Source organism: Thiocapsa roseopersicina (assembly GCF_900106925.1).
Lineage (GTDB): Bacteria > Pseudomonadota > Gammaproteobacteria > Chromatiales > Chromatiaceae > Thiocapsa > Thiocapsa roseopersicina.
Genome location: NZ_FNNZ01000010.1, coordinates 57,672 through 114,321, shown reverse-complemented (window position 1 = coordinate 114,321; position 56,650 = coordinate 57,672). Strand labels below are relative to the sequence as shown.

Annotated in this window: 52 protein-coding genes (2 of these 52 only partly in view); 32 read left to right on the top strand and 20 right to left on the bottom strand. The window is 65.6% G+C overall.

Annotated elements, in window-relative coordinates; genetic code table 11:
* The 6 genes from BLV04_RS12175 to BLV04_RS12150 form a co-directional block, all read left to right on the top strand.
* Positions 1-358 carry the final stretch of an urease accessory protein UreD gene (locus BLV04_RS12175; RefSeq protein ID WP_093032178.1) on the top strand. Its footprint begins 512 nt before the window's first position, so only the last 358 of its 870 coding nucleotides appear in the window; its start codon lies off the left edge, out of view; it ends in the stop codon at positions 356-358.
* 127 nt (positions 359-485) lie between these two features.
* On the top strand, positions 486-788 hold the full coding sequence (gene ureA / locus BLV04_RS12170; RefSeq protein ID WP_093032401.1) for an urease subunit gamma: 303 nt from the start codon (positions 486-488) through the stop codon (positions 786-788).
* Between the two features lie 217 nt (positions 789-1,005).
* Entirely contained in the window at positions 1,006-1,326 is a 321-nt protein-coding gene (locus BLV04_RS12165) for an urease subunit beta (RefSeq protein WP_093032175.1), read from the top strand.
* On the top strand, positions 1,323-3,026 hold the full coding sequence (ureC, locus tag BLV04_RS12160) for an urease subunit alpha (RefSeq protein WP_093032172.1): 1,704 nt from the start codon (positions 1,323-1,325) through the stop codon (positions 3,024-3,026). The genes BLV04_RS12165 and ureC overlap by 4 nt, the downstream gene beginning before the upstream one ends.
* Before the next feature lie 482 nt (positions 3,027-3,508).
* Entirely contained in the window at positions 3,509-5,281 is a 1,773-nt protein-coding gene (argS, locus tag BLV04_RS12155; protein ID WP_093032169.1) for an arginine--tRNA ligase, read from the top strand.
* 1 nt (position 5,282) lies between these two features.
* Positions 5,283-5,900, top strand: coding sequence for an SPOR domain-containing protein (locus tag BLV04_RS12150; RefSeq protein WP_093032166.1), 618 nt, complete (start codon positions 5,283-5,285; stop codon positions 5,898-5,900).
* 258 nt (positions 5,901-6,158) lie between these two features.
* On the opposite strand, the gene phoU is transcribed toward BLV04_RS12150, so the two are convergent.
* Positions 6,159-6,824: a phosphate signaling complex protein PhoU gene (phoU, locus tag BLV04_RS12145; protein ID WP_093032163.1), complete on the bottom strand. Its 666-nt coding sequence runs from the start codon at positions 6,822-6,824 to the stop codon at positions 6,159-6,161.
* 126 nt (positions 6,825-6,950) lie between these two features.
* Between phoU and BLV04_RS12140 the strand changes: the two genes are divergently transcribed.
* Positions 6,951-7,610: a histidine phosphatase family protein gene (locus BLV04_RS12140; RefSeq protein WP_245731863.1), complete on the top strand. Its 660-nt coding sequence runs from the start codon at positions 6,951-6,953 to the stop codon at positions 7,608-7,610.
* An 80-nt stretch (positions 7,611-7,690) separates the two neighbouring features.
* On the opposite strand, the gene BLV04_RS12135 is transcribed toward BLV04_RS12140, so the two are convergent.
* Entirely contained in the window at positions 7,691-9,988 is a 2,298-nt protein-coding gene (locus BLV04_RS12135) for a bifunctional diguanylate cyclase/phosphodiesterase (protein ID WP_093032157.1), read from the bottom strand.
* Positions 9,989-9,992: 4 nt separating this feature from the next.
* Positions 9,993-12,953 (bottom strand): chemotaxis protein CheB, encoded by a 2,961-nt coding sequence (locus BLV04_RS12130; protein ID WP_093032154.1) that lies wholly within the window; start codon positions 12,951-12,953, stop codon positions 9,993-9,995.
* Positions 12,954-13,395: 442 nt separating this feature from the next.
* Between BLV04_RS12130 and BLV04_RS12125 the strand changes: the two genes are divergently transcribed.
* Positions 13,396-14,193: a Uma2 family endonuclease gene (locus BLV04_RS12125; protein ID WP_093032151.1), complete on the top strand. Its 798-nt coding sequence runs from the start codon at positions 13,396-13,398 to the stop codon at positions 14,191-14,193.
* Between the two features lie 72 nt (positions 14,194-14,265).
* Here BLV04_RS12125 and BLV04_RS12120 read toward each other — a convergent pair whose 3' ends face one another.
* Both BLV04_RS12120 and BLV04_RS12115 read right to left on the bottom strand, forming a co-directional pair.
* Positions 14,266-14,727, bottom strand: coding sequence for a PAS domain-containing protein (locus tag BLV04_RS12120; RefSeq protein WP_093032148.1), 462 nt, complete (start codon positions 14,725-14,727; stop codon positions 14,266-14,268).
* Positions 14,728-14,943: 216 nt separating this feature from the next.
* Positions 14,944-15,690 carry a lipid-binding SYLF domain-containing protein gene (locus BLV04_RS12115; protein ID WP_093032145.1) on the bottom strand — a complete coding sequence of 249 codons (747 nt, stop codon included), beginning with the start codon at positions 15,688-15,690 and terminating at the stop codon, positions 14,944-14,946.
* Between the two features lie 168 nt (positions 15,691-15,858).
* On the opposite strand from BLV04_RS12115, the gene BLV04_RS12110 reads away from it, so the two are divergent.
* The 5 genes from BLV04_RS12110 (at position 15,859) to BLV04_RS12090 (ending at position 21,712) form a co-directional block, all read left to right on the top strand.
* A complete protein-coding gene (locus tag BLV04_RS12110; RefSeq protein WP_093032142.1) occupies positions 15,859-18,480 on the top strand; it encodes a tetratricopeptide repeat protein in 2,622 nt (873 codons plus the stop codon).
* A 151-nt stretch (positions 18,481-18,631) separates the two neighbouring features.
* Positions 18,632-18,925 (top strand): molecular chaperone DnaJ, encoded by a 294-nt coding sequence (locus tag BLV04_RS12105; RefSeq protein ID WP_093032139.1) that lies wholly within the window; start codon positions 18,632-18,634, stop codon positions 18,923-18,925.
* Positions 18,926-18,928: 3 nt separating this feature from the next.
* Complete coding sequence (locus BLV04_RS12100) at positions 18,929-19,606, top strand: nucleotide exchange factor GrpE (protein WP_093032136.1); 678 nt, start codon at positions 18,929-18,931, stop codon at positions 19,604-19,606.
* Positions 19,603-21,372 (top strand): Hsp70 family protein, encoded by a 1,770-nt coding sequence (locus BLV04_RS12095; protein ID WP_093032133.1) that lies wholly within the window; start codon positions 19,603-19,605, stop codon positions 21,370-21,372. Before BLV04_RS12100 ends, BLV04_RS12095 begins: the two co-directional genes overlap by 4 nt.
* Positions 21,373-21,391: 19 nt before the next feature.
* On the top strand, positions 21,392-21,712 hold the full coding sequence (locus BLV04_RS12090; protein ID WP_093032130.1) for a heme biosynthesis HemY N-terminal domain-containing protein: 321 nt from the start codon (positions 21,392-21,394) through the stop codon (positions 21,710-21,712).
* Positions 21,713-22,042: 330 nt separating this feature from the next.
* Here the strand turns inward: BLV04_RS12090 and lysM are convergent, their stop codons facing one another.
* On the bottom strand, positions 22,043-22,480 hold the full coding sequence (gene lysM, locus BLV04_RS12085) for a peptidoglycan-binding protein LysM (protein WP_093032127.1): 438 nt from the start codon (positions 22,478-22,480) through the stop codon (positions 22,043-22,045).
* A 159-nt stretch (positions 22,481-22,639) separates the two neighbouring features.
* On the opposite strand from lysM, the gene BLV04_RS12080 reads away from it, so the two are divergent.
* The 6 genes from BLV04_RS12080 to BLV04_RS24955 all read left to right on the top strand — a co-directional run bounded on the left by BLV04_RS12080 (position 22,640) and on the right by BLV04_RS24955 (position 28,425).
* On the top strand, positions 22,640-23,845 hold the full coding sequence (locus BLV04_RS12080; RefSeq protein WP_093032124.1) for a cell surface protein: 1,206 nt from the start codon (positions 22,640-22,642) through the stop codon (positions 23,843-23,845).
* On the top strand, positions 23,842-24,798 hold the full coding sequence (locus tag BLV04_RS12075) for a DUF6384 family protein (protein WP_175534609.1): 957 nt from the start codon (positions 23,842-23,844) through the stop codon (positions 24,796-24,798). Before BLV04_RS12080 ends, BLV04_RS12075 begins: the two co-directional genes overlap by 4 nt.
* Positions 24,799-24,883: 85 nt before the next feature.
* Positions 24,884-26,362: a coiled-coil domain-containing protein gene (locus BLV04_RS12070; RefSeq protein WP_093032121.1), complete on the top strand. Its 1,479-nt coding sequence runs from the start codon at positions 24,884-24,886 to the stop codon at positions 26,360-26,362.
* A 164-nt stretch (positions 26,363-26,526) separates the two neighbouring features.
* The gene (locus BLV04_RS12065; RefSeq protein WP_342721911.1) at positions 26,527-27,312 is read left to right on the top strand and encodes an AEC family transporter; all 786 of its coding nucleotides are present in this window, start codon (positions 26,527-26,529) and stop codon (positions 27,310-27,312) included.
* A gap of 134 nt (positions 27,313-27,446) precedes the next feature.
* Entirely contained in the window at positions 27,447-28,067 is a 621-nt protein-coding gene (locus BLV04_RS12060) for a hypothetical protein (protein ID WP_093032116.1), read from the top strand.
* A gap of 196 nt (positions 28,068-28,263) precedes the next feature.
* The gene (locus BLV04_RS24955) at positions 28,264-28,425 is read left to right on the top strand and encodes a hypothetical protein (RefSeq protein ID WP_175534608.1); all 162 of its coding nucleotides are present in this window, start codon (positions 28,264-28,266) and stop codon (positions 28,423-28,425) included.
* Between the two features lie 155 nt (positions 28,426-28,580).
* Here the strand turns inward: BLV04_RS24955 and BLV04_RS12055 are convergent, their stop codons facing one another.
* From BLV04_RS12055 to BLV04_RS12025, 7 genes are all read right to left on the bottom strand, one after another.
* The gene (locus BLV04_RS12055; protein ID WP_139191921.1) at positions 28,581-29,081 is read right to left on the bottom strand and encodes a hypothetical protein; all 501 of its coding nucleotides are present in this window, start codon (positions 29,079-29,081) and stop codon (positions 28,581-28,583) included.
* Positions 29,078-30,037: a metallophosphoesterase gene (locus BLV04_RS12050; protein ID WP_093032110.1), complete on the bottom strand. Its 960-nt coding sequence runs from the start codon at positions 30,035-30,037 to the stop codon at positions 29,078-29,080. The genes BLV04_RS12055 and BLV04_RS12050 overlap by 4 nt, the downstream gene beginning before the upstream one ends.
* Before the next feature lie 91 nt (positions 30,038-30,128).
* Positions 30,129-30,890, bottom strand: a complete 762-nt coding sequence (locus BLV04_RS12045; protein ID WP_093032107.1) for a metallophosphoesterase — start codon at positions 30,888-30,890, stop codon at positions 30,129-30,131.
* Entirely contained in the window at positions 30,887-31,828 is a 942-nt protein-coding gene (locus tag BLV04_RS12040; protein ID WP_093032396.1) for an ADP-ribosylglycohydrolase family protein, read from the bottom strand. Before BLV04_RS12040 ends, BLV04_RS12045 begins: the two co-directional genes overlap by 4 nt.
* A 478-nt stretch (positions 31,829-32,306) precedes the next feature.
* Positions 32,307-33,527: a vWA domain-containing protein gene (locus tag BLV04_RS12035; protein WP_093032104.1), complete on the bottom strand. Its 1,221-nt coding sequence runs from the start codon at positions 33,525-33,527 to the stop codon at positions 32,307-32,309.
* A gap of 19 nt (positions 33,528-33,546) precedes the next feature.
* Positions 33,547-34,113, bottom strand: a complete 567-nt coding sequence (locus tag BLV04_RS12030; RefSeq protein WP_093032101.1) for a hypothetical protein — start codon at positions 34,111-34,113, stop codon at positions 33,547-33,549.
* Positions 34,110-34,643, bottom strand: a complete 534-nt coding sequence (locus BLV04_RS12025) for a PspA/IM30 family protein (protein ID WP_175534607.1) — start codon at positions 34,641-34,643, stop codon at positions 34,110-34,112. The genes BLV04_RS12030 and BLV04_RS12025 overlap by 4 nt, the downstream gene beginning before the upstream one ends.
* A 153-nt stretch (positions 34,644-34,796) precedes the next feature.
* Here BLV04_RS12025 and BLV04_RS12020 point away from each other — a divergent pair, with 153 nt between their 5' ends.
* The gene (locus BLV04_RS12020; protein WP_093032095.1) at positions 34,797-35,495 is read left to right on the top strand and encodes a response regulator transcription factor; all 699 of its coding nucleotides are present in this window, start codon (positions 34,797-34,799) and stop codon (positions 35,493-35,495) included.
* Between the two features lies 1 nt (position 35,496).
* A complete protein-coding gene (locus BLV04_RS12015; protein WP_093032092.1) occupies positions 35,497-37,599 on the top strand; it encodes a sensor histidine kinase in 2,103 nt (700 codons plus the stop codon).
* On the opposite strand, the gene BLV04_RS24435 is transcribed toward BLV04_RS12015, so the two are convergent.
* Entirely contained in the window at positions 37,485-41,441 is a 3,957-nt protein-coding gene (locus BLV04_RS24435; RefSeq protein WP_217633693.1) for a zinc metalloprotease, read from the bottom strand. The genes BLV04_RS12015 and BLV04_RS24435 overlap by 115 nt on opposite strands.
* Positions 41,442-41,674: 233 nt before the next feature.
* Positions 41,675-42,262, bottom strand: a complete 588-nt coding sequence (locus BLV04_RS24430) for a Gfo/Idh/MocA family oxidoreductase (protein WP_139191919.1) — start codon at positions 42,260-42,262, stop codon at positions 41,675-41,677.
* Positions 42,263-42,318: 56 nt separating this feature from the next.
* On the opposite strand from BLV04_RS24430, the gene BLV04_RS12005 reads away from it, so the two are divergent.
* The 5 genes from BLV04_RS12005 to BLV04_RS11985 all read left to right on the top strand — a co-directional run bounded on the left by BLV04_RS12005 (position 42,319) and on the right by BLV04_RS11985 (position 46,731).
* Positions 42,319-42,870 carry a cytochrome b gene (locus BLV04_RS12005; RefSeq protein WP_093032089.1) on the top strand — a complete coding sequence of 184 codons (552 nt, stop codon included), beginning with the start codon at positions 42,319-42,321 and terminating at the stop codon, positions 42,868-42,870.
* Positions 42,871-43,109: 239 nt separating this feature from the next.
* On the top strand, positions 43,110-44,288 hold the full coding sequence (locus BLV04_RS12000) for an aspartate aminotransferase family protein (RefSeq protein ID WP_093032086.1): 1,179 nt from the start codon (positions 43,110-43,112) through the stop codon (positions 44,286-44,288).
* Positions 44,289-44,316: 28 nt separating this feature from the next.
* Positions 44,317-45,237, top strand: a complete 921-nt coding sequence (argF, locus tag BLV04_RS11995; protein WP_093032083.1) for an ornithine carbamoyltransferase — start codon at positions 44,317-44,319, stop codon at positions 45,235-45,237.
* 114 nt (positions 45,238-45,351) lie between these two features.
* On the top strand, positions 45,352-46,035 hold the full coding sequence (locus tag BLV04_RS11990; RefSeq protein ID WP_093032080.1) for a TIGR04211 family SH3 domain-containing protein: 684 nt from the start codon (positions 45,352-45,354) through the stop codon (positions 46,033-46,035).
* A gap of 240 nt (positions 46,036-46,275) precedes the next feature.
* Positions 46,276-46,731, top strand: a complete 456-nt coding sequence (locus BLV04_RS11985; RefSeq protein ID WP_093032077.1) for a bacteriohemerythrin — start codon at positions 46,276-46,278, stop codon at positions 46,729-46,731.
* Positions 46,732-47,349: 618 nt separating this feature from the next.
* Here the strand turns inward: BLV04_RS11985 and BLV04_RS11980 are convergent.
* Positions 47,350-47,820 (bottom strand): HyaD/HybD family hydrogenase maturation endopeptidase, encoded by a 471-nt coding sequence (locus tag BLV04_RS11980; protein WP_093032074.1) that lies wholly within the window; start codon positions 47,818-47,820, stop codon positions 47,350-47,352.
* A gap of 123 nt (positions 47,821-47,943) precedes the next feature.
* Here BLV04_RS11980 and BLV04_RS11975 point away from each other — a divergent pair, with 123 nt between their 5' ends.
* Positions 47,944-48,189, top strand: a complete 246-nt coding sequence (locus tag BLV04_RS11975; RefSeq protein WP_093032071.1) for a HypC/HybG/HupF family hydrogenase formation chaperone — start codon at positions 47,944-47,946, stop codon at positions 48,187-48,189.
* Positions 48,190-48,235: 46 nt separating this feature from the next.
* On the opposite strand, the gene BLV04_RS11970 is transcribed toward BLV04_RS11975, so the two are convergent.
* Entirely contained in the window at positions 48,236-48,691 is a 456-nt protein-coding gene (locus tag BLV04_RS11970; RefSeq protein ID WP_093032068.1) for a hypothetical protein, read from the bottom strand.
* 206 nt (positions 48,692-48,897) lie between these two features.
* Between BLV04_RS11970 and ppsR the strand changes: the two genes are divergently transcribed.
* The 5 genes from ppsR to BLV04_RS11945 all read left to right on the top strand — a co-directional run bounded on the left by ppsR (position 48,898) and on the right by BLV04_RS11945 (position 53,473).
* Positions 48,898-49,713 carry a posphoenolpyruvate synthetase regulatory kinase/phosphorylase PpsR gene (ppsR, locus tag BLV04_RS11965; protein ID WP_093032065.1) on the top strand — a complete coding sequence of 272 codons (816 nt, stop codon included), beginning with the start codon at positions 48,898-48,900 and terminating at the stop codon, positions 49,711-49,713.
* A 136-nt stretch (positions 49,714-49,849) separates the two neighbouring features.
* Positions 49,850-50,947: a Re/Si-specific NAD(P)(+) transhydrogenase subunit alpha gene (locus BLV04_RS11960; protein WP_093032062.1), complete on the top strand. Its 1,098-nt coding sequence runs from the start codon at positions 49,850-49,852 to the stop codon at positions 50,945-50,947.
* A 120-nt stretch (positions 50,948-51,067) separates the two neighbouring features.
* Positions 51,068-51,364, top strand: coding sequence for a proton-translocating transhydrogenase family protein (locus BLV04_RS11955; protein ID WP_093032059.1), 297 nt, complete (start codon positions 51,068-51,070; stop codon positions 51,362-51,364).
* 12 nt (positions 51,365-51,376) lie between these two features.
* The gene (locus BLV04_RS11950; RefSeq protein WP_093032055.1) at positions 51,377-52,777 is read left to right on the top strand and encodes an NAD(P)(+) transhydrogenase (Re/Si-specific) subunit beta; all 1,401 of its coding nucleotides are present in this window, start codon (positions 51,377-51,379) and stop codon (positions 52,775-52,777) included.
* Positions 52,778-52,903: 126 nt separating this feature from the next.
* Positions 52,904-53,473 (top strand): Uma2 family endonuclease, encoded by a 570-nt coding sequence (locus BLV04_RS11945; RefSeq protein ID WP_093032052.1) that lies wholly within the window; start codon positions 52,904-52,906, stop codon positions 53,471-53,473.
* Between the two features lie 143 nt (positions 53,474-53,616).
* Here the strand turns inward: BLV04_RS11945 and BLV04_RS11940 are convergent, their stop codons facing one another.
* The 3 genes from BLV04_RS11940 to BLV04_RS11935 all read right to left on the bottom strand — a co-directional run.
* Complete coding sequence (locus tag BLV04_RS11940) at positions 53,617-55,008, bottom strand: alginate export family protein (RefSeq protein ID WP_093032048.1); 1,392 nt, start codon at positions 55,006-55,008, stop codon at positions 53,617-53,619.
* Entirely contained in the window at positions 54,998-55,168 is a 171-nt protein-coding gene (locus tag BLV04_RS24950; RefSeq protein ID WP_175534606.1) for a symporter small accessory protein, read from the bottom strand. Before BLV04_RS24950 ends, BLV04_RS11940 begins: the two co-directional genes overlap by 11 nt.
* 213 nt (positions 55,169-55,381) lie before the next feature.
* Positions 55,382-56,650: the 3' portion of a sodium:solute symporter family protein gene (locus BLV04_RS11935; RefSeq protein ID WP_093032044.1), read on the bottom strand. It continues 561 nt past the right edge of the window; only the last 1,269 of its 1,830 coding nucleotides appear in the window; the start codon falls outside the window, past its right edge — the gene reads right to left on this strand; it ends in the stop codon at positions 55,382-55,384.

Genomic DNA, 56,650 nt, shown 5'->3' with positions numbered 1-56,650 from the left:
TGGGCGGGCCGAGATCGCCCTGACCCTCTCACGCGACGATCGGCCGCTCTTGACCGATCGGCTGCGCGTTGCGGGCACGTCGAGCCTGGACGGGCCGGCCGGCTTACGCGGTTTCCCGGTCTGTGCCACCTTTATCGCAACCGGAGCCGGTGCCGACGCGCTGGAAGCTGCTCGGCATCGTCTGAGCAAGATCACGGCCTTTCCGGTCGGTGCGACCCTGATCGATGACCTCTTGGTGGTCCGAGGACTCGCGCCCGAGGTGGAGCCGGTCAGTCGTCTGTTCATCCGTCTCTGGTCCGATTTACGTCCCGGTCTCCTTGGTTTGGACGCATCGATACCCCGGATCTGGGCGACCTGAACCGCCTCCGGCCGGATCTGCGACGCGCGGGCGAACTCGACATTGCATGAGCCGATCCGCGCCACGGCTGATGCGCTTTCGAATAGAATACAAGGCGTATCCGGACTGCGCCGACCAGGAGTCGATCATGGACCTTAGCCCCCGAGAGAAGGATAAGCTGCTGCTCTTCACGGCAGGACTGCTCGCCGAGCGCCGCAAGGCCCGTGGCGTACGGCTAAACTATCCCGAGGCGATCGCCTACATCAGTTGCGCGATACTCGAGGGCGCGCGCGACGGTCGCACCGTGGCCGAGCTGATGGATTACGGGCGGACCCTCTTGACCCGCGAGGATGTGATGGACGGCATCCCGGAGATGATCGACGACATCCAGGTCGAGGCGACCTTCCCGGACGGGACCAAGCTGGTCACGGTCCACGATCCGATCGGCTGATGAACCGCGTCCGGTAGGGCAGGGCTTGTCCGGGCTCGGGATCGATCTTGAAGCGACTCGCTACCGTCGTAGTTGACGCGGTTCATGTGTTTTTCGGATTTGATATTTTTGATGTCCTAAACCGCGCCGACTCCAACGGTCATCAAGTCTGCCGGGGCCGATCCCATCCAAAAACATCGCATATCGCGCCGGGCGCGGTTTAGTCAGGAGCAGGCCCATGATTCCAGGTGAGATCATCACGGTTCCGGGAGACATCGAGCTGAATGCCGGACGGCCCGGACTGACCCTCAAGGTCGCCAACACCGGCGACCGTCCGATCCAGGTCGGCTCGCACTATCACTTCTACGAGACCAACGCAGCACTCGCATTCGATCGGGAGCAGGCCCGAGGATTGCGGCTCGACATCCCGGCCGGCACGGCCGTGCGCTTCGAGCCCGGTCAGTCCCGCACCGTGACCCTGATTCCCTATGCCGGCGACCGCGTCGTCTACGGCTTCAACGCCCAAGTGATGGGCGCGCTCGACGGAGATCAGCCATGAGCCGAATCAGCAGGGTGGCCTATGCCTCCATGTATGGCCCGACAGTCGGAGACCGGGTGCGTCTGGGCGACACCGAGCTCTTCATCCAGGTCGAGGAGGATCGCACCTGTTACGGCGATGAGGTGACGTTCGGCGGCGGCAAGGTCATCCGCGACGGAATGGGCCAGTGCCAGCGCCAGGCCGACGAGGTGGTGGATCTGGTCATCACCAATGCCCTGATCCTGGATCATTGGGGCATTGTGAAGGCCGACATCGGCATCAAGAACGGCCGCATCGTCGGGATCGGCAAGGCCGGCAATCCGGACACCCAGGCAGGCGTGGACATCCTGATCGGGCCGGGGACCGAGGTCATTGCCGGCGAGGGGCAGATCATCACGGCCGGGGGCATCGACGCGCATATCCACTTCATCTGCCCTCAGCAGATCGAGGAGGCGCTGATGTCCGGCATCACGACCATGCTGGGCGGAGGCACGGGACCGGCGACCGGTACCAACGCGACGACCTGTACGCCCGGGCCCTGGAACATCCGCCGCATGCTCCAGGCCGCCGAGGGCCTGCCGGTCAACCTGGGGTTCCTCGGCAAGGGCAACGGCAGTCTGCCGAATGCCTTGGAGGAGCAGGTGCGTGCCGGTGCCATGGGGCTCAAGCTGCACGAGGATTGGGGCACGACACCGGCGGCGATCGACTGCTGTCTGGGGGTTGCCGAGAAGATGGATGTGCAGGTCGCGATCCACACCGACACGCTCAACGAGTCCGGTTTCGTCGAGGACACCATCGCCGCCTTCAAGGACCGCTGCATCCACACCTATCACACCGAGGGCGCGGGCGGCGGCCATGCCCCGGACATCATCAAGGCCGCGGGCCTGCCGAACGTGCTGCCGTCCTCGACCAATCCGACCCGACCCTACACGGTCAACACGGTCGACGAACATCTGGACATGCTGATGGTCTGCCATCATCTGTCCCCGTCGATCCCGGAGGACGTCGCCTTTGCCGAGTCGCGCATTCGTCGCGAGACCATCGCGGCCGAGGACATCCTGCATGATCTCGGCGCCTTCTCGATGATCTCGTCGGATTCCCAAGCGATGGGTCGGGTCGGCGAGGTCATCTGCCGCACCTGGCAAACCGCGCACAAGATGAAGGTCCAGCGCGGCGCGCTCCCCGGCGATCCGGCCGAGCACGACAACTTCCGCGCCAAACGCTACATCGCCAAGTACACCATCAACCCGGCGATCACCCACGGCATCGCGCACGAGGTCGGCTCGGTAGAGGTCGGCAAGCTCGCGGATCTGGTGCTCTGGCGGCCCGCCTTCTTCGGGACCAAACCCAGTCTCATCATCAAGGGCGGCCTGATCGCTGCGGCCGCGATGGGTGATCCCAACGCATCCATCCCCACGCCCCAACCGGTCCATTATCGACCCATGTTCGGTGCATTCGGCGGCGCATTGGGCGCGACCTGCATGACCTTCCTCTCGCAATGGGCCTTGGAGGCCGGTGAGCCGCAGCGTCTGGATCTCAAGCGCCTGGTCGGGGTCACCCGCGACAGTCGACTGGTGCGCAAGTGCAACATGATCCACAACGACTATCAGCCGACCATCGAGGTGGATCCGCAGACCTACCAGGTCCGGGCCGACGGCCAGCTGTTGACCTGCGAGCCCGCCGCGGTGCTTCCGCTTGCTCAACGGTACTTTTTGTTTTAAACCGCGCCCGGTGCGGTATGCGATGTTTTTGGATGGGATCGGCCCCCGCAGACTTGACGAGCGCTGGAGCTTGCGCAGTTTAAGATATTAAAAAATATATTATTAAAACGCGTCTCCGCTAAGAGCTGTGGATGCACCAAACGCCGAACTCACGCGAAAATCAGCATCTCGCTCTGGAGGCGGTTTAAGCCTGACGCGCTCCGGCGCTCGGATCGTCGGGGGCATGTGCGACCGGCGACACCCTTGATCGGAGCGGTGGACAAGCGCAGCGCAGCCCACCAGCACCGGCGCTGGTCTAGGCGGACTTCGCTCTCGCTCGTCAACCCTACGGGTCGGTCTTTGGATCAACGCCCGCCCGGTCGATCCCTCTGAGGGGCGGATTCGGTTATTCTATCGTCCCGACGACGCATCCCCCTGCGGCACGCCACCTGCCTTGCAGGCTCCTTTGCCTGCAGACCCGACCGAAACCCAATGAAGCCCCTATGAAACAGGCCATCACCGATCTGATCCGCACGGCCCTGGCGAGCCTCGTCGAAGCCTCGACGGGGGACGCCGGCGGATTGCCCGAGCCCCAAGTGGACCGGACCAAGGACACGTCTCACGGCGATTTTGCGACCAACGTCGCGTTGGTGCTCGCCAAGCGTCTCGGCGCCAAGCCGCGTGAGGTCGCGCAACGCCTGCTGGATGCCTTGCCCGCTTCCCCGCTGATCGCGCGCGTGGAGATCGCCGGACCGGGCTTCATCAACTTCTTCCTCGCCGAGGACGCCTATCGCCGACTCGTCCCGGAGATCCTGAGCGCAGGCCCCGCCTTCGGACTCAGCCGAATCGGCGCCGGGCGACGCGTGCAGGTAGAGTTCGTCTCGGCCAATCCGACCGGACCCCTGCATGTGGGGCACGGCCGCGGGGCCGCCTACGGCGCGGTCGTCGCCGATCTGCTCGCGGCGGTCGGCTTCGACGTTCACCGCGAGTATTACGTCAACGACGCCGGGCGACAGATGGACATCCTCGCAAGCTCCGTCTGGCTGAGATATCTCGAGCTGTGCGGCGAGGAGGTGACCTTTCCGAGCAACGGCTATAAGGGCGACTACGTCTGGGACATCGCCGCGACGCTGCATCGCGAGCACGGCGACGCCTATCGAGTGGATGCCTCCACGGTCTTTGCCGGCCTGCCGCCCGATGCGCTGCCCGAGGGACAGGACGGCGGCGACAAGGAGGCCCATATCGACGGGGTCATCGCCGCCGCGAAACAACTGCTCGGCGACAACCGCTACCGCTATGTCTTCGAGCTGGGCCTTAACACCATCCTCGACGACATCCGCGAGGACCTGGCTCAGTTCGGCGTCGAGTATCAGGAGTGGTATTCCGAGCGCACGCTCGCCGAGAGCGGTGCCGTCACCCGGGCGATCGAGCGCCTGCGCGAGGCCGGTCACGTCTACGAGCGCAACGGCGCACTCTGGTTCCGCTCCAGTGCCTTCGGCGACGAGAAGGATCGGGTGGTGGTGCGCGAAAACGGTCAGAGCACCTACTTCGCTTCCGACATCGCCTACCACATGGACAAGCTCGAGCGCGGCTTCGAGCGCGTCATCGACATCTGGGGCGCGGATCACCACGGCTATGTCCCGCGCGTGAAGGCGGCGCTCCAGGCGATGGGCGACGACGTCGAGCGGCTCGAGGTGCTCCTGGTGCAGTTCGCGATCCTCTACCGCGGCGGCGAGAAGGCACAGATGTCGACCCGCTCGGGCGAGTTCGTGACCCTGCGCCAGTTGCGCAAGGAGGTCGGGCGCGATGCCGCGCGCTTCTTCTACGTCATGCGCCGCTGCGAGCAACATCTGGATTTCGACCTGGATCTGGCCAAGTCCGAATCCTCCGACAACCCGGTCTACTACGTCCAATACGCCCACGCGAGGGTGTGCAGCGTGTTGCGGCAGGCCGCGGAAAAGGGGATGCCGGTGGAGCCGAGTCCGGGTGCCGAGAATTTGGAGCGGCTGACCGAGTCGCATGAGCTGGCGCTGCAACGTACCCTGGCGCGCTACCCGGAGGTGGTCGAGGCAGCGGCGCTCAAGGCCGAACCGCATCTGCTGACCCATTATCTGCGTGAGCTGGCGAACGAGCTTCACACCTACTATAACGCCCACCAGTTCCTGGTCGCGGACGCAGCCCTGCGCGACGCACGGATCAAACTGATCCTGGCGGTGCGCGAGGTGCTGCGCAACGGGTTGGGTCTGCTCGGCGTCTCCGCTCCGGAGGCCATGTGAGATGAGCACTGATTTTCGGCGGGCCGGCCTTGCGCGGGCGACGCCGCGGCGCGGCAAACAGAGTCATTCGTGTCTGTGGTCGTTCCTGCTCGGCGGCATGCTGGGCGCCTTTGGGGTCGGTCTCTATTGGACCCAGAACCCGGACGCCATGCAGACGCCGCCCACGGCCTTGCCGGCCAAGGTCGAGCGGCCGGCAGCCACGCCTCCTAGCTTCGAGTTTCCCAACCTACTGCGCGATACCGAGGTCGATATCGCGCCGCCGCCGCCACCCCCGCCCGCGGCCCCGCGTCCCGAGCCTCGGATCGAGGTCGAGCCACGGACCGCGGTCGAGACGGTGCAGCCCGCGGCGGTCGCGGCCCCGGCCGTGCCGACCTCGACGACCGGCAGGGGCTTCCTTGTCCAGGTCGGTTCTTTCAGGCGTGCGGGCGATGCCGAGCGACTCAAGGCGGAGCTTGCGCTTCTCGGCATCACCAGTCGCGTGGAGGTGGCGACCATCCCGAGCGGCGAGACCTATCATCGTGTCCGCACCGGACCCTATGCCGATCAAGCCGCCGTCGACAAGGTGCGCGGTCTGCTCAAACGCAACGGCAAGGATGCGATGACGATCCCGATTAAGTGAGTCCGACGGCCGGCACCGGGTGCCAGTCGCGACTTCGCGTGCCCACCTGTGCGGACCTAGGTGCGGACCTAAACCGCGTCCAGGGCGAGATGCTCATTTTCGAATGAGCTCGACGTTTGGTGTATTCACAACCCTTGGCGGGGATGTGGTTTAAAATTATATATTTTTTAATATTTTAAGCCGCGCTGGCTCCAGCGGTCGTCACGTCTGCGGGGGCCGATACCATCAAAAAGCATCGCATACCGCGCTGGGCGCGGTTTAACCCAGCTCGGGTGTCTCGCCGGAGGCGACATAGACGGCACGCTCGGCGACATTGGTCGCCCGATCCGCGACCCGCTCGTAATTGTGCACGATCCACAGCAGATAGGTCCCGGTTGCGGCGAAGTTCGGGTCGGTGCGCATCATCGTCAGCACCCGCTCGGTGACGGCGCGCTCGTTGCGGTCGACCAAATCCTCGCGCGCGATGCTCGCCCGCGCGCTTTGCTCGTCGCTACCGCAGGTGAAGGCGTCCAGTGTCTCGCCGAGCATGGCGATCGCATCCGCGGCGACCTCGACAATGGCCTCGACCGATTCGCTCGGGAACCGCGTCTCCCCGGCTCTGCGCAGGATACGTGCGACATCCGCGGCATAATCCCCGATGCGCTCGAGCTCCGAGACGAGCTCCATACAGGCGCCGATGGCCCGCAGGTCCGCACCGGCCGGCTTGTAGGCCGCCAGCGTCACCAGGCATTCCTGCTCGAGTACTCGCCGCTGCTGATTGATTTGCGCGTCCCCTGCGATGATGCGCTCGGCCAGCTCGAGGTCATGTCGGCTCAGGCAGGTCACGGATTGGTTCAAGGCGTCGATGACCAGCTTTCCCAGGTCGCCGACCGCGCTCTGAAGCTGCGCGCGCCGGCGCTGCACCAGATTGATGTTCTCGCTCATCCCATCGTCCCCTGTCTCTTGTGTTGATGCTGTCGGAAGCGCGACGGCTTCGACGCGCGCCCGGTATAACATAAGGTCGCCGACCCGCCTAGATTGGATTCCCACTCATCAACCGATATGACCCTCATGACCGACACAGATGACGCACACATACCGACGACGATCTGCGTGACTCGTCACGGGGAAACCGACTGGAACATCACCGGCGTATTGCAGGGGTGGATCGATGTTCCCCTCAACGACAACGGCCGGAAGCAGGCCCTCGAGATGGCCGATGCCTTCAAGGACTCCGGCTTTTCGCAGGTTTGGACAAGTCCACTGAGCAGGGCGTCGGAGACCGCGCGGATCGTCGCCGAGGTCTTGGGACTCCCTTCGCCGATCCATTCCGACGGTCTCAAGGAACGGAATTTCGGCCGTGTCCAGGGGATGACCAAGCAAGATCTGTCCGTACTGCACCCCGGCCTGCATGCGGACATCATGCGCAGAGACCCTGCCTGTCGTTTCGAGGAAGGGGAGTCGCCGGATGAGTTCGCCGATCGGATCGTCGCGGCCCTGCACGAGATTGCACGACGGCATCCGGGCGAGCGCGTCCTCGCCATGACCCACGGTTGGGTCATGGATGTGATCACCCGGCATGCCAGGGGATTGCCTCGGACCCTGGTGCTGGAGATGAAGCGCAAGAACGGGGAGTCGCTTTGGCTTGCCGTAACGGCGGGATCGGTCTTCTCGGTCTGCGATGCCGGTAACGAGGCGCAGGCATCGAGCGCGTCGGGTGATGGCGTCTGATCGGGTTCGGTGCATGGATCGATGGGTTCGTGCCCATACGACGCGTGCCGTTTGACGGGCCCGCAAGCGCGGACGTCCGCCTAAGTCTTTCCCGAGCAATAGCGCGATGCGAGCTCCGCCGGTCCGACCGCTCTGCCGAATAGATAGCCCTGCGCCTCGTCGCAGCACTCGCGAATCAGCAACTCGGCCTGCGCGGCCGTTTCCACGCCTTCGGCGAGAACGGCTAGTCCGAGGCTGCGTGCCAGACCGATGACGGCGCGCACGATGGCTTCATCGTCGGTGCCGGTCATCAGCCGCTCGATGAAGGAGCGGTCGATCTTCAGGCGCCGAATCGCGAGGCGTTTGATGCAGGCCAGCGACGAGCAGCCGGTGCCGAAGTCGTCCACCGCCAGGCCGATGCCCAGTCCGCTGAGCTGCTCCAGATTGGCGATGGTGTGTGCGGGGCGCTCCATGATCGATGCTTCGATCAGCTCCAGCTCTAAGCGCCGAGGATCGATACCCGTTCGAGCGAGGATCGACTTGATCTGCTCCAAGACGTCGTCGCTCTGAATCCTGTGCACGGAGAGATTGACGGCGAGTCGGGGCACCGAGAATCCGACCCGATCCCAGGCGGCCACCTGTATACAAGCGTGCTCGAGGACCCAGAGATCCAGTTGGTCGATCAGCCCGATGTCGTTCGCCAACGGCAGAAATTGGGCGGGCGACAGCAGGCCCAGCCTTGGGTGGTCCCAGCGGCACAGCACCTCGACGCCGCACAGCTCGCCGTCGGGTAGACCGACCTGGGGCTGATACTCAAGCATCAGCTCGTCGCGCGGGAGCGCACTTCGCAGCTCCTGCTCCAAGCGCAGGCGCTCCGCGGCCCCTTCCGACATCTCCGGATCGAAGAATCTGAAGCCGTTGCGGCCGGCCGCCTTGGCGCGGTACATGGCGATGTCGGCATGTCGGATCAGGGTGTCGCCATCGACTCCGTCGAGCGGGTAGATGCCGATGCCGATACTCAAGGTGAGGAAGAGCTCACGGCCCTCGACGTCGAAGGGTGCCGCGAAGAGATCGAGCAGGCGTCTTGCCAGGATCGCCGCGTCGTTGGGCTCTTGAACGTCCTCGGAGATGACGACGAATTCGTCGCCCCCCAAGCGTGCGACGGTATCGCTCGCCCGCACGGCTTGCGTCAAGCGCGCGGCGACTTGTTTGAGCAGGAGATCGCCGACCGGGTGCCCGAGGGTATCGTTGACGATCTTGAACCGGTCCAAGTCCAGGAAGAGGAGTGCCGTCTCGCCGCCGCGTCGGATCGTGCGGGGGATTGCCTCCTCCAAGCGCTGGCGGAACAGACTCCGGTTCGGGAGTCCCGTGAGGGCGTCGTGCTGCGCGAGAAAGTGCAGCTGCTCGCGCGAGCGCTTCAGCTCGGTGATGTCGCGATTCACGCCTCGGCGTCCCAGGAAATCGCCCGATTCACCGAAGACGGGGGTACAGGAATGCTCGATCCAATGTTCATGGCCATCGAGGTGGCGGATCCGCAGCTCGATTGCCGGGATACCGCTCGACTCGTCGGCCAGATGGGCCCCGAGGTGTTGCTCCCAGAGATGGCGGTCGTCAGGATGAAGCAGGCGCCCGAAGAGATCCGCATCGGCGACGAATGCCGCCGAGGGATAGCCGGTGAGGCGGGTGCAGGCGGGCGAAACATAGCGATACCGGGCGTCCGGCCCGATCCAGTATTCCCAGTCCGAGCTGAACTCGGCGATGACGCGATAGCGCTCGCGACTCTCGCGCAATGCCTCCCGTTGCAGGACGGCCTCGGTGCGGTCGACGACGGCACAGAGGACGCGACGCCCCTCATCTTCGTCGGTCGGCAGCGCGGCCATATGGAGATCGCCGACGAAGACCTCGTCGGTTTTGGTCCGGAACTTCAGCTCGTGAAGGTCGATCGGCTCCTCCGGGCGCAGATGCGCGAGCGCGTGAATGGCCGGCCCCCGGTCGCGCTCCTCGATCAGCCGGATGAAAAAATATTGGTGGTAGACCGTGTCGCGTAGACCGAAGAGACGCCGTGCCTCTTCGTTGGCCTCCTTTACGAGCCCCTGTCCGTCGACGACCAGCTCGGCCACGGGTAGGCTGTCGAAGAAGGCCATGAAGCGGTTGAGAGCAATCTGGGTCCGATGATGGCTGCGCTGAAGCTCTTCGTTCTGGATCTCGAGCTCGGCCTGATAGATGCGCAGGCTTTCGACCAAGGCGGCTTGGTCGACGTCCTTGCCGACCAGGAGTTTTTCGGCCAGATCGAAGCGGCCCTGCCGCAGCGCGAGAAGCGCGCGCGCGCGCAGCTCCTCGTCGGGAATCTCAAAGGGGTTGCCGGCGTCCGTCGCCGGCTGATCGGCTGCAGTCGACACGTCGCTAGCCTTCTTCGTTGCCGGCTTCGGACCACTGACTGACATTGATGTGGCTGACGATCACGCCGCCGCCGGGGTGTTGAATCGGCGCGACATGCATGGAGAACCAGCGTCGTTCCTGCGGAGAGTGACAGGGGTACTCCATGGCAAATGCTTGGCGGCGTCCCTCGAGGACCGCGCGGATGCCCTCCAGTGCAGTCCTCCCCCCGGGGTTGTCGCCGCCCGAGCCGCCATCGCACGCGGAGAGATAGTTGGATCCGACGCCCGAGACCTTCAGGTCGGGGTCGCCGTTGGCGGCGGCGAACTCGCGCCAGGCGCGATTCACCAGGGTGATGACGCCGTTCGGATCGAGCACGGCGACATGCTCCGGCAGCGAGTCCAGCACCGCCTGCATGCGCTCCACATCGTAGAGCGTGGTGATATCGACGAATGTGGCCACCGCACCGCGCGCGTCGCCCGGGCGCACCGCGTAGGGCAGGACGCGCGCGAGATAGACGCGCCCGTTGGCCGCGTGGATCTCGCGCTGGAGCATCTCGCCGCTGTCGACGGTGCGATGCAGCTCGTCGATGAAGCCCGGATACTGCAGCAGGTTCGCGAAATCGTCGATGGGCCGCCCGAGATCTCCGTTGCGGATCTTGAAGAGGCTGGTCGCCTCGGGGGTGAAGCGGGTCAGGCGCAGCGACGAATCAACGAAGACGGTGGCGATGGCGGCGGCCTTGGCCATGCTGTCGAGGTCGGCGTTGAGCCGATTGAGGATCTCGATCTTTTCCTGATTCTCGGCGTTGACGGTGTAAAGCTCTTCGTTGACCGATTGAAGCTCTTCGTTGGAGCTTTGCAGCTCCTCGTTGGAGGCCATCAGCTCCTCGTTGGTCGCCTGCAGCTCTTCGTTTGCGGTCTCGAGCTCCTCGATCGTCGCCTGCAGACTCTCGCGAGTCGCGTTCAGCTCGCGCTCGAGCGTCTCCATGCGCTGGATCGTCTCGCGATCGAGATTGATGGTTTCCATACCGGTCCGGGTCGCGTGCGTCTCCGTCGGCATCGGAACCTGGTCGGGCTCTAGCTCGAAGGACAGCAGCAGATGCGATTCGCCCTGAATCACGTCGAACGGCCGCACCACCAAGCGCAGCCGGCGCGAGACGCCGTTTGCGAGTCCGATCGTCAGGATATCCGAACGTAGGGGCGCGGCGCTTCGCGTGGCCTTGTGCAGCAATGCTTGGGCGACCGGGGCGAGCGGGGCCGCAAGCAGCTTGGCGACATCCAGGGTCGCATTGCCCTCGGCGATACGCAGATAGTCGCCGACCTCGCCGAAGACGTGGAGCAGCTCGAAGCGATTGCTGAGCAACAGACTGGCCGGCGCATAGCCGCGCAGCAGCATGGACTGTCCGGCGTCGATCACTGCGGCATCGCTGCCGAGTTGATGACCGCGTCGCCCGGGCCGCCGTACCGGGGCACCGGCCGCGCGCGGGGCGAGCGGAGTATTTGCTAGATCCAAAGGCAGCGATACATGGCGCAGGATCCGATAGATTTTGTGCTTGGAGCTCACGGCGGTGAAGTCGGACTGGAGCTCGGCCAGGGTCTCGCTCGGTCCGAGGAAGAGGAAGCCGCCCGGGGCCAATGCGTACTGGATTCGGCGCAGCGCCCGCTCCTGGGCCTGGGTGCGGAAATAGATCAGGAGGTTGCGGCACGAGACCAGATCCATCCGCGTAAAGGGCGGGTCTTCGAGCAGATTGTGCTTGGCGAAGACGATGCTTTGGCGGATTTCGTTCTTCACGACGAAGTGGTTGCCGCGCTTGTAGAAGAAGCGCTCGAGCCGTTCCGGGGAGAGCTCCGCCGTGATCGCCTCGGAGAAGACCCCGGCGCCCCCGACCTCGACGTTCTGTTGCTCCACGTCGGTCGCAAAGAGCTTGAAGTTTGGCCAGCGCCGCGCGCGGTCGAATGCCTCGGCGAACAGGATCGCCAGGCTGTAGGCCTCCTCGCCGGTGGAGGCACCCGCCACCCAGGCCCGGATCGGTTGGTTTTCGCCCCGCTCGGCGACGATCGTCTTGACGACCGTCTCGGCCAGGATGTCGAAGGTCTCCGGGTCGCGGAAGAAGCTGGTCACCGGGATCAGCATCTCGCGGCGCAGGACCGCCAGCTCCCCCCGATCGTTGTCGAGCAGCCGGACATAGTTGGTCAGATCCGGGGTATGACGGACCTGCATCCGCCGCTCGATCCGGCGCATCACGGTCGCCGGCTTGTATTCCCGGAAGTTGATGCCGCCCTGATGTTGCAGCAGGTGCATCGTCTCCTCGAAGGCGTCGTCCTTGTCGATGCCCAAGGCGCGCCCGTCGGGCTGGACCTTGGCTCGAGGGATCTGATGGATGTGCTCGACGATGCGCGGACCCAGCGCGTCCGGCGGAAGGATGGCGTCGACCAGGCCGGTGGCGATCGCGCTGCGCGGCATGCCGTCGAATTTGGCCGACTCCGGCTCCTGGGCGAGCAGCAGGCCGCCCGCGTCGTTGATGGCAACCGAGCCGCGCGTGCCGTCGGATCCCGTACCGGAGAGCACCACGCCGATGGCATGCTTGCCGAACTCCTTGGCCACCGAGGTGAAGAAGAGGTCGATCGGCAGGGTGAGTCCGCGCGGGTTTTTCGGGGTCAGGCGCAGAGCATCGCCCGAGACACTCATCATGCTGGCCGGCGGGATCAGATGGACACGGTCGGGCTCGATGCGCATGTCGTGCTCGACCGTCACCACCGGCATTGCGGTGTGTCGGCCAAGCAGATTGGCCATCATGCTCTTGTGATCCGGAGAGAGATGCTGGATCACCACATAAGCGGCGCCCAGATCGGTCGGCAAGGACTGAAAGAAACGCTCCAAGGCATCGAGGCCGCCGGCCGACGCGCCGATCGCCACCACATAGCCGTGAAACTGGCCCGTGCGCCCGTGCTCGCCCTGCGGCTGCTCGGCTTCGATCACCTTCGACATGATGGGTTCCTTATGGCGCCGGCGCTGCCGGGTCGCTGATGTCCCGGCTCCGATCGGTTCGGCGACGGCCCCGATCGACCCGGCGGGGATCCGGGGCGGCCCTGCAACGTTCTGAGGTCAGTCGCAATAGCGGTGAATTGTAGCCTTGCGCTTGCGCTCGTGCTGTGATTTTCATCAGGTAATCAGGCATCGGATCGATGTGCTGCCGGCGGCATGACATGGGATCCTTATGGTCCGCGAGAGGGCAATCGTGCGGCGCCTGCCTGCGGTGGTGATCGAGAAGGGCGTCCTGCGGCGTCGCGGCATCGAACGCATGTAACCTTTTGGTTGTGCAGAGGGAGAGCAAAACACAATCAATAGAACTTTTTCCGTGTACTCCTCCTTCAAGCGACGCAGTAGAATCCGCCGAGACCAGCCTGATAGGCGCAACCGGAGCAAGCCGATGAACCCCTTGCTGCATATCGACCCGGACGACCCCTATCCCGAGAGCGACGGACAGCCGATGGCGGACAACACCGAGCAGTACGAGTGGATCGTCAAGATCAAGGAAAACTTGGAGATCCTCTTCGCCGACCGCCCGGATGTCTTCATCGCCGGCGATCTGCTCTGGTATCCGGTGCCGGATCGGCGCGAGACCGGGCCGATCGCCCCGGACGTGCTGGTTGCCTTCGGCCGTCCGAAAGGGCGGCGCGGCTCCTACCGGCAGTGGGAGGAGGACGGGATCGCACCTCAGGTGGTCTTCGAGATCCTTTCGCCGTCCAACAGCGCCAAGGAGATGGCGGACAAGCTGGCCTTCTACGATCACTATGGTGTCGAGGAGTATTACCTCTACGATCCCGACCGGAACCGCCTGGAGATCTGGATACGGCGTCGGACCGACGACGGTACGTCCCGCCTAGCCGCACAATCGCATGTCCGAGGCTGGACCAGTCCACGCCTAGGCATGCGTTTTGCGGTCACCCCCGAGACGCTGGAGTTGTTCGATCCGTCCGGACGGCCGTTTTTGACCTCCATCGAGTTGGCGCGACGGGCCGATGCGGAGCAGGCGCGAGCCGTCCATGCGTCCGCGCGGGCAGCTCAGGAAAGCGCGCGAGCCGAGCAGGAAGCCGCACGGGCCGAGCAGGAAGCGGAGCGCGCCCGACAGGCCGAGGCGCGGGCGGACAGGGAGCAAGCGCGTGCCGAGCGGTTGGCCGAGCGATTGCGTGCCTTGGGAATCGACCCGGACACCGGGTCGGAGTAAGTGCATTAGAGCGGTGCCCGTCATCGCTCGGTGATCGGGAGACGACGCGCCGATGCGGGCGCGGCTGCGGCCCTAACCGGTCTCCCGGTCGGCCACGCGCAGCATCTCTTTGAGCCGTTCCAATTCCTCCCGAGCATAAACCTGCTCGGTGACGTCGTACTGGACGCCGAGGAAATAGATCAGCTTGCCTTGGCGATCGTACAGCGGCCGAATCGAGAATCGGTTGTAGAAGAGCGTCCCGTCCTTGCGATAGTTGCGCAGCGTGACCGTCGTCCGCTTGTGCTCTCGGATCGCCTCGCGAACCTTCTCCAACCCCTCTTGGTCGCGGTCTTGACCCTGGAGGATGCGGCAGTTGTGCCCGACGATCTCCTCGCGGCTGTAACCCGTGATCAGCTCGAACGCCTCGTTGGCGTAGACGATCGGGTTGTCCTCCTGATCCGGATCCGAGAGTGTAATGCCGTTGATCGAGGTGTCGAGGATCTGCGACAACACGAACGGGATCAGATCGGCATCTTTGTCGGCGACGAAATCCATGGCGTGCCCTTCGGAGTTGGTTCGTATCCGGCAGAGGTTAGAACCTTTCTGCACGGGCGGCAACCGGGCGGACTGAATGCTCGGGTCGGAAGGAGCAATTGCAGGATGCGGGAAATCCGAGTGATCGCCGAGCAGCGAAGAAGCCGCTTGCGATCCTCGTGGAAAACGGCGCGGCAGGATCCGGTCGCATCGTCGGCGGCTCGCTGCAGGACGGAGTCACGGTGGCCTTGATCCCGAGTCGAGTGATTCGTTGAGCGCCTCGTCCGGCCAGAATCGCGTCCCGAACAGGGTCGCTTCCAGGCGCATGCCGGACTCGGTGACGCGATAGATGGAGATCCCGCGACCGAAGGGTTTGGCGACATCGGCGCTCTCGCCCCCGACCGAGCTCCGTGCCTCGGCGGAGACCTCGAAGCCTTCCACGACGAAGCGCGTGAAGGCCGCTTCGTCCTCGAAGAGCACGACCAGCTCGGAGGCGAAACCGCCCATGCCGTAGCTGAATCCGACCCCGCCGGTAGCCATCTTCATGTAGATCCGCTCGGTCTCGTCGCGCCGCATGGCCAGGCCGTACCCGTAACCCGCCGTCGCGCCGACCGCGATCTGGCGAACGGTGAAGGCGGCCCAGCCGAAGCTGCGATCGAAAAGCGCGTGGATCTCCGGGTCGGTCGAGAAGAGGCGATCGAGCGCGCCGAACGCCAGAGCGTCGACAAAGGCCCGCTGCTCCTCGGGTGTCCCCTCGCGGAGGATGAATGCTGAGGCATCCTCGGTGGCGCGCCGGGTCCGATCCATGCCCTTGGCGGCCATGTCGGCGCCGGTGGCGAGTGCGTCGAGCGAGAGCGAGCGGCCTCGCTCGTAGGCGCTTCCGGCCCTGGCCTTGAGCCCGTTCCAGAGACCTTCGGCGGCGGCGAAAGACGGACAGAGTGCCAGGATCACGAGGAGCTTGGTCAGGGGTTTGGACGTCTGCATGGTTCGAAGGATAACCCTCGGGGCGCAGGATGCGTACCTCACCCGGGTCTGCCGTGTCGTCGTTGCCCGCTTTCTCGCGGTGTTCGTCCGAGGCTGAAGGCCGCCGGGAAGCCGATGTATACTCCGTGACCGGCACCCCCTCCGTTCGATCCCCTCATTCGATTCGACATGGTACAGAAGCAGAAGCGACCTTCCGTCAAGGTCCGTCAGCAGACGTGCGCGGTTACGCCCGAATCGGCACGCGCCGATTTGGAGACCGGGCGCTTTCGCGAGGCGATGGCGGGTTTCAAAGAGCTGCTGAAGCAGGCCCCGTCGGGCGAGGGCAGGGATGCGCTTCGGGACGGGCTTGCCGATGCCTACGAGGGACGCGCGCGCCAGCTCGGCGCCAAAGGTATGCACAAGGAGGCGCTGGTCATGTGGGAGAACCGCGCCGCGCTGGGGACGCTCCCTGTGCATCCGGGCCATGCGGTCTGTCTGCTCCGTCTGGGACGTGTCGCTCAGGTCATGCCGATGCTGGACGACGCCTCCTTGAAGTTCGATCCCGAGTCCAGAGCCTTGCTGCTCGGCCACTTGGCGGCCCAGATGCTCGCCGGCACTGCCGGGATTGCCGAGGCCCTGCCCGCCGACGACCCCGTCCGTGTCCAAGCGGCCGTCGCCGAGGAGGCGCTCGACGCTTATTGTGTCGGCAACGATCAGGCGCTCGCGCAGGCACTGAAGGCGATCCCGTTCCGCTCGCCCTATCGCGATCTGGTTCAGATCCTCAAGGCATTGAGTCGTCTCGACCCCGCCGCCCGCGATCATCGCGGCGACTGGACCGGGGAGGCGCGCAACGAGGCGGCCAAGCTCCTGGACCGCGTCGAGGACAACTCGGGCTTCGCCCGGTTACGCGATGCCGCACGCCTGGCGCTGCTCTCGGAGACCGAGCTGGCGCCCAAGCTCCGCGAGGCCGGTCCGGCGACACGGGATCTGGCCTTCTCTCTGCGCGGCTGGCCCGCCGAGCGTGCGGTCCTCTGGAACGAGATCCAGACGCTTGGCGACTCCCCGCAGCCGAAAGAGCTTCTGCGTCTGATGTTTCGGCATCGTCGCGTGCTCGGCGAGACCTGGGTTCACGAGCGTGGACTGCGTCTGCTCTTGCCGAAACCGCAGACCGGCGCGAAATGGTGGAGCGAGGCCGGCGGCAAGCCACTGCGCAAGATCGACGGCTACCTGCTGGATGCCTGGGAAAGCGAGACGGATTCCGATCCCTGGAAGGTCGTCACCTACTGGCAGGATTACGCCGACTTTGCGCTGGAGGCCGCCGAGCTCCGTGTCGAGCCGGGCAGTGAGATCGCTTTGCGGATCGCGCTCATGCATCGTCGCGCCGAAACCCTCTTTCAAATCCTCCAGCGGATGGAGCCCGACTCCGACCCGGATTCCTTGCCTGGAGCCATTGCGGCCGAGCTGGAGCTCAGCCTTGAGTACGACCCCGACGACCGAGCCACCTATTTGACCCTGATCGCCTACTACCTACGCGGCGGCAAGGCGCTCAAGGACGCCCGCGACATCCTCAAGCGCGCCCAAGCCCGCTGGCCGACCGACAAGGCGGTTCTGACTGCGGCCATGGACACCGCCATCGCAAGCGGGGCCTTCAAGAAGGCCGCGACCATCGCCGCCGACATCCTGGCAGTGGATCCGATCAACAGCGGGGTGCGTGAGCGACTTGTGGAGGCGCATCTTTCTCACGCGCGCAAGAACCTGAGCGATCAGCGGCCGGATTTGGCGATGCGTGCGTTGGCCCTGGCCGAGAACTGGAGTCGCACCGAGCGTACGCGCGAACGCTTGGATCTGGTGCGCGGTTTGGCCGAGCTGCTCGCGTTCGATCCGCAGGGCGAAGGACGTTTGCAGGCCCTGGCCGAGAGTCTCGGCAATGGCCTGGCCGCACGCCTCATCCTCTTGCTGGAGGCCGGCGCCTGCGGTATCCCCGGCGCCCGGCTGCTGAAACAGCTCGGACTCGCCAAGGCACCGACGCCCGACGAGACGGACCTGCGTGCCTTCTTCTCGCGGCTTCGGGCGCATCTGGACACGGGGGCCAAGCTTCCGAACGAGGTCAGTCAACAGCTGAACGACCCGCTCAAGCGGGTCGCTCGGCTCAAGCTCGATCAAAGCGAAATCGAGTCGATCTGCGAAACCCTGCGCCGCACCGAGCTGCACGATGCACGGCTCGCCTTCGCGGATGCCGCCTTGAAGCGCTGGCGCGGCGAGCCGGTCTTCGAGCTCCATGCGTTCGAGGCCCGTCACTGCGGTGTCGTGCCCTGGAATATCCCGATGCGCGAAATGCTGCGGTTGGAGCAGGCGCTCGAGCGCGCGCGCGACAAGGGCGACTCCCGTCTCGTGCATCGGCTCATCGAGGTCCTGAGCGGACCTTCATTGCCCTTCGCTGGACCGCCGCGCGGTGGCTTCGGAGGCGGCTTCATCGACGATGACTGGGATGACGAGGACGAGGACGGCGACATCGACGACGCGTTCGACGACGGCGACATGGCCGGGAGGTCGATCGCGCTTTTCGCCGACATGATTCGGACACTCGGGCCGAGCGGCTTCCGCGCCTTGATGCAGATGCCGGGTCCGGTCGGCGAATCGATGCGCGAGATGGAGCGTGAGATCGGCAAGGAGGCATTGGACAATTTGATCAATGCCCTGGCGGCCGACATCAATACCAAAGGTCTGCCCTTCCCGGATCCGGGCGTCTTCGACACCGGGCCGTCTCCGAGCACGCGTAAACGCAATCGCGCCAAACGAAAACGCCGCTGAGCGGGCCGATGCCGGGCTCCCCGAAACGTCCGAACCCCGACCATTTGAACCGCGTCCCCGCCGAACCCGCGGGCCCGCACGAGATCGAATCCAGACAAAGACACCGCATGCCCCGCCGGACGCGGTTCAACAACCATCGGACCCTGATCGCATGACCGACCCCTTTCTCATCCTCGGCGTCCCCTTCGATGCGGACGACGCCGCCATCGAAGCGGCCTATCTCGCCGGTCTGCGCCGCGCCTCCCCCGAGCGCGATCCGGCCGGTTTCGAGGCGCTGCGCGCGGCCTACGAAAAGATCCGCACGCGTCGCGATCGCCTCGCCTATGCACTCTTCGATCAGACCCCGCCGAGCGCCGCGGACATCCTGGCCAAGGCCGCGCCCGTGGGCGAGCCGCGACGCCCGAAGCGGGCCACGCTGACCGCGTTGCTGCGCGGCGAGGTCTGACGCATGGATGACGCAAAGGCGGCGTTGCTCGAACGTTTCCGCGCCTATCTTGAGGATGAGCCGGACCCTCGCGAGGCCTCGGGAGCGGGTCTCCAGGACACGGACGAGGCCGACGCGCCGGACCTCTTCACCCTGCTCGCCGAGCTGGCCGCGCTCAAGAACGAGGTCAAGCTCGAGTCGCGTCAGGTCAAGACCGCGCTCGAGCAGTTCCGCGATCTCTTCGACAGCCTCCGGCAGGCCAACGAGCATCTTTCAGCCGAGCTTTCCCGGCGTCAGCAGGATGCCCGCGATATCGCCCTGAACGCCGAGCGCGACATCCTGCTCGAGCTGATCGAGCTGCGCGACCGCCTGCGGGACGGCCGCGGTCAGGCCGCCGCCTATCGGCCCAATTGGCTTGCGCACGCCAGCGGTGCGGCCGAGTTCATCACGGGGATGACCCAAGGCTTGAGCATGAATCTGCGCCGTCTCGACGAGACCCTGGATCGGCGCGAGGTGCGTCCGATCCAGACCGTCGGGCGGCCCTTCGATCCGCGGATCATGCGTGCACTCGAGGTCGGGCGCGATCCCGCCCTGCCGATCGGCACGGTCCTCGCGGAGCTGCGTACCGGTTATCGGCGCGGCGAGTCGCTCTTGCGTCTCGCCGATGTCATCGTCAACAAATTCGAGGACCATCCCCAGTGAGCGACATCATCATCGGCATCGATCTCGGCACCACCAACTCCGAGGTCGCGGTGGTCGAGGAGGGTCGTGTTCGACTCATCCCGGTCGACGGCAGCCCCATCCTGCCCTCCGTGGTCGGGATCGCGGACGACGGCGCCCTGTTGGTCGGTCAGAGCGCGCGCAATCAATACATCCTGGCCCCGGAGCGCACCATCCGCTCGGTGAAGCGGCGCATGGGCGAGGACACCGTCATCGAGATGGGCGTACAACGCTACAGCCCGCAGGAGATCTCGGCGCTCATCCTCGGCCGGCTCAAGCGTGCCGCCGAGTCCGATCTGGGCCAACCGGTGAGCAAGGCGGTCATCACGGTCCCGGCCTACTTCTCCGATGCGCAGCGCCAGGCGACGCGCGACGCGGGCGAGCTCGCCGGGCTGGAAGTGGTGCGCATCATCAACGAGCCGACGGCTGCCGCACTCGCCTACGAGGTCGATCATCAGGAACCCAAGACCATCCTGGTCTACGACCTGGGCGGCGGCACCTTCGACGTCTCGGTCGTGCGTCTCGCCAAGGAGGTCACCGAGGTCCTGTCGAGCCACGGCAACAACCAGCTCGGCGGCGACGACTTCGATGGGAAGATCCTGGAGCACCTGGTCGCGCACCTAAAGGAGCAGGGCACGGACCCGAATGCGAATCGCGTCGCCATGGCACGTCTGACCCGCGCGGCGGAAACGGCGAAGATCGCGCTCAGCGATGCCCCCTTCGTGCGTATCGACGAGGAATATCTGCTCGAGCACCAGGGCAAACCGGTCAATCTGTCCCTCGAACTCTCGCGCGACGACTACGAGGCGATGATCGCGCCCTACATCGACGAGACCATGGACGCCGTGCACACCGCGCTCGAAGGGGCCGGCTTGGGCATCGAGGACCTCAGCGAGGTCTTGCTGGTCGGCGGCGCAACCCGCACCCCCTTGATCCCGCAGCGTCTCGAAGAGCTGCTGCGGATGCAGCCGCGCAGCGAGGTCGACCCGGATCTGTGCGTGGCGAGCGGTGCGGCCATCCAGGCGGCCGTGATCGGCGGTCAGCGCGTCTCGCGGGTGCTGGTGGACGTCACGCCCTACACCTTCGGGACCAGCGCGCTCGGCGAGCTCAACGGCGAGTTCTATCCCTTCGTCTACATCCCCTTGATCCGCAAGAATACCCCCATCCCGGTGACCAAGAGCGAGGCCTTCTCCACCATCGAGGACGGCCAGCCCGCGATCGACGTGCGCGTCTACCAAGGCGAGGACCCGGACGCGCTCAACAATACCGAGATCGGCGCCTTCCGCATCGAGGGACTGAGCGACGCGCCGGCCGGCAACGTCATCGTCACCACCTTCTCGCTCGACGTGAACGGCATCCTCAAGGTGACCTCGCGCGAGAAGCGCACCGGGCTCGAGCAACGCATCGTCATCGACAACGCCACCGCCCGCTTCGAGCAGGACACCATGGCCGCCGCACGCGCACGCATCGGCGCTCTCATCGACGGCGACTTCAACACCGAGCCGAGCGATGGGTCCGCGACCCTCGGGGAAAGCGTCGCGGCGAGCGCCGAGCGACGCGACAGCGTTCAGGCCACGGCCCTGATCGAAAAGGCGGAGCGCCTGATGGAGACCGCCAATGCGGAGGACCGCGAAGACCTGGTGAACCTGATCGAGACGCTGCGCGATGCGGTCGCGGCGCATGACGATGTCGCGATCCACGAGGCGATGGACGGGCTCTCCGATCTGATCTTCTATCTGGAATCCTGAGTCCGGCGCGGCGAGTCGTATGGACCGTTGCCCCAATTGTCGCGCCCGTCTCGACGGCTCCGATCAGTGCCGTCGCTGCGGGCTGGAACTGAAGCTGCTGCAGGCGGCCGATCGAGCCGGCGATGCCGCACTCGCGCGCGCGATCCGGCGCCTCGCCGACGGCGACGCGCCGGGCGCCGTGCGGTACCTGGAGCGCGCGCGTGCCCTCTCGGGTGATCCGCTGGTGCCGCTCTTGCTCGCCTTCGCGCGCTCTCAATCCTGTTCCGAGATACCCGCCGATCATGGCGCTGCAACACGCCATCGCGGCATTGAGCCTCGATCAACCGAAGGGGCTGCGTAAGCTCCTCGCGATCGGCGAGCGCTCGACCCGCAAGCGTGGTTTGAGTGGCGGCAGGGGCGGGGCGGGGCGATGTCTCGGCGGAGACGCGATTTAGGATCATGAACGCAGGCTTGTGAATTGCGGTTGTGTCGCTCCGGGGTGAGTCCGAGAGCGCGCCGGACGCTGATCCCCGGGATAGTCGACTTGCAGTCGACCTACTGGCCGTCAGGCCAGCGCAAGATGTCGACTGCAAGTCGACTATCCTGGGCTGGTAAGTACCGATCCCGTCGGCGTGGCAGACGAGGGGAGTGGCCCGCCTTGCTCATACACGCCTACCCTGCCGCCTTCATCCTACCCGGCCGACTTGGGAATGCGGATCTTTTGTCCCGGGTAGATCAGGTTTGCGTCCTTGATGACCTCCCGGTTGGCCTCGAAGATGCGGGGGTAGGCGTTTGCATCGCCGTAGAACTTCTTGGCGATGGCCGATAGCGTGTCGCCTTTCTCGATGACGTAGAAGTCGACCTCGGCGGTCTGCGGCGGCGCGGTCAGCTGGTCGGCTTTGACCTCGGCGACGCCCTTGACGTTGCCGGCCATGAGCACGGCCTTCTCCATCGCCTCCGGGCTTTCGGCCTCGCCGGTCAGCGAGACCACGCCGTTGTCGTAATTCACGGTCAGTCCTCTGATCCCGGGGTTGTCCCGCTCGATCTCCGCCTTGATCTTATCGCTGGCCTCGGCTTCGTTGCCGAAGAGCTTCTTGCCGATGTCTTTTGCGAAATCGAAGAGTCCCATGGTGTCCTCCGGTGGTTTGTAACGCCTTGACCGCGAACGCGGCAAGGCTAAAACTAGCACACGGAACGACGCCCGGCCATTCATTGCGCATCTGCGCTGTCGACGACCTTCACCACAGTCCAAGGCCGGCGGATCCGCCCTGGCCTTGCGGAGGACACCATGAGCACGACAGAGACCGCTGCCGTCGCGAGCGCGACCCCGATGCAGTATCTGGACAAGGCCATGAACGGCCTTCACGACCTGGGATTGCTCCCGGCCGAGGGCGATCGACAGGCCGACCCGATCATCGCGCTTTTGAACCAGATCTCGACCCTCGACGAAGGGCGCGTCGCCGCCATCGCGCGGACGCTGTCTCAGGCGTCGCTCTTCAACGACGTGGTTCGCCGGCAGGTCCAGGCGATGGAGATCGGCAGTCGCTACGAGGACATCACCAACGCCTTCAACAGCATCCGCGACGATGCCAAGATGATGGTGGATCAGATCGAGGACGGTAAGCTCGACACCTTCGAGCGCATGAGCAACGTCTGGATGAAGGTCACGCGCGGCGACATCGCCGCGCGTTTCGACAAGATCAAGACAAGCTATCTGGACGTCACCGCCTCCACCGACGACCAGATTCGGCGCGAGCATTCGATCCTCGAAGCCTATCAAGACTTCCGCGGCGCCCTGAAGCAGTCCGAGGTGCTGGCGCTCGAGGTCCTTAAGACGGCGCAGGGTCGGCTGGATGCGGCGAAGGCGGCGCTGGCGCAGGCCATGACGCAGGTCGAAGCGAATGCGTCCGCCGAGCCCGCCGAGCGCGCCCGCCTCGAGCTGGCCCGCGACGAGCAGGTACGTGCACTGCAGCTCGAAGAGAAACGCTATCAGATCGCCAAGGATCTGTCGGACAACCTGACCATCTCCTACAACACCTCCGAGGTGGTCATGGCGCGTCTGCTCCAGACGACCAACGCCAAGGAGCGCGTCTATGCTCAGGCCGTGAGCTTCTTCAGCACCAACGAGGTGGTCCTGACGGCGCTCACCGCATCCTTCACCGGGATGTTCGGGCTGCACGAGGGCACGCAAACGGTGGAGGCGATGAAGGAGGGCGTGAGCCAGTCGCTCGAGGTCCTGGCCGATATCGGCGGCAAGGTCCAGGAAGCGGCGGTTCGGGCCGGCTACGGGCCGACCGTGCGCGCCGATGCGGTCAAGAAGCTGGTCGACTCCGTGGTGACCTGGCAGACCCGATCGCACGAGATCATCGAGGAGATGCGTGCCCAAAGCACCCGCAACGCCGAGGAGATCCGCGACGCGGTGGAGGAGGGCAAACGCAAGCTCGCGCGCCTCGCCGAGGAGGGCAAGGGTCTCGAGCTCAAGGTCGACGCATGAGCACCGAGACCACCCTCGACGACGGCGTGCGGCCGGTCGGCGCAGCGGCGGCGCAGGCCGCGGTTGCCGGCAGCACGCATCCGCTCGACGAGGTCATGCTCGCGATGGACGTCGTGGATACGCTGCGACGCCGCGAGCGTCTTGTGAAGACCGAGCTCGACGACCTCGGTCGCGAGGAGGATCTCAAGGAGCGCCTGCGCAAGATCTACACGGCTCAGGGTATCGATGTGCCGGACCATGTGATCGAGCAGGGCGTGGCGGCGCTCAAGGAAGGGCGCTTCACCTACGCCCCGCCGTCGCGCTCGCTCGCGACCCGGCTTGCCCGCATCTATGTCAACCGCGGCGACTGGGGAAAGTGGGTCGGCGGGATCCTGGGCATCATGGTCCTCGCCGCCGTTATCCACTATGTCTCCTTCGTCGCCCCGGATGCCGATTTGCCGGAGGATTTGGTGCGCGTCCATACAGAGGCGATCGCGCTGGCCGGAAACGACCGAGCGCGCGAGACTCTGGAGCGCTATCTCCGTACGGGTCAGTCCGCGCTGCGCAACGACGACACCGAAGGCGCACGCCTTGCGCTGCGCGAGCTGGAGACGGCCCGGACGATCTTGGGGCAGGAGTACAGCCTGCGCATCGTCAACCGACCGGGCGAGCGGAGCGGTGTCTGGCGCATCCCGGATGTCAACAGCGGGGCACGCAACTATTACATCCTGGTCGAGGCCGTGGATCCGACCGGGCGAGTGCTCCGCGTACCGATCCTCAACGAAGAGACCCGCCAGACGGAGACCGTTGCCATCTGGGGCCTTCGCGTGGACGAAGAGACCTTCAACGCGGTGGCGCGCGACAAGCGGGACGACGGCATCATCGAGCGCGACCGCTTCGGCTACAAGGCGCGCGGCGAGCTGGTTCCGCGTTACGACATGCGCACGACCGGCGGAGCCATCACAAAATGGTAACTCCCGGTCCCGCGATCGATCGAGCACGCCGCGATGCGGCTCGGTACACCTGCACGGCAGACCCCGCTCACTCTGGAGACCGCGCATGATGTCCGGCAGACAAACCCTCGGCGAGATCGATCGGGCGGTCGACGAGGCACGCGCCCGGGTTGCGGCGGTCGAGGCCCAAGTCGAGGCCGCCGAGCAGCAACTCCAGGCGCAACGCCGGGGGCAGCTCGAAGACTACAAGGCGCTCGCCCGGCTTCGAGTCGGACTGCTTGCCGACGCCGCGTTGCTCACGCATCTGGACCAGTCCGAGCAGCAGGTCGCAGCCCTTCTGTCTCAACGCGAGACCGCGCTGACGCTGCTGAAGGAGCAGATCCAGTTTGCGGAAGCCGCACTGCGCACCCTGGAGGCGGAGCGCAACGAGCAGGCGGCTCGGGTCGATTCCGCGGTTCAGGCCGCGGACGCTGCGGAGGCCCGCACCCAGTCCCGGCTCGCCGGGGATGACGCCTACATGGCCCGGCGGGAACGTGCGACCGAGGCCGAGCGCAAGGCCGCGCACGCCGCCGAGAAGGCGGACCGCAGCGAAGCGGAACGCGAAGAGAAGGGTGTCTCTTACCGAGAAGATCCGCTCTTCATGTACCTCTGGAAGCGCCGCTACGGCCAGTCCGACTACAGGGCATGGGCCCTGACCCGGTGGCTCGACGGCAAGGTCGCCCGCCTGATCGGCTATGCCGAGGCCGGTGCGAACTATGCCCGCTTGAACGAGATCCCGGAGCGCTTGCGCGAGCACGCCGCGGCGCTCGCGAGCGCCGCCGAGGCCGAGGTTGCCGCCCTGAAGGCACTCGACGAAGCCGCACGGGTCGAGGACGGTATACCGGCCCTGGACGCGGCGATCATCGAGGCGCAGGCGGCACTCGATGCCGTGGACCGGCGTATCGCCCAAGCGCGGAGCGACCTCCAGGGCCTCGAGGTGCGTAGGGCTTTTTATGCCGCCGGGCAGGACGAATACAGCGCGAAGGCGCTCGAGCTGGTCGCGTCCGAGCTGCAGCGCGACGATCTGATGGAGCTGCGCCGCGAGGCCCTGACCACGCCCTTCCCGGAAGACGACCTGATCGTCGCCCGCCTGCTGGAGCGCGAGGACGAGCGGCGCCGGCACGATGGTGCACTCGAGACGCTGCGCGAGTCGCTCGTACAGGCCCGGCAGCGACTCGACGAGGTCGAGACCTTGCGGACGGACTTCAAGCGCAACCGCTACGACCGTGCCGATTCCCAATTCGGCGACGCTGCCATGATCGCCATGATGCTGGGGCAGTTCCTGAACGGCGCCCTGGACCGACGCAACCTCTGGCGCGTCATGCAGGAGCAGCAGCGTTATCGCCCGGAGCGCTCCGACCCCGGCTTCGGCTCCGGCGCCTTCGGTCGCGGTACCGTCTGGGGCGGCGGCCTCGGCGATGCGCGTCGCCCGGGCGACATCTTCGGCGGCTTGGGCCGCGGGAGTGCCGGTCGCACCGGCGGCAGCGGCGGGGCCGGGAAGCGCGGCGGAAGCAGCGGCGGCTTTCGCACCGGGGGAGGCTTCTGATGGCGCTCGTACGGCGACGCCTTTAGGTCGGCCCGGTGTCGCGCCTTCTCCGGTCGTTGCGCTGACGAGGTCGCCTCCTGCTCGAGCGCATCCTCCTCATCGTCCTGCCTCTGTTCATCGTGGTTGCGGTCGGGTTTCTCTACGCCCGGCGCCACCGCCCGGACATGCGCGCGGCAACCGCGCTCAACATGGACGTCTTCGTGCCCGCCCTGGTCTTCTCCGCACTCGCATCGAAGGACGTGGACCTCGGCGCCTACGGGCTGCTCGCGGTGGCCGGCGTCGTTCTCGTGCTGGGATCGGGTCTCGTCGCCTGGCCGATCGCCCGACTGAGCGGTATCTCGGTGCGCACCTTCGTTCCGCCCATGATGTTCGTGAACTCGGGCAACATGGGCATCCCCTTGCTTGTGCTCGCCTTCGGCGAGCAGGCGATGCCCGCGGCGGTGGTGCTGTTTCTGATCGAGAATGTCCTGCACTTCTCGGTCGGGACCAGGATGCTCGATCGGCGGGCCGACATCCTCGGGGTTCTGCGCACCCCGGTGATGCTCGCCTGTATCGCCGGACTCGTCGTCAACCTCTCCGGCGTCCCACTGCCCGAGCTGATCAGCCGGCCGGTGGACATGCTCGGACAGGTCTCGATCCCGCTCATGCTCTTTACCCTAGGCGTGCGTCTCGTCGACGTGAACCTGGCGGATTGGCGTGTCGGGCTGCTCGGTGCCTTCGTCCGACCGGTCATCGGTGCACTGCTGGCCTGGGGGATCGCCCTTATTCTTGCGCTGCCCCCCGAGCAGGCCAGCATCCTGATTGTCTTCGCCGCACTGCCGCCCGCGGTGCTCAATGCCATCTTCGCCGAACGTTACGACCAGGAGCCCGAGCGCGTGGCCTCCATCGTCCTCCTCGGCAATGCGGCCGCCCTGATCACGCTCCCGGCCGTGCTGTTGTTGGTGCTCTGAGCGTCGTCGCGATCGCGACGGAAGGCGGTGGTCGGATTGCTCGGATGCGACATCCTCTATCGCACGCCTGCGATAACCTGGAGCCATCCTGAAGCGCGTGACGTGTTTCGCGCCCCTCCGACGAGGATCTCCCTGTGCCGCCGATCTATCCCTTGCCTGAATTGATCGTACGTCGCTCCCGCGAGCTGAACCTCACGCGCACCCAGTTGGTGCTGCGCATGGGCTATGCAAACGTCACCAAGGGATTGCGACGGTTGGCGGCAATCGAACACGGAGATCTGCGGCACTCCGGCCAGTTTCACGGCCCGCTCGCCGCGGCCCTGGAGATTTCGCCCGAGGCGGTCGAGGATGCCTATGCAGCAACCCGGGCCGTACTCGACGCCGAAAACGAGGCCGCTTACCGCGACGCGTTTCGCCCCCATGCGGTGGTCCTGACCGAGCGCAGCATTCCGAACCCCATCTTCGTCGCCGCCTTCATGGGAGTGGAGCGTCTGCTGCGCATCCGCCTGGATACCGACGCCGCGCCAGCAGCCTACAGCCAACAGGCTCGCGAGCTTCTGCCGGAGGGTGGAGTGCCCGCGTTCGGGCGGATCATCGGGTATGTGGTCAATTACAGCCCGGATGAAGCGGTGCAATTCGACCTCGAGGGGCGCGAGGTCGCGCGATTCGGGCGGGCGATCCGATTGGGGCAGACGATTGTGCGCATCGGCGGACGCACGGTGCCGTTGCGTTCCCTGATGGCGCCACGCGACTGACCGGGGCGGTTCAAGGCACGACGGCTCGGGAACTCGCGTAGGCGTGCATCGGACCCGGGAGCAGCGTAGGTTGCGCTGACGATAGGAAGCGCAACACCTGCGGCGTCTCGTCCCTGTCTCGGCTGCTTCATCCGACCAAGAACAGACGGGGCGTTTTCGGCAACGCGGTTATGAATCCAACCATGGAGCACATATTGTGACGCGCGAGACACAAGAACCTCAGGACAAACCCAAACAACAAGAGCCCAAGAAGGAGCACAGTCGTGACGAGCGCTGGGGCGACTGCAATGTTTCGGTCGAGACCATGCGCAAAATCAAGAAGCTCATCGAGTCCGGAGAGCTCAAGCTGGACAAATAGACCGGGTCGATTCCCGTATCTCGACCGCTAAGCGGCTTCCCTCCGGGCGCGTGCAGCGCAACTCGACAGTCCTGCTCATGTGATTTCCGGGGAAGACACGCCCCTACAGGAACTGCGCGCACGCGCATTCTGAATGCCCATTCCGGGAGATCGCGTTAGTCCTCGTCAAACGCCTCGCAGGGGTCGACCGAGATCCGCTTGCCGCTCTCGCCCGTGTCCCACAAGAGCACTGCTCCGTGGACGCCGCCCTTCGCCGGAGGCGGAAAGATCTCCAGGCAGCCCAAACGCGCCGAGGTCACGCGCAACGTCAGGCCGAGTACGAAGTCGAGGTCGTAGTAGTCGTCGTACTCGTCCACCTTCACCGCGTTGCCGGGTGCGACGTCGCGATAGTCATAGCCGTGTCCCGCTTCGGTGATCGACATCACCTCGTCGTCGAGTGTCTGGAAGCCGTCGCTGCGCGCCTGTACGCGGGTCAGGGTCTCGCCGGTCTCGTTGATCAACAGGAGGTCGTGTCCGTCGCGCGTGATCCACAACAGAGGCTTGCGCGTCTCGGGAGGAGGCGACGGGTCCCGCGTGCCGCGCCAAGGATCAACCCATTGGCTCGGAACCGGAGCCGTCCAACGCGGGTAATCCTCAACGACCTTGTGCTCTTTCACGATGCCGCTCCTTGCGTTTCGGGTTGGCTGCGATCCACGTCCACCCAGCAGAAATGCTCGCCGACCAGATCATGCTCCCCGTCCCAGCGATAGGCGCAGAGCTTCCCGCCCGCGGCAACGCTGTAATCCAGGCAGGCGACGCGTGAGGACAGCGGGCGCGGCGTCCCGCTCAGCCAGTAATGGCCGACGAACACCGGCTTGTTTCCGTCGTAGCCCGGCAGGACATGCTCGGGCGCCGGTTCGTGCGGGATCCGCGGGATGACCTCGAGCGGCGCGATCGCGAGATCGCGATAGGTGATCGGATGCGTTTTCCACCAGCGGGTGCGGACCCGCCGGCGGATCTTGCCGTCCTTATCCTTGAATTCGACCCCCTCGGGAAGCGGGATCTCCAAACCTTTGAGGACCGTTTCCAGTGCCTCGTAGGCGGGGTCGCCTGGTCGGGTGAGCGAGACCCACGCTCCTTCGTCACGGATCCGTTGTCGGTCGTCCAGGTGCTCGGTCAGGATTTCGATGGAGGGCAGATGCCAGCAGGCATGCACGACGCGCAAACCCGGCAGATCCAGCCAGAGCGGTAAGCCGCGAAACCAGTCGATCAACTCCTCGTGGAGCTCACTGTCCTCGCAGACCTGAGCGAGGAACTCCGCGTGCTGCTTCCGATTGTCATCGGTGTGCGGTCGCAAATAGTCGCCCGAACTCGTCGCAATCTGCGTCGCCCAAGCCACGGCGTTGAATTCGTGATTACCCATGACGGTAAGCGCTTGCTCGGCGTCGACCATTGCGCGGACGATCTTCATCACCTCGACCTGCTCCGGTCCGCGATCGATGAAGTCGCCGAGGAAGATCACTTGGCGTGTCGGATGTCGCCAGACGCCGTCTCGCGCGCTGTAGCCCAGCTTGGCGAGCAGCGCCTTGAGCTCATAAGCACAGCCGTGGATGTCGCCGATCAGATCGTACATTTTCGCTCCTCTGTTGACGCTGTCGTTAGACCCGCCGATGCCGGCTTTTCGCGCTCGCTTGCCACGGGGGCGCTCTGATCACACCCTCGGCTCAGGTGCGCATTGCGACCTCTGTCGCCTCGCCCCCGGTGGTCCGCCAACAGCGCCGCTCCGGAAACTGCACCGCCAGCAGTCCACCCCCATGATCCGAGGTCGCCGAGAGACAGACCCGTCGCGGTGCGGAGAAGAACGACTGTCCGGGCAGATGGGTATGGCTGCTCACCACGACACGCTCCCAGTCCGGATCGTGCCGAGTCGCCCTGGTCTTGTCGCGCAGGGCGGCGGGCATGAAGGACGGCTCCGCCGGCAGTGTCTTGCGTTCGAGCTCGGCGCGCTGCGGGGCGATCGCGCCGACATCCAGCCCTGCATGCACGCAGAAGATCTCGCCGTCGTCGAAGGACCAAGGCAGGTCGGACAAGAAACGCCGATGCCGCGCGGGGAATGCCGCGGCGAAGCTCGCGAGGTCGTGCGCACCATAGGCGTCGGCCGTGCCGAGTCCCAGGTTCCAGTAGCGTGCGCTCCAGCGTGCATACCAGGCCTCGTCGGGTGCCTCTCCCGGCCAGCCCAACGCCCGCAACAACGCCAGGTCGTGGTTGCCGAGGATCGGAAAGAAGCGACCCGGACGCTCGGCCTGCAGCGCGATCAGGCGATCCAGGAGAGCGGGGATCTGAGGGCCGTTGTCGATATAGTCGCCGAGGGTGACGATGCGTGCATCCGGCACTTCACGGTCGATTCGTTCGAGCAGACGCTCGAACAGGTCCAGATGCCCGTGCAGGTCGCCGATCGCCACCAGCGGCCGGCGTGTGGCCGTCATGATGCGAGCCCGAGCAATCGATCCGCGAGCCCGGCAATCTCCTCGCGCTGCGGCAGGGTGTCGAGCCATTCCGCGGGGATCGCCGCCGTGCCGAGAGACGCGCCCAGCAGTGCGCCCGCGAGACAGGCGACCGAATCGGAATCACCCCGGATCCGCGCGGCCTTCTCGACCGCCAAACCCAGATCCTCCGACCAGCGCAGCGCCGCAGCGACCGCAAGGCCCAGCGCACTGCCGGAGCGCCAGCCGCCGTCGCCTGGCGGGATGGCCTCCTCGTCGAGCCAGTCCTCATCGCGCACCGCCCACGCGATGGCCGCGCGCAGGCTCGCCGCGACCTCGCCGCCTTGATGCCAAGGCCCGTCGAGCCATCGGATCCCCTCTTCCACCAGCGCCCTGTCCAAGCGCCCCGTCTCCAGGATCGCCCGCACCAGCCAGGCCCCGGCGACGGCCGCCTCCACAGCGTTGGGATGGGCGTGGGTGAGCAGCGCCGAGATGCGCGCGGCCTCGATCAGGTCGTCATCCCGATAGACCAGCGCCAAGGGTACGATCCGCATCACCGCCCCGCAGCCGTCGGACTCGCGCACCCCGCTGGTGGTCCAGTCGCGCTCGCGCTCGAAGCGTGCAGCCCCGGTCAGGCAGGTGTTGCCCGGCGCGGTCGACGGGGTCAGCGGGTCATGACTCCAGCGCACGAAGGCCTCGCCGACCAGAGTGCCGAAACGGTCGGACTCAAGCGGCCCCGGTCCATGCTCCAGGATCGCCTCCCCCAAATAGAGCGACATGTGGGTGTCGTCGGTCCAATGGCCCAAGTGGACCGGCCGGGTGCGCACGCTCGCGTCTTTTACGAACTCGAGCGGGGCGCCGAAACGGTCGCCGCACGCATGGGCGAGCAGGGCCGCACGGGCGTGATCGGCAAAGGTCGAGCTGTCGTGGGTTCGGGTCATCGGTTTCTTCTCCATCGGGGGGTTGGCTCGGTCCTATGTGCGCACTGCATCGGATGTCCGTCGTCTTGGGGCGGTATCCGTCGATCCTTCTGTCTACAGTGCGGCACCCTCAAAGGATAGCGGTATCATGCGACATGAGTCGTCGCACACGGTTGTGGAGTGGATTCGGCGCGTCCGAGCATGAAAAGGCGCCGTAGAAGCCGAGAACGCAACCCTGGTGACCCACAACACCGGTAAGCTCAAGCGGGTTCTCGGGCTGACTGTCGCGAGCTGGGTGGCGTCGTGAGTGCTGCCGGGTGCGGCTCTTACGCTCACCGCACCCGACACGAAGGTTTTCTCGTCCCTCATCGACGGTCCGCGATGTCCAGTGGGTCGGACTTGAGCGCGACTCCGCCGTATCGCCATCTCTCGCCGTCCTTGTCGGGCTGAAGCCCGACGCAAGGCCCGAGGGTCGACAGGTAAATTCTCCGGACTTCGCCTAATAGGCCGGGCCGTCCCCGTCGTAGCGAAGCCCCTTCGGGCCGGCCTGCTCGCGGATCGCATCGTAGAGCCGATGATCCAGCGAGTCCTTCGCGCCGCCTTGCTCGGCGATCTGCTGTTTCAGATAGGTGTCGCGCTGGACCGCCAGAGTCTGGATCTCCTCGGACAGCGTCTTGCGCCGCTCGGCCGTCTCGGCGATCAGGGCTTGCTGCTCCTCGGGTGCGAGCGTCTGCAGCGGTGCCGGGAGCGCCGCGGGGGCGACGGCCGACAGTTCCACCCGACCGCTTGCGACATCCTCCACCAGCTCCTTCTCGCCGAGCAGGTTGGACTTGCCCGTATCCGTTGCGTTGAATGCGGCGCGACGGGCTCGGGACGCGACGGAAGAGCCCGTGTGGAGCTTCTCCGTCGCGGCCTCTTTGAGCGCCTGCGCTTCCTTCTCCTCGGCCGTGCCGTAGTAGAGCCGCGTTTCGTCGAGCTTTGCGGAGAGCTCGGCCAGCTTGCTGTCGAAAGGCGTTGCGATGGCGACGGCGCCGCCCGCCTGGTCGACGCGAAAGTAGGTGCCGCCGCCAAGCTGGGCGATGCGCTGCCAATGCACGGTCGTGCCGGTATCCTCGCCGCATTGAACCGCGTTCACGGCAATCCCCCTCTGTCGTGCGACAGCGACGGATTCCGCGTATTGAACGTCGTCCCGATAGTCGAGGTGCGGCGGAGCATCGCCGACCAGGAACACCACCTTGTAGGCATCGGGATCCCGGCTCCAGGAGATCCGATGGATCGCCTCGTGGAGCGCCTGGTTGACGCTCTCCGGACCGTCTCCGCCGCCTGCCGCCTCGAAGTCCATGAGGGTCGCCTGGATCGAGTCGATGTCCCGCGACAGATCGACGACCTGCGTGACGTAGGCGTCGCCGCGATCCCGGTAGGCGACCAAGCCGATGCGGATCTCGGGCGCGGGTCGCGCGGATGCCATGGTCGAGGCGATGGACCAGATCTTGTCCTTGGCGGTCTGGATGAGTCCGCCCATGCTGCCGGTCGTGTCGAGCACGAACACCACCTCCACGAGGGGGCGTTCGTTGGCCAGGGGATCCGCGGGCGGCAGGAGGATTTGGGTCGGATCGACCGGCGGGGTGTCGACGGCGACCGCATCCGGGTCGCTCGGATAAAGCGCGACCGTGCCCGCGGTTGCCGCGAAGAAGACGAGTGCGATGAGCTTGGTCTTCATGGTGATGTCTCCGGATGGATCAGAGGGACGAGGCGTGCTTGCGCAACGCCGACTTGGCGATGCGATGGGCGTGCTCGAAGTCGTCTTCATGGGACGGCTCGCGCCTGGGTCGTCGAGCTGCCGGGCCGGGCGGGATCGCGACAAAGCCGGCCTGAACGAGAAAGAAGCACCAGATGCCGAGCAGCAGGCTTCCAGTCTGCACGAGCGCCCAGATAACCGCGGCCAGGGCGAGGAGGCTGAGCGTAAGATCTGCGAGTGCCGAGACGAGGCTCGAATGGAAGAACAGCGTGCGGATCAGCCAGAGCATTGCGACGTGGAGCAGCAGATCGAGCGCGAGCGGCGGGGCAGCGAGCCAGAGTCCGGCCGCCGCAAGGCACCACGCGATGAAGGCCGTGACGCGTCCGGCGCGCACGGGCGTGCGGGCCAGCAGATAGACCAGGTAGCCTAGCGCGAGACCGACGACGACCGGGCGCAGCATGCCGCCACCGCCACCTGCAGCCGCGGAGAGTGCCGTGTACGCGGCCGAGCCGGAGAGGCTCGCCGCGAGGGCGACCCCGACGCCTTCGACGAAGGTAGGGCGTGTCATGACCCTGTCCTCCGGCTCTTCTCGCGCAGGAAGGCTACCTCGACATCGGCGTCCCGCACCGCGACCGAGGTCGCGGTCCAGCCGTCATCGGCATCCTCACGGCTCTCATCCGTGATCAGCTCGGCCCTGCGTCGGACCTCCGCGAGCCGCTGTCGATTCTCGACGATCCGGTTCCGCAGCTCGGTCAGGGTGCGCGAGAGGCCCTCCTGTCGATCCGTCGCCAGCCGTTGAAACTGCTCGGTTTCGAGCCGACGCCGAATCAGCGTGCGGGCCAGATCTTCCCGGTCCGACCGGAAGCAGAGGTCGAGCTGCTCGTCGATCTCGCGCAGGGTGCGGTCGATTTCCGTGAGACGGCACGCCCGCTCCTGCTGCTCGGACTCCAGACGCCGCGCGCGCTGCTCGTCTCGGGCGAGCGTCCCTTCCATGTCGCGGACCGCCTGGCGCAGCAGCGCGGCGGGCTCCTCGATGCGGTCGAGGACCGCGTTGACGTCGGCTCGCAACAGCCGGGACATGCGGGTGACGAGTGTCATGATGGCCTCCTTCGGGGGCTGAGTTGCTCGGCAACTGCAGTCTAGGAAGGCGGCCGGTCCGGCCATAGGCGCGGTTCGGTAAAGATCGGGACGTCGGATTTACATGGATTTTACGTGCCGCCGCCGGGGCGCCTTGCTACCCTTCCCGGTGACATGCAGACCAAGTTCAGCCTCCTGATCGTCGAGGACGAGCCGGCCATCCGCACCGGGCTCGAGGATCTGTTCGTCTATCACGGCTATGCAGTCGACTCGGCCGCCGATGGGCACGCGGGGTTGCGCAAGGCACTGACCGGGCGGTTCGACCTGATCCTGCTCGACGTCATGCTGCCGGGCGTGAACGGCTTCGACATCTGCGAGCGCATCCGCGTCGCCGACCGCGAGCAGCCGATCATCATGCTCACGGCCAAGACCGCCGACGAGGACATCGTCCAGGGCCTCCGCCTGGGTGCGGACGACTATGTCGGCAAGCCCTTCTCGGTGACCCAGCTGGTCGCCCGGGTGGAGGCCGTGCTGCGCCGCGCGCGTCTCGGTATCGACCGCGATCGCATCGCCCTCGGGGACGAGATCGAGATCGATGTCCGCAACCTTGCCGGTCGTCGCGGCACGGAAACCATCGCCTTCACCCGACGCGAGATGGACATTCTGCAATATCTCGGCGCCAATCCGGACCGAGCGGTCTCGCGCGAGGAGCTGCTGAACAAGGTCTGGGGCTATGCGCGCGGCCTGGACATCGAGACCCGGACGGTCGACATCCACATCGCAAAGCTGCGGCGTAAGCTCGAATCCGACCCGGCACAACCGCGCTACCTGGTCACGGTGCGCGGTGCCGGCTACCGCCTGCTGAGCGGCTGACATGCGCGGGAGCGGCCTCGCCGGCTGGAACCCGCGGCGGCTGCGGCTCATGCTCGGCCTCTTCTTCGTTGCGCTCGCGATCCCGGCCGGTCTGCTCATTCACCAAGCCTTCGGACACCTGAAATGGGCGGCCTTCCGGCAGCACCAGTTGCTTGCCGAGGAGTTGGCCGCACGCATCGACGCACGTCTCCGGGACATCGTGAGTGCCGAAGAGGCACACGCCGTCGCGGACTACGGGTTTCTTGTCGCGACGAGGGACGGAGCGGGTACCGTCCCGCAGCGCTCGCCCCTCGCTCGGTACCCTGTGTCTACGGCGCTTCCGGGGCTCGTCGGTCATTTCCAGGTGGATGCCGCCGGCGCCATGACCACGCCTCTCGTGCCTCCACGTGGCGGCGATGCACCCGATCTCGGGATCGCTCCGGACGAGCTTGCCGGGCGCACGGCCCTGGAAGCGCGCATCCGCCGGATCCTCACGGACAACCGACTGGTCCAGACGGATCGAATCGAGGCCGACGCGATGCCCGAGGGTCCGATGCCCGGGGGTGGTCGCGACAAGGAGAGCGCCGGATCCGCCTTGAGTGCCCTGCAGAAAGCGACGCCCGAGGTGGAGCGGGCGCTGCCGCAGGCGGCATTCGACCGACTCTCCGAGATCGATGCCTCGCCGACGCGGGAGCAAAAGACGCAAGCGCGAAGCACACTCGGCCGCATCGAGGATCTGAATCTCGATGAGCGCTTTCAGCAGGCGGCACCGGCCGCGCCGCCGACCACCGAGGGTCTTCGTTCGCGCGAGCAGCAGGACGACAGTCAACCGGAGCAGGGCCTCGCGCCCAAGGAAGGCCGCGTTCCCGCTATGGCAGGTTCCGCGGCACCGGGGCCGGCCGGTATGCCCGAGCCGACGGCGGACGCTGCTGCACCTGCAGTCAATCTCTTCGAGACCGAGGTTGAGCCGTTTCGGATGAGCCTGCTCGACAGCGGGCATTTCGTGCTCTTTCGTCCTGTCCGGCAGGACGGCCAGCGCCTCATCCAAGGTGTGCTCATCGAGCAGAGGCCGTTCCTGGGCGTCGGCATCGAGGACGCTTTCCGGGAGACGCTTCTGTCGCAGACGACGGATTTGGTCGTCGCTTGGGACGGCGACGTTTTGGCCGCCTACCCGAGCCAAGCCTCGCGCGGCTACCTCTCGAGCGCCGACGAGCTGCGCGGCGCCTTGTTGCTGCGTACCCGCTTGTCCGCACCGCTCCAGGGCATGGAGCTGCTCTTCAGTGTCGGCCGTTTGCCGGCCGCCCCGGGTGCACACCTCTTGTATTGGCTTGCCGCGGCACTCGTCGTGATCCTCGTCGGCGGCATCTATCTCATCTATCGGCTCGGTCTGCGCCAGATCGCGCTCGCCCGCCAGCAGCAGGACTTCGTCTCGGCGGTAAGCCACGAGCTGAAGACCCCGCTGACCTCGATCCGCATGTACGGCGAGCTGCTGCGCGAAGGCTGGGTACCGGAGGAAAAGCGCACGACCTATTACGCCTATATCCACGACGAGAGCGAGCGCCTGTCGCGTCTGATCGACAACGTCCTGCAGCTCGCGCGCATGACGCGCAACGACCTGCGTCTGCACCTGCGAACGGTCTCGGCGGGCGAGCTGATGGAGTTGACCCGATCGAAGGTGACATCGCGGGTCGAGCGTGCGGGCTTTACGCTGGACATCGCTTGCGGCGCGCAGGCCGCAGCGGCCGTCGTCTCGGTCGATGAGGATGCCTTCACCCAGATCCTGATCAACCTTGTCGACAACGCCGTGAAGTTCTCGGCCGATGCCGAGCCGAAGCGGGTCGATATCGGTTGCCGGCTCGCGGATCGGGGCATGCTGGTCTTTTGGGTGCGCGACTACGGCCCCGGTGTGCCGCCGGCTCAGATGCGCAAGATCTTTCGCCTCTTCTATCGGATCGACGGTGGACTCGCGCGCGAGACGGCCGGGACCGGCATCGGCCTCGCGCTGGTGCGTCAGCTCGCCGAGGCGATGGGCGGCACCGTGGATGTCGTGAATCGAGAGCCGGGGGCGGAGCTGCGCCTGTGCGTTCCGGTCTCGACGGGCGCCACGACGGTCTCGGACGCGTAGGGCACGACCCCGAGACGGCGCAGACGGTGCGTCTGCACCGCGGCGTTGCGCTCCTTCGGGGTCAGATAATCCCGCGGGTTCTGCGTGATTGCCGGAACCGGGGCGGCCGTCGTCGTGATCCGGGTGCCGCTCTGGGTCCGGGCGAGGTCCCAATAGCCGAAGCTCGGTCTGACGCGGCCGAGCGTCAGCAATCGCACGATCCAGAAGACAGGCGCCCACAGGAGATTGGCCAGCGGCACCAGGGTGTTCGTGAGGTCGCGCGTGTGCGCGGCGGCGGTGTGGAAGACGACATAGGATGCCAAGAGACGCTCGAAGGCGTCGAAACGCGATTCCTGTAGATCGCGGGCCAGCTCGGACCAGCCGCCGCGCAGGACCTGGGGCATGTCCCCCAGCGGGTGCTCGCAGGCGCCGAGGCGAACGAATCGGTCGACCTTCGCTGCGGACACCGCGTTGTGGCCGACACCGACGACGAGCGCTCCGCCCCCCATGTTGCGCACACCTCGCGCTTGGCTGGAGGTCATGCAGACGGCGGCCTCCGCGCGCTCCCGGCCCGGCCAGCGACCGTCCGGCAGGCCCAGAAACAGCACCATGCCTCGCGTGATGCGATGGCCGTAGAGATGCAGCAGCTCGCCGGAGCGGGAATCCGCCGCGTGGATGCCGACGAACCCGGCGAACTCGTAGGCCAGCGAGAACAACTTGCTCACATACTGGGCGAGCAGATCCTTCACATAAGGCTCGTCGCCGATCACGAGGGTTCGCCCGACGAACACCCTATCCCACAGAGGCCGTCGCTGAAGCCCTCGCAAGAGCAAGGTAAAGAGCACCGCGGCGAAGAGGAAATAGGCGGTCTGCAGTCCCGCCAGGATCATCGCGCCGATCGGGTTGCCGAGGTCGACGACCGACCAGCCGACGGTGCTCTGCAGCAATGCGTCCCCGCCGAGCATGGGGTTCCAACCGAGCCAGAGCATCACGAAGAGGTGGACCGCCGTGGCGATGAACACCAGGGCGGGCTCCGTGAGGAGGCTGGCGAGATACCGACCTTCTCGTTTCAAACCGACCCGCTCCTCGGTCTCCACATCCCAGCCCTCGGTCGTTCGGCCGAAGATGGCCTCGGCGCGGCGGACGGTGAGCTGATCCAGGGCGTCGAGCTTGTCCAGATCGTCGTTGCGCACGGCAAAGCCGAAGGGGCAGACGGCGTCGTTGGAGCGGGTGACAACATCACGCGCCAACCGAAGCAGGAGCTGGGTCAGGGTGGCATGGGTCGCCGCCGCACTCACGGTGGCCGGCTCCGCGGTCCGCCATCCGGCACCGGTCGCGAACACGCGCTCCATCCAAGGGGCATCGGCCTTCATGCCTTGTCCCACGGCGGCCCCCATGAGTGTATCGATCTCTCCCGTCATGACGAACACGGCGCCGGCCTTGCCCGAGGTGTGGAGCGCCCGAATAAAGCGCACGGCGTCGAGAGTGTTGAAGGTTTGCCCGGAGTGGCTGATCGCGAGCGTGAGCGTGGTCGGGCCGACCTCATAGCGCTGCGGATCATCGCAGTAGCGCACTGCATCCACCGCTCGGGCATTCAGGTACGGGAAGATACGACGCAGATCCTCTACGAATCGCACACCGAGATAGAGGCTGTTCTCCACGCCGAGGACCAAGAGGTCCAACTCGGAATGCAGGCTCGGTAAGGCTTGGCCCTGCTGCTGCGCGGCCCAGTCCGATGCGCTGTCCAGAAAACACGTCGTAAAGGCATGCGCGGTGCGTCGGTTGCGCGACGCCGGATCGCCCCAGTCGCGTCGAATCCGCTCCAGGACCGAGGGGATGTCGGTCATCTCCCCCAGGACACGATCCCGGCCGGGTGGAGCCGATCTCGTCTCGAGATAGGGGTTATCGGAGACGGCGATCCATCCCTGCGGGTCCTCGGCCCGTGCGGAGTTGGCCAGCGCGCTCGGGGTGATCCGCTCGATCGTCGGTGCCTCGTGCCTGTGCCGATTCATCAGGGTGATGCTGTTGTCCGCCGTGTCTTCGCGCACCTGGAGCAGGACAAGATCGCCGTCGACGAGGTCGAAGCGGAAGGGCAGGGACGCCCCGTCCGGACTCGGCCCGCAGGCCACCGTCAGCGCGGCGGCCTCCGAGGCGTAGATCAGCATACCCGTCTCGGGATCGGCGCCGATGAAGAGGGGTTGACGCTCCGCGGCCAAGGCGACCGCGCCGGGCTGGAGGCTCGTCGTCATGACCAGGCCGAAGGTCCCTTCGGCCCGCTCCATGAAGAGCATCGTGGCCGTGTAGAGATCGTTGTGGAAGAAGGCATGCACGGCCCGTCCCACGATGCGCTGCCGGAACCGCTTTGCGTCGTCGGGCCAATCGCGTGTCACCGACAGGGATGCCTGCCGAAGCGCGTCGACCAGTCGCCGGGTGGCTTCGGCGTTGCGCGCGAACACCTCCGCCAACGAGGTGCAGCCGACTACGAGGGGGCGGGCGCAGTCATCCCGGTGGGCGACATCCAGGCCGACTGCCCAACGTGTAAAGACCTGATCGAAGATCGAGGTCAGCGCAACCAGATCCCGGCGTGGAAGCGCTCGGCCCGTCAGCATCGCATAGCCGAGCCGCAGGGAGGCATCCCAGCGTCCTTGGGTGAGCAGAAGATCGAGCATCCCGGCGATCTTCGGAGAATCGCCCCGCGCCGCGTTCGCTTCCCCCAAGACGCTGGTCAGCCACTCACCCAGAGCCGGATTGGAAACCCGGCCCCAAGGGGCGAGCCAGGCATCGAAGTCGCCGTTATGGGTGATGAGGTTCTCGACGACACGACGGCGGCAGAACAAGTCCTGTCCGTCCACGGACCACACCGCGGCGGTGCGTGGACGCGCCCAGCGGTGCCAGTGCGTCTCGATCTCGGCGGGGCAGCTCGAGGTACCGTAGCGATAGTGGCCGACGAGGTGAAGGATCTCCCGCATGGGCTTATGGCCGATCAGTCGCCGCAGGGCCGCGCGTCGACGAAAGGCGCGCAGCAGATCGCGGGTCAGGTCGCCTCGCTTGCCGTTGACGATCTTCCGGCCCACGAAGCGGCCGTTCGCGCCCAGCACGGCGATGCCGCCGGCCTGCTGTCCGCGGCTGTCCGTGGCCTGTCCCAGCCGCACGGTTAAACGCCTGAAGCGAGGCGGCAGGAAACCGCGCTCGCCCGGATCCCGTTTCGACAAGATACCGAAATTGCCGCAGAAGATGGCACGCCCTTGCCCCGAGATCAGCGTGAGGTAGTCTGTCCACGAGGTCAGAAGAATCCAAGCGTTGGCAACGGCGAGCAGGAGCAGGATCCACTGCGATGGGGTCGACGGGGGGGCAAGTGCGACGAGAGCGGCCGCCGACGCGCAAAGGGCAACCAGGCTCGCCGCAGGTCCGGCAAGGGCGATCCAGCGCCTTCGCGTCGGCGACAGACCGTCCAGAGCGAAACGCGGCGCCCGTGTCGGGCGACTCAGGCCGGGGATGAAGAGCGGACCGAAGGGGAGAAGACCGCACGGCGGCAGAGCGCGGGCATAGTCCAGGAATCGCCCGATCCCGGAGCGCCCCGCAGCGAGCGCATGACCCAGACCATGCAGCGCGATCGAGCCCATCAACGCCGTCCGAACGACGACGGGCATCACGAGGATCAGCCAAGGATCCATCCAGGCAGCGACGCCTCCTGCGACGAACGGGGCGGCGACCACCAGGGCCGTGGCGAGCTCGGGTAGAAGGCGGTCGAGGGCGTGACTAGCGGTCGAAGGTCGTCCGCAGGGTATTGCCCCGCTCGGCGCTTGCGCGACGGCATGTCCGGTGCCGAGGAGGCCATCGACTTGGCGGACGATCGAGATCACCGATGACCGACCCACTGAATGCTCGAGCTCCGTAGACGCCGCATCGGCGCCCGATCGACGATCCTTGGCTCGCATCCTGCAGTCGGGTCGGTTGTTGGACGGACCGTTCGGCCTTTGGTGCGACTGCGGCGGTACGTTGGACGGCATTCTGCTGCTCCTCCTCGGATTCGGCCCCGGGCGTTCTCCAGCTCGCGGCGGATCGCCCTGCGTTGGCGGCAACTGGTGAGGGGACTTTATTCTTCGGAATCAAGAGGCGGGGGTGCTGATGAACTCCAGGAGTGTGGACTATTCACGAGGACGTCGGGCGCGCAAGGCGGGCCGGCCGAACGATCATGCCGGATCCGGCGGTTGATCGCTCCGCCTGTGCTGTGCAGCACGAAACGCGGGGCAGGTTCTGCGGCCAATGCACTGGCGTGCAGTACGACGCGCAGACCCTCGTATCGCATATCGCAGCACTGTATGGAACAAGTCGTCGACGAGGGCGTCGTCGCGCTGCCGGGCGAGATCCGGGCATGCCGAACAGGCACAGGGCCGACGTTCAGCGTGAAGGGTTTGTCGACCACCACATGCTTGCCCGCCGCGAGCGCCTCGGCCGCCAGGGGGTGATGTGTTGCGTTCGGGGCCGCCAGGTCGATGGCCGCAAGACGCAGCCCGAGGACCGCTACGATCAGAGGCGCGTGGAAGGTCGCGCCGGCGTAGCCGAAACCGATGCCCGGTGAGTCTTCGGGGATGGTTGTGTCGGTGCCCGTGGGTACTATTTTATGGCGGGAGAGACCGGAAGAAACCGCGTCGGATGGCTCAGGGGGCGTTTTGGCGCCCATGGCGCATAACTCCGCCGACGTGACTTATCACACATCAATGTCTTTCGGAGGACTGGATGGAGACCCTTCGCTACAACTATGCTCAGCGACTCCTGCATTGGCTGATTGCCCTGCTGGTTTTGGGCTTACTGGCCGTCGGCTCCTTGTTGGGAACCCTCGGGTTCGACGGGCTCAAGGATCTGGTCGGGTTGGAGATGACCAATCAACTCTACGGATACCATAAGACATTCGGTATCCTGCTGCTGATCCTTATGATCTTGCGCTTTGCACTGAAGAGGCTTTTCCGGTCTCCGGCCTATCAACCCCCGTTGACCGGCTTCGAGCGTGCGGCCAGTTTGACCGTGCATACGCTCATTTATGTCGCCCTGATTCTGATGCCGGTTTTGGGCTGGCTGGGCACGGCGACCGGCGGTTTTCCGGTGCAGTTCTTCAACCTCAACCTACCCGGCCTGGTCCCCGAGAATAAGGAGCTGAGCAAGACCCTGTTCCAGCTTCACGGGATTGTCGGTTGGGTGATTCTGTGCTTGATCCTGATTCACGTCTCTGCCGCGGTTTATCACTGGCGGATCAAACGTGACGGTGTGATGAAACGCATGAGTCTATTCTGATGCTCTACTCGGAACGCGGTGTCGATGCATTCGGAGATTGTCCGACGATCGGGTCGGCTCCTCCTGCCTGCAGCTGAGCGGGTCTTTGCTCGGGATCGTCGAGGATCAGGTGTTTCGGGTTCTTGTCGCTAAGGTTCTTTTCGCGCTATATTCCCCGGCTTCGCCTTTGAGCAGAGGCGGTTTCCCTAGCGGAGGAACCGCCTTTTTTGTTTTTCGGAGACGCAGCGGGGTCTGCCGCAATGACCGAACCCTTGATGGCCACCTATAAGCGTTTGCCGGTCGCCTTTGCGCGCGGCGAGGGCGTTTGGCTGTGGGATACGGAAGGCCGGCGTTATCTCGATGCGCTTTCGGGCATCGCCGTGTGCGGGCTCGGGCATGCGCACCCGGCGGTTCGCGATGCGATCTGCGAGCAGGCCGGGCTGTTGGTGCACACCTCGAACCTGTACCGGATTACCGAGCAGGAGCGCCTCGGCGCGATGCTGACCGAGATGTCCGGCATGGATCGGGTCTTCTTCGGCAACTCCGGTGCGGAGGCCAACGAGGCCGCGATCAAGATCGCGCGTCTGCATGCTCACCGGCGCGGGGTCGAGAATCCCGCGATCCTGGTCGCCGAGAACAGCTTCCACGGGCGCACCCTCGCCACCCTGTCGGCGACCGGCAATCGCAAGGTCCAAGCCGGCTTCGAGCCGCTCGTGCAGGGCTTCGTGCGGGTTCCTTACGACGACGTCGAGGCGATCGAGACCGCTGCGGCGAATCGTCCGAACATCGTGGCCATTCTGGTCGAGCCGATCCAGGGCGAGGGCGGCATCCGGATCCCGGCGCCGGACTACGGGCAGCGTCTGCGCGAGTTGTGCGATCGGCACGGCTGGCTCTTGATTTGCGACGAGATCCAGACCGGAATGGGGCGCACCGGGCGGTGGTTCGGGCATGAGCACGGCGGGACCCTCCCCGACGTGGTCACCCTGGCCAAGGGCCTCGCCAACGGGGTGCCGATCGGCGCTTGTCTTGCCCGCGGGGCGGCGGCCGAGGTCTTCGGACCGGGCTCGCACGGCTCGACCTTCGGGGGCAACCCGCTGGTTTGCCGGGCAGCGCGTGCCGTGCTCGAGACGATTGTTGCCGAGGACCTGATCGCCAATGCGGCCGAGCAAGGTGCCTATCTGCTCGACGGTTTCCGCACCGCCTTGAACGACGTGCCGGGCGTGGTCGAGGTGCGGGGGCGGGGTTTGATGCTGGGGATCGAGCTGGATCGCCCCTGCGCCGATCTGGTCGGACAGGCGCTTGAGGCCGGCCTGCTGATCAACGTGACGGCGGAGCGCGTTATCCGGCTTCTGCCGCCACTGATCCTGGCCCGTTCCGAGGCCGACCACCTTCTCGAAGGGCTGACGACCCTGGTCAAGCGCTGGCTGAGCGATGCCTGAGCAACGCCCCGCGGGAGAGACGATGTCCATGGATGCCGATCAGACACACTGCCGACACTTTCTGTCCCTGCTCGATCTGAGTGCCGAAGAGGCCCGCGGATTGATCGCGCGAGGCACCGAGCTCAAGCGAATGTTGAAATCCGGCGAGGATTATCGGCCGTTCCCGAACCGTACCCTGGCGATGATCTTCGAGAAATCCTCGACCCGCACCCGGGTGTCCTTCGAGGTCGGCATGGTTCAGCTCGGCGGTCACGCCTTGTTCCTCTCGCCGCGCGACACCCAACTGGGTCGCGGCGAGCCGATCGAGGACAGTGCGCGGGTGCTCTCGCGGATGGTCGACGCGGTCATGATCCGGACCTTCGATCACGACATCGTCGAGCGTTTCGCAGCGAATTCCCGCGTCCCCGTCATCAACGGCCTGACCGACCGTCTGCATCCCTGTCAGCTGCTGGCCGACATGCAGACCTATTACGAGCATCGCGGCGATATCCGCGGTCGACGCGTCACCTGGATCGGCGACGGCAACAACATGTGCCACTCCTTCATGGAGGCGGCACAGGTGTTCGATTTCGAGCTGAGGATTGCCTGTCCGGAAGGGTTCGATCCGGATCCCGATCTGCTCGCCGCGGTCCAAGGGCGTTGCAGCATTCTGCGCGATCCGCAGGAGGCCGCCGAGGGGGCGGATCTGGTCGTGACCGATGTCTGGGCCAGCATGGGCCAGGAAGAGGAGCAGGCGAAACGCGAGGCCCTGTTCGCGCCCTTCCAGGTGGATGAGGCCGTCATGTCGCGGACCGCGCCCGACGCACTCTTCATGCATTGTTTGCCGGCACATCGGGGCGAAGAGGTGGCCGCCTCCGTCATCGACGGCCCCAGATCCGTGGTCTGGGATGAAGCCGAAAACCGGCTCCACGCCCAAAAAGCGCTGCTGGAATTTCTCCTGCTGCCTTGAGGATGACAGGCGCCGGGCCCTGGTGTAACTTGCCGTTTTCGCTGGCCCGACGCGACCGCTCGGCACGGTCGCGAGACTGCTCACGTTCGACCTACGCCTCGCCGAGGATGCCCCGTGAGACGTTCCGCGCTCCTCTTCGTCCTGCTCCTGAGCATCCACTCCGCGCAGATCCCGCCGGTATGCGCCGCGATGCGCTATGTGACGGACTCCCTCGAGGTCACCTTGCGCACGGGCGAGAGCAACCGCTATCGCATCATCCGCATGCTGCCGAGCGGTACGCCGGTGGACGTCGTCAGCGTGAACAAGGCGACCGAATACGCGCGCGTGCGTACCGAGGACGGGACCGTCGGTTATGTGCTCGAGCGTGAGCTGCAGGACGAGCCTGCCGCGCGCAACCGTGTCATCGAGCTCGAGAAGCGCTTGGTTGAGCTGCAGGGCGAGCCGGACACGCTGGCCGCGAGGCTCGGGGCGCTGCAGGCGGCGTACGACCGGCTCGATAACGACTTCCAGGTCGTGCAGCGCGAGAAGGTGCGGCTCGAACAGGAGCTGGCCACCATTCGCCATGCCTCGACCAATATCCTCGACATCACCAGCGACCGAGAGCGTCTGCGCATCCAGGTGAGCGAGCTCACGCGCGAGCGCGCCGACCTCGAGCAGGCCAACCGCGACCTCGGCAACCGCACCAGCCAGCGCTGGTTCATGATCGGCGCCGGCGTCATCCTCATCGGCGTGCTGATCGGCTTGTTCTTGCCGCACCTGAGCTTCCGTCGTCGGCGCGGTTCTTGGGGGTCGCTCTGAAGCCCCGGGCGCTCGGGGCCCGGTCAGCGCTCGAGCCGGCCTGTGCTAGACTCCCGGCCAAGATGAGCCTGATGCTTCGATCCGCCTGATGAGGTGTTTTCGCTCCGATGAGCGGTGTTGCGTCCGGAGCTGCGAACGGCGGACTCGAGCAGGCCTCATCGAACCGACGATGCCGCCCGGGATCGACGACCCGGCTCGATCCCATCCGTGCGATGCGCTTCCAACTCCGAAGGGGTTTCAATGTTAAGAGAGTGGTCCGATATCTACAGCATCGGGATCGAGGAGATCGACCGACAGCATCAAGGCTTCTTCGCCGCGTCGCATGAGCTCTACGAAGCGATCCTGGACCGCGAGGCCAAGACCGGCGTGATCGATGCCGTTGTCTTCATGCGGAGCTACGCGGAGACCCACTTCTCCACCGAAGAAGACTTCATGCGCAGGCACGACTATCCGGATCTCGACGCGCACCTCAGACAGCATGTCGCCTTCATGCGGCGCTTGGATGAGCTGGAGAACGATCTGCGGACGTTCGGTCCCGGTCAGGAGCTCGCGGATCGGGCCTTGGAGATGACCCAGGATTGGTTGATCGATCATATCGCCGACGAGGATGTCCTCTACGCCCTGCATGTGAAGGCGGGCGAGCTCGGCGACCATCCGGCCCGGCATCGGGAGCAACCGACGGTCGGAGATCGGTAACGCCGGGTCCGGCAGCAGGGGGCGTTTCGGTCCCGCCGCTGCCGCCCGTCGATTCCTGCCGAATCAGGCCCGCCCCGCCGACCTGTTCGGATCGAGCCGCCCCGATCGAGCCACCCCGGTGACCCGGAAAGCACGGCGCCGACGGAGCTGCCCGGGCGATCGGTCAGGATGCCTTATCGGCACCGTCCGCGGCAGCCGCTTCAGGAGCTGGCGTCTGCGGTGCTGCCGCTTTCGCTTTCCCCGTGCTGCGGCAGTGGCTTGTGACCTCGATTCCGTCTTTTCGTGTATAACCAGCCTGCCAGCGGCATGCCTCCGTAGTCCCGCATACCGCTTCTTCCAGGCCCTTGCATGCGGACGCGGCGAAGACCGGGGCGCTGAGCGCGAGGGTGATCGTGGCTGTGGAAAGAGCAAAGGCCGAGAGAGCGCGAATCGTCGTGGGTCGCATGTAGGCTGATCCTCGTTTGCGGTTTGGTGATGGCACGCCGCGAATGTAAACGGATCGTGCTCTCGGACGATAAAACCAAATCGTACACAAAGCAAGGATTTTTGGGCGAAGGCGTGGGCGATCGCAGGCCGGCTCATCCCGACCGGATCCGTCGCGCGGATGCCTGTCGAGCTTTAGGCGCTCCAGCGATCGAGGAGCGAGCGGATCCGCGCGATGGCGTCGGGTATCGCCGCCTCGACCGCGGGTGTCAGCCGGTCGCCCCAGCCGACGAATCCGGGCTCGATGCCGATCAGGGCGCGCTTGAGGGGAAGCGTGTCGGTGAGGCGTGCGATGTCCATCAGGTCGGAGAGACTAACCTCGTGGACGGTCTTGGCATTGACGCTGAGCTGGCGATCCATCGCCTCGCCCTCGAAGACCCGGACGCTGCCGGGCGGTTCGCCCATCGCGGCCGCATCGACGACGATCAGTCGCGGACAGTCCCCGATCGGCAGGGCGAGCGTGAAGCTCAGGGTGCCGCCGTCGATGAACACGAGGGGTGCGTCCGGATCGCTCTCCTGCTCAAGTTGGCGAACGACCTCCGCGCCGACCGCCTCGTCGGTCATGAGGACATTGCCGAGGCCGAGGATGAGTGTAGTTGGTTGCACGGCGGTGGGCCTTCTCGGGCTGATGAGGGGTGATCGTACGATCGTTTGATCTGAGTCCTTGCGGGTGCTCGCGGTGCGGCTTAGCCTGCCTTGCCATGATCGACTTCCCTTGGGGGCTTGTCCATGTGTCTTGGTATCCCGATGCAGATCCAGTCCGTCGACGGCTTCGTGGCCCGTTGCACGGCGAAGGGCGCGGAGCGCGAGGTCAATCTCTTCATGCTCCAGGACGAGACGATCGGCGTCGGCGACTATGTCGTGGTCCATCTGGGCCATGCGATCAGTCGGATGAGCGAGGACGAGGCGGCCGCGGCTTGGGAGATCTATGACGCGATCCTCGCGGCGCAGGACGGCGATCGGGTCGAGGTTTGACCGACGGGCGGGGTGCCCGAGCGGACGCCCCGGCCGCCGTGTAGGCTCAGCCCAAGAATGTCTCGGCCAGCGCGTACTGATGCTCGGCCTCGGATGTCTCGGGCGCGTCGTCCTCCTCGATCAGTGTGCAGTTGACGGCCATGCGGGCCTGCATGGCGGCCTTCCATGCGCGGTTCTGCTTCTCGGTCAGGAGCGCATCGGGCGTCAGGGCTGCCGCGGCGGAGGCGGCGACGAAATGGTCGGCTTGGGCCAGCCAATCGGTGTCTTTGCCGCAGTCGGTGTAGGTCTTGGTTGCGTACGCCTTGGCGGCCTTGAAGGCGTCTTCCAGCTCGCCCGAGGCGGCTTGTTCGCGCATCCCGGTTTCGATGGCGCGGTTGACCCGCTCGTCTTTGCTCAACTGCATGACGTGATGGGCGAAGCGGGAGCCGAGAATGCGTTGTTGCTGCGCGTCGAGTCCGTTGAGGGCATCGCGCAGCGCGTGGTCGTTGTTGATCTTGGGCATCGGGAAGCTCCTCGGCCTGTGAGTGGGCCGGCCGGGTGGCCTGCCGGCTCGGCGAAGATTGGTCGGCGTGCCGACCGACATCGTTCTCGGATCATCCGGCGCATCCGGCCTGGGTGTCGCGTCGAGGTGCTGCCGGGATCAGCGGTTCCCCATATCACCAAATTCCAATATAGACTGCATTGACTTGCATCACTCCGTCGGAGCCTATGAACCGTACCGTCTTCTTTGTCTCAGAGAGCACCGGCATCACCGCCGAGACGCTCGGCCACAGCCTGCTGTCGCAGTTCGACACCATCGACTTCGAGCAGGTCTATATGCCTTACATCAACACCGACCTGCGCGCCAAGGCATTGACGCAGCGGATGCAGGAGGCTGCAGACCGCGACGGGGTGCGCCCGATCGTCTTCGCCACCATGCTCAACAACGAGATCCGGGCGATCCTGGAGAGCGGCAACTGCTACTACGTCGAGCTCTTCGAGGGCTTCGTCGAGCCGCTTTCCGTGGAGCTGGGCGTTCCGCCGAGCCGAAAATCCGGGCGAAGCCACGCCATCACCAAGCCGAGCTACTACACCAAGCGGATCGAGGCGATCAATTTCGCCATGGCCAACGACGACGGGATACGGCCGGACAATTTTCATCGCGCCGATGTTGTCCTGATCGGTGTCTCGCGCTCGGGAAAAACGCCGACCTGTCTGTATCTTGCCATGCACTACGGTCTGCGCTCGGCCAACTATCCGGTCACCGAAGAGGACTTCGAGCGCGGGGATGTCCCTCAGCTGGTGTGGGATTGTCGCCACAAGCTCTTCGCGCTCACCATCGATCCGCAGCGCCTGCAATTGATTCGTGAAGAGCGCCGCCCCGGCAGTGGTTACGCATCTCTGGAGCGTTGTCAGGAGGACATCCGGATGGCGACTCAGATCTACAAGCGACTCCAGATCCCGGTGCTCAATACCACCAGTCAGTCGATCGAGGAGATCTCCTCGCACATCATCAAGGCGCTGCGCGGGAGCGGGGAGCGCTGAGCCGAGCAGGCCGCGGCTCGGGGCGATTCCCGCTCCCGGCGTCCCCGCGGTGGTTGCGGCGACGGATTCCCGCACCCATAATGCGTCGGTTTTTGCCGCTCGCGGGCGGCCGACTTGCGGATAGGACGATAGAGCGATGAAGATCGGAATTCCCTTGGAGTCCGCCCCCGGCGAGACCCGCGTGGCCTCCATCCCGGAAGTGGTCAAGAAGCTGATCGGTAAGGGTTTCGAGGTGATGGTCGAGGCAGGCGCCGGGGTGCGTGCCGGCTACCCCGACGGCGAGTACGCTGCGGCGGGCGCGCAGCTGACCGACCGCGCCGGCGCTTTCGACGTGGACCTCTTGCTGAAGGTGCGTCGCCCCGATGCTGCGGACGTCGAGGCTGTGCGCCCGGGCGGCCTTTATGTCGGTCTGCTGGAGAGTTGCGGGGAAGACGAGATCCTCTCGGCCATGCTCGCCAAAGGGGTCCGGGTCCTCGGGATGGAGCGGATGCCGCGCACCTCGCGCGCCCAGTCCATGGATGCCCTGTCCTCGCAGAGCAATATCGCCGGTTATCGCGCGACCCTCGAGGCGGCGGCCCGCTACGGCCGTTTCCTGCCCATGATGATGACCTCCGCGGGTTCCGCGAAGCCGGCCCGGCTGGTCGTTTTGGGCGTGGGTGTCGCGGGGCTTCAGGCGATCGCCACCGCGCGCCGACTCGGCGCCGATGTTTACGCCTACGACGTGCGCCCCGAGACCCAAGAGCAGATCCGCTCCCTGGGCGCCAAGCCGATCGAGCTGGACCTGGGTGAAAGCGGCTCGGGCGAAGGCGGTTATGCCAAAGAGCTCTCCGAGGAGGCGAAGGCCAAGCAGCAAGCCGCCTTGAGCGACCAGCTTGCCAAGGCCCACGTCATCATCACCACGGCCCTGATCCCTTGTCGCCCGGCCCCGGTCCTGGTGACGGAGGAGGTCGTCAAACGCATGCGTCCGGGCTCGGTCATCGTCGATCTGGCCGCGGCCAACGGCGGCAACTGCCCCCTGACGGTCGCGGGCGAGATCGTCGAGCGCCACGGCGTGACCATCGTCGGTCTGACCAACTTCCCCGCCTTGGTGCCGGCGGACGCGAGCGCCTTCTACGCCCGCAACCTCGCCAATCTGATCGAGATCATGTTCACCCCGAGCGAGTCCGGCCCCGTCCTCAAGGACCTCGCCGAGGACGACATCACGGCCGCCATGCTGGTGAAGCCCTCGACCTGAGATCGATCCGAGACATCGGGCCGCAAAGACAGCTTTGCGGTCCGAACGCGTTTTCTGCGATGACTGACCAGGGATCATCGGCGACGCGCCCATGATCACCGTCCAACCGGAGTTACCCCTATGCCCGAGGCACTCGATCCCTCGCTCGTTGCCCTCTATGTCTTTGTTCTGGCCTGCTTCATCGGCTACTGGGTGGTCTGGGGCGTCACGCCCTCGCTGCACACCCCGCTGGTGGCGCTCACCAACGCCATCTCGGGTATCGTCCTGGTCGGCGCCCTGCTCGTCGCCGGCGATCCCGAGGCGGGGCTCTTCACCCAGATCATCGGCTTCATCGCCGTGCTCCTGGCGTCCATCAATGTCTTCGGCGGCTTCCTGGTGACACACCGGATGCTCTCGATGTTCAAGAAGAAAAAGTAAGGACAGGCCGTCATGACGCTTTCCGTGAATCTCCAGGCGGTGGCCTATCTGGTCTCCGCCGTACTCTTTATCCTGGCCCTCAAGGGCTTGACCCATCCGGCATCGGCCCGGCGCGGCAACCTCTACGGCATGCTCGGCATGCTGATCGCCGTCGTCGCGACCCTGATGGGCGATCAGGTCCAGTCCTATGGATTCATCATCGTCGGCATGACGCTGGGCGCCGTCATCGGCGTCATCGTGGCCCTGCGCATCCAGATGACCGCCATGCCGCAGTTGGTGGCGGCCCTGCACAGTTTCGTCGGTATGGCGGCGGTCATGGTCGCCATCGGGACCTTCCTCACCAAGCGCGGCGCGGGCGAGCTGAACGCGCTGCTGATGGGCGAGATCTCCGCGGGGGTGGTCATCGGTGCCATCACCTTCACCGGCTCGGTCATCGCCTTCGGCAAGCTGCAAGGTCTGTTGAGCGGCAGTCCGGTCAAGTTCAAGGGCCAGCATCTGCTCAATGCGCTGCTGGGGATCGCAACCCTCGCCCTGGCCGTGCATTTCGCCATGACCGGCAGCTTGATCTCGCTGACCCTCATGACCCTGCTCGCCTTCACCCTCGGCGTGACCCTGATCATCCCGATCGGCGGTGCGGACATGCCGGTCATCATCTCGATGCTCAACAGCTATTCGGGTTGGGCTGCGGCCGCGACCGGCTTTACCTTGCACAACAACCTGCTGATCATCGTCGGTGCCTTGGTCGGCTGCTCGGGCGCGATCCTCTCCTACATCATGTGCAAGGCGATGAACCGCTCGATCCTCAACGTCGTCTTCGGCGGTTTCGGCTCGGACAGCGGCGGCGAGGACAGCGCGGGTGCGGTCGCAGCCGGCAAGGGCGTGAAGTCGGCCGCGGTCGAGGATGCCGTCTACTGGATGGAGGACGCCAACCGCGTCATCATCATCCCGGGCTACGGCATGGCCGTTGCGCAAGCGCAGCATGCGCTGAAGGAGCTGATGGAGCTGCTGGAGGCACGCGGCGTCGAGGTGAAGTTCGGAATCCATCCGGTCGCCGGCCGCATGCCCGGGCACATGAACGTGCTGCTCGCCGAGGCCGACATCCCCTACGATCGCGTGCTCGAGATGGACGAGATCAACCCCGACTTTCCGAGCACCGACGTGGTGCTGGTCGTCGGCGCGAACGACGTCGTCAATCCCGCGGCGAAGGAAGACAAGACCAGTCCCATCTACGGCATGCCCATCCTGGAGGCCGGCCGCGCGCGTCAGGTCTACTTCCTCAAGCGCTCCATGCGTCCGGGTTATTCGGGCGTCGACAACCTGCTCTTCTACCAGGAGAACACCTCGCTGGTCTTCGGCGATGCGAAAGACACCATCGAGGGCATGAACAGCGCGCTGAAGGGCGGCGGGCACTGAGCCTGAGCCGGCCGCCCCGCACGGGATGCGGGGCCGGCTTTCCGGGCGTCTCGTTCCCGGCTAGACTCGAACGAGGCTCGACCGCGGCGCGTGTCGGCAAGCGCGGTCGAGAACGAGGGGGATTTAGTGGAAGCCAGACGACTCCGAACGATCGACGATCTCCTGGCCTGGCCGGGAGACGAGCGCGTCGAGTTGATCGATGGCGACATCGTTCAGCGCCCGATGGCGCGCTTCGAGCATGGTCTTGCGCAATCTGCGCTGTCCGACGAGATCCAGGTTTTCAAGCGTCACGGCGGTCCGGACGGCTGGTGGATCGTCACCGAGATCAGTGTCCAATACAGCGAGCACCAGTGCCCGAGCCACGATCTCGCGGGATGGCGCAAGGCGCGGGTCCCGCAGCGCCCGAGCGGCGTCATGACATTGGTCCCCGACTGGGTCTGCGAGATCCTCTCGCCCGGTCACGAGCGTAAGGACCTGGTCCATCATCTGATGCTGCTCCAGCGTGCCGGTGTCCCGCACTACTGGATCATCTCCCCGGAAGATCGGACCCTCATCGCCTATGCGCTCGACGCCGGCGGCTATCGCGTCATCTTCTCCGCTGAATACCCGCTCGGTACGGTACCCGGACGCGTCCGGGTGCCGCCGTTCGATGCCGTCGAGATCGATCTGGGCTATGTGTTCGGCAGCGCGGGATAGGCGCCGACTCAAGGAGAGCGGGGAGGGGCACCGCGTCGTTTCGGTTCTCTCGATACGCGAACGCGGATGCCCCGGATAGTCGACTGCAAGTCGACTATCCGGGGGGCTCGCCGCTCGGCGACGATTGCCTGTATCGCCCGGCCTCACCAGGTGAGATTCAACTCCGCTCGGACGAAATAGGATTCGTCGCGCCGGTTCTCGGCGTAATAGTCACCGGGCCAGAGGTATTCGGCGACCAAGTGCCCGGCGACGTGCTTGCTGAGCTTGGTCTTGACCCAGACGGCGGCGAGATGTCCGCGGAAGCGACTTTCTCCGCTGAGGTTGACCAACTGCGCCGGGGTGCGCGTGGTCATCTCGTCGGCCCAGAGTGCGTGATAATCGACCGTGACCAAGGTGGTCGGATGGGCTTGGATGCCCCAGCCGAGATTCAGACGACTCAGGTTCGTCGCCTCGCCGACGCGGCTCTCCAACGGCCACTGGTAGATCATGAGCTCGCTCCACTGCGGCCAGCGGCCCCAGAGCGGGTCGAAGGCTTGGGTGCCGTTGCTGTCGGGGTCGTTGCCGGAGAGAAACTCGTAGCCGAGATGAAACCGATTGGCGAGCGGATCATTAAGGTTGTAGGTGGCGCGTCCGTTGAAACCGAGTGCATCCAGATCTGCGTTGTTGCGGGTGCCCCACTGGTAGGCGCCCTCGGCGCGCAGCGCCCATTGCGGGGTCGGCTTGGACTCGGCGCGCATGCCGACCGTGTAGGCGACGCCTGAATCGGGCGGGGATGGAAAGGGCGCACCGTTGTTGACCCGAATGTTGCCCGGCGTATTGTCCGGCGTGCTGCTTTTGTAGATCAGATAGGCGTCGAGGTCCGTCGCCTTGACCAGGCTCTTGTTGCGGGCGTAGAGGATGGCGCCTGTCTCGTATTGCTCGATCTGATCCTCGATCACGCCGTTCAGCGGGCTCGGGAAGCGGCCCGTGTCGGCGTCCTGATTCAGATAAATGAGGTCGAGCGTGGTCCCGATGGACTCCAGGTTGTAGGTTGCGCGGGCCGCATCGAAATAGATGGTCCGCGAGCCGTCGAGCGGCGTGCCTTCGAGCACCAGCCAGCCGTTGCCGAGGATGATCTCTTGGCGGCCGAGCTTGACCGAGAGCGGCGAGCCGGCGATGTCGTTGAAGGTGACATCGAGCAGATCGAAGAAGAGTCCGCCGCTGTACCAGGTCTCGAAACCCGGCACCGGCCATTGATTCTCCTTGGGCTTGTTGTAGTGACGGCCTTCCCACATGAGCCGCGCGGTCCCGACGATATGGTCGGTCGGTGCGTAGATCCCCCAAATGCGCCCGCGATACCGCTGAAAGGTCCGGTCGGCGGTCGGGCTTTGGTCGTTCAGGCCGACATTGCCGATGAAGACCTGGCGCAGCCGCAGATCCGCGCCCGGCTTGAAGCTTGAGGCCGCGTCGGCCTCCTGAGTGCCGGCCGAGGCGCCTGCGGACAATAGCGCCGCGGCAAGTGCTGCCAGCCATGTCGATGAGCGTTTAGAAGTCATCGTCCACCTTCTTCTCGTCAAGCGCCCAGAGACGGTCCTCGGGTGTCACCTCGTCGCGCGCCGCGTTGCGACGCACGAGCCCGTAGATAATGCCGATCACGGCCATCGAGACGGCGCCGAGATAGGCCATAAGGACATACGGATCATCGATACCCAGCATCCCATGCGCTCCTGAATTGAATTGCGTCTGAGGCTACGGTTGATTCCCGGTGCAAATGGGTTCCATCGGCGGCACCAAAGAAATCCTAGCCGACGCAATTCAAGTAAAATAGAAAATACTTAAACCGCGTCTGCGCCAAGATCCATTGATGGCGCCAAGGCAGCAGCAATCTATAATCATCTCATATGCCTCCGAGACGCGGTTTAACGCGGCTTAATCGGGGAAACACCGTCGCAAATGCGCCTTATCCGGCGGTCGCGTGACCGCACTGACCAGGATCAAGGTCAACAGGGAGGCCGGCAGCGCGATGATGATCGGATCTACCGACGGCCAATTGGGATAATCGGCGAGCAAGCTGGTCTTGCCGTCGGTGACCAGCTGCACCAGCCCGATGGCGCTGGCCTCGCGGGCCTTGATGAAGGCCAGCCAGAAGAGAGAGACGCTCATGCCGACGGTCATGGAGGCCAGCGCCCCCGCACGGGTCACGCGCTTGGAGACGAGCCCGCCGATGTAGGCGGGCAGGAAGCTTGCCGCGCAGAGTCCGAAGAAGATTGCCGTGAAGCGGGCGATGACGTATTCCTGCCGCACGGTATAGCTGATGGTCACGGCAATGATGAGTCCGATCATGATGGCGAGGCGCATCACCAGGATGCTCGGCTCGCGTTGATGTCCCTTGTCCGAGATGCGCTCGTAGAGGTCGCGCCCGGCCGCCGTGCCGATGGTGTGGAACTGGCTCGACATGGTGCTCATGGCGGCGGCGAGCAGGGCGAGGAAGAAGATGACGCCGAACCAATGGGGCATCGCCGCCATGATGAAGGCCGGGATGATCTTGTCGGCGTCGCCCTTGGTGTAGGTCGCGGCGATGGAGCGGCCGGCGACCAGCTCGAAGGTCGCGCCGTCGCCGTCTTGTGCCGAGGTGCGCTCGCCGATGATCATGGGCGCGCGAACCGGCGCTTGCGTCTTGGGGTTGAGGATCGCCGTCCAGGCCCCGGATTCGCCCTGCTGCATCAGCTCGACCAGGGCGCGATCCTTCTCCGCATCGATCACCTCGACGACCTTGCCCTGAAGGAGCGGGCCGTTCTGTGCGAACCAGGCGTTCGAGAGGCTCCCCACGACGAAGGGTGTCCCGACCATGAGCAGAATGAAGACGGCGCCGATCGGCACCGCCCGGTCGAGCTCGCGACGGCTGCGCACCGTCATGAAGCGCACGACGAGCTGGGGTTGAGCGAGCACGCCGATTCCCACGCCGAGCACCAACGCGGTGATCACGGTCCACCAGAGGTCGTAGGTGGGCGCGCCCCAGCCGAATGCGGGCATCGCGGTCCAGCCCTGATGCCCCATCTGCGCGAGCGGTGCGGGGACCATATCCGCCATGTCGGTGAGGGTTTGGTGGGCCTCGGTGATGCCGCCGAGGCTCATGTAGGTAAAGATCAGCAGAAAGATCATGGCAAAGACCATGACGAAGCCCTGAAGCGTATCGGT

What these genes read in the sequence shown, in the direction of transcription:
- BLV04_RS12075 (WP_175534609.1), top strand. Translation starts at nt 23,842, where the DNA reads ATGAGCACCGAGACCACCCTCGACGACGGCGTGCGGCCGGTCGGCGCA.
- BLV04_RS12040 (WP_093032396.1), bottom strand. Translation starts at nt 31,828, where the DNA reads ATGACCCGAACCCACGACAGCTCGACCTTTGCCGATCACGCCCGTGCG.
- BLV04_RS12070 (WP_093032121.1), top strand. Translation starts at nt 24,884, where the DNA reads ATGATGTCCGGCAGACAAACCCTCGGCGAGATCGATCGGGCGGTCGAC.
- BLV04_RS12120 (WP_093032148.1), bottom strand. Translation starts at nt 14,727, where the DNA reads ATGGATTTCGTCGCCGACAAAGATGCCGATCTGATCCCGTTCGTGTTG.
- BLV04_RS12100 (WP_093032136.1), top strand. Translation starts at nt 18,929, where the DNA reads ATGGATGACGCAAAGGCGGCGTTGCTCGAACGTTTCCGCGCCTATCTT.
- BLV04_RS12090 (WP_093032130.1), top strand. Translation starts at nt 21,392, where the DNA reads ATGGACCGTTGCCCCAATTGTCGCGCCCGTCTCGACGGCTCCGATCAG.
- BLV04_RS12140 (WP_245731863.1), top strand. Translation starts at nt 6,951, where the DNA reads ATGACCGACACAGATGACGCACACATACCGACGACGATCTGCGTGACT.
- BLV04_RS12065 (WP_342721911.1), top strand. Translation starts at nt 26,527, where the DNA reads ATGCGCGCGGCAACCGCGCTCAACATGGACGTCTTCGTGCCCGCCCTG.
- BLV04_RS12150 (WP_093032166.1), top strand. Translation starts at nt 5,283, where the DNA reads ATGAGCACTGATTTTCGGCGGGCCGGCCTTGCGCGGGCGACGCCGCGG.
- BLV04_RS11970 (WP_093032068.1), bottom strand. Translation starts at nt 48,691, where the DNA reads ATGCCCAAGATCAACAACGACCACGCGCTGCGCGATGCCCTCAACGGA.
- BLV04_RS12005 (WP_093032089.1), top strand. Translation starts at nt 42,319, where the DNA reads ATGGAGACCCTTCGCTACAACTATGCTCAGCGACTCCTGCATTGGCTG.
- BLV04_RS11955 (WP_093032059.1), top strand. Translation starts at nt 51,068, where the DNA reads ATGCCCGAGGCACTCGATCCCTCGCTCGTTGCCCTCTATGTCTTTGTT.
- BLV04_RS12045 (WP_093032107.1), bottom strand. Translation starts at nt 30,890, where the DNA reads ATGACGGCCACACGCCGGCCGCTGGTGGCGATCGGCGACCTGCACGGG.
- ppsR (WP_093032065.1), top strand. Translation starts at nt 48,898, where the DNA reads ATGAACCGTACCGTCTTCTTTGTCTCAGAGAGCACCGGCATCACCGCC.
- BLV04_RS12050 (WP_093032110.1), bottom strand. Translation starts at nt 30,037, where the DNA reads ATGTACGATCTGATCGGCGACATCCACGGCTGTGCTTATGAGCTCAAG.
- BLV04_RS11985 (WP_093032077.1), top strand. Translation starts at nt 46,276, where the DNA reads ATGTTAAGAGAGTGGTCCGATATCTACAGCATCGGGATCGAGGAGATC.
- BLV04_RS11940 (WP_093032048.1), bottom strand. Translation starts at nt 55,008, where the DNA reads ATGACTTCTAAACGCTCATCGACATGGCTGGCAGCACTTGCCGCGGCG.
- ureC (WP_093032172.1), top strand. Translation starts at nt 1,323, where the DNA reads ATGAGCCGAATCAGCAGGGTGGCCTATGCCTCCATGTATGGCCCGACA.
- BLV04_RS12030 (WP_093032101.1), bottom strand. Translation starts at nt 34,113, where the DNA reads ATGACACGCCCTACCTTCGTCGAAGGCGTCGGGGTCGCCCTCGCGGCG.
- BLV04_RS11975 (WP_093032071.1), top strand. Translation starts at nt 47,944, where the DNA reads ATGTGTCTTGGTATCCCGATGCAGATCCAGTCCGTCGACGGCTTCGTG.
- BLV04_RS12110 (WP_093032142.1), top strand. Translation starts at nt 15,859, where the DNA reads ATGGTACAGAAGCAGAAGCGACCTTCCGTCAAGGTCCGTCAGCAGACG.
- BLV04_RS12025 (WP_175534607.1), bottom strand. Translation starts at nt 34,643, where the DNA reads ATGACACTCGTCACCCGCATGTCCCGGCTGTTGCGAGCCGACGTCAAC.
- BLV04_RS12115 (WP_093032145.1), bottom strand. Translation starts at nt 15,690, where the DNA reads ATGCAGACGTCCAAACCCCTGACCAAGCTCCTCGTGATCCTGGCACTC.
- BLV04_RS12130 (WP_093032154.1), bottom strand. Translation starts at nt 12,953, where the DNA reads ATGTCGAAGGTGATCGAAGCCGAGCAGCCGCAGGGCGAGCACGGGCGC.
- BLV04_RS12165 (WP_093032175.1), top strand. Translation starts at nt 1,006, where the DNA reads ATGATTCCAGGTGAGATCATCACGGTTCCGGGAGACATCGAGCTGAAT.
- BLV04_RS12015 (WP_093032092.1), top strand. Translation starts at nt 35,497, where the DNA reads ATGCGCGGGAGCGGCCTCGCCGGCTGGAACCCGCGGCGGCTGCGGCTC.
- BLV04_RS12105 (WP_093032139.1), top strand. Translation starts at nt 18,632, where the DNA reads ATGACCGACCCCTTTCTCATCCTCGGCGTCCCCTTCGATGCGGACGAC.
- lysM (WP_093032127.1), bottom strand. Translation starts at nt 22,480, where the DNA reads ATGGGACTCTTCGATTTCGCAAAAGACATCGGCAAGAAGCTCTTCGGC.
- BLV04_RS12020 (WP_093032095.1), top strand. Translation starts at nt 34,797, where the DNA reads ATGCAGACCAAGTTCAGCCTCCTGATCGTCGAGGACGAGCCGGCCATC.
- argS (WP_093032169.1), top strand. Translation starts at nt 3,509, where the DNA reads ATGAAACAGGCCATCACCGATCTGATCCGCACGGCCCTGGCGAGCCTC.
- BLV04_RS11950 (WP_093032055.1), top strand. Translation starts at nt 51,377, where the DNA reads ATGACGCTTTCCGTGAATCTCCAGGCGGTGGCCTATCTGGTCTCCGCC.
- BLV04_RS11960 (WP_093032062.1), top strand. Translation starts at nt 49,850, where the DNA reads ATGAAGATCGGAATTCCCTTGGAGTCCGCCCCCGGCGAGACCCGCGTG.
- BLV04_RS24950 (WP_175534606.1), bottom strand. Translation starts at nt 55,168, where the DNA reads ATGCTGGGTATCGATGATCCGTATGTCCTTATGGCCTATCTCGGCGCC.
- ureA (WP_093032401.1), top strand. Translation starts at nt 486, where the DNA reads ATGGACCTTAGCCCCCGAGAGAAGGATAAGCTGCTGCTCTTCACGGCA.
- BLV04_RS12125 (WP_093032151.1), top strand. Translation starts at nt 13,396, where the DNA reads ATGAACCCCTTGCTGCATATCGACCCGGACGACCCCTATCCCGAGAGC.
- BLV04_RS12035 (WP_093032104.1), bottom strand. Translation starts at nt 33,527, where the DNA reads ATGAAGACCAAGCTCATCGCACTCGTCTTCTTCGCGGCAACCGCGGGC.
- BLV04_RS24430 (WP_139191919.1), bottom strand. Translation starts at nt 42,262, where the DNA reads ATGGGCGCCAAAACGCCCCCTGAGCCATCCGACGCGGTTTCTTCCGGT.
- BLV04_RS12000 (WP_093032086.1), top strand. Translation starts at nt 43,110, where the DNA reads ATGACCGAACCCTTGATGGCCACCTATAAGCGTTTGCCGGTCGCCTTT.
- phoU (WP_093032163.1), bottom strand. Translation starts at nt 6,824, where the DNA reads ATGAGCGAGAACATCAATCTGGTGCAGCGCCGGCGCGCGCAGCTTCAG.
- argF (WP_093032083.1), top strand. Translation starts at nt 44,317, where the DNA reads ATGGATGCCGATCAGACACACTGCCGACACTTTCTGTCCCTGCTCGAT.
- BLV04_RS12080 (WP_093032124.1), top strand. Translation starts at nt 22,640, where the DNA reads ATGAGCACGACAGAGACCGCTGCCGTCGCGAGCGCGACCCCGATGCAG.